Origin of the sequence: Pseudomonas triticicola (genome assembly GCF_019145375.1) — a bacterium.
In the GTDB taxonomy this organism is placed as follows: Bacteria; Pseudomonadota; Gammaproteobacteria; order Pseudomonadales; family Pseudomonadaceae; genus Aquipseudomonas; species Aquipseudomonas triticicola.
Genome location: NZ_JAHSTX010000001.1, coordinates 452,971 through 507,891 on the forward strand (window position 1 = coordinate 452,971; position 54,921 = coordinate 507,891).

The window sequence follows — 54,921 nt, forward strand, 5'->3', positions numbered from 1 at the left end:
AAAACGGGAGTGACATCTTTGGCTGGTCGGAGCAACCGAGATTGAAATGGAACATCGTGTAATGGACAAATTGCGACTTTTCCTCCTTAGGATGCCGCGTCAGAGAAAACGTCTGATTCAGGTAGTGATGGACGTGTTTCTGGTCTGGATTTCATTGTGGGGCTCCTTTGTGGTTCGTTTGGGGATCGAGGATGTCTTGGATCCTCTCAGAACCCATCTCTGGTTGTTTATTTGCGCCCCGATAGTCGCGATTCCCCTGTTCATCCGCTTCGGCATGTACCGTGCGGTCATGCGATATTTCGGGAATGACGCGCTGATCGCGATCATCAAGGCCGTCAGCCTTTCCTCCCTCATTCTTGCGCTGGTCGTCTTCTGGTACAGCAATCATCAGGCTGTCGTGCCGCGCTCGATCATCTTCAACTATTGGTGGTTGAGTCTGGTGATAATCGGCGGATTGCGACTTTGCATGCGCCAATACTTCATGGGCAACTGGTTCACTGCCGCTCAGCACGTACCGTTCGTCAACCGCGAAGACGGTCTAACCAAGGTGGCTGTTTACGGTGCGGGTGTCGCGGGTAATCAATTGGTCGCAGCTCTGCGTATGGGGCGTGTCATGCGTCCGGTGGCATTCATCGACGATGACGCGAGTATTTCCGAGCGATCAATTTCCGGCCTCCAAGTCTATAAACCCAAACACATCCAACAGATGATTGATGAGACCGGCGCACAGGAAATTCTTCTGGCTCTACCTTCCTCTACGCGTGCCAGGCGGAGGGAAATATTGAATCTGCTCGAAGGTTTCCCGCTTCACGTGCGGAGTGTCCCCAGTTTCAGCGATTTGGCCAGTGGGCGTGTCAAAGTGGAGGATATTCAGGAGGTCGATATTGCCGACCTGCTTGGTCGTGATGCAGTACCGGCACAGTCGGATCTTCTGGAGCGCTGTGTCAAAGGCAAGGTTGTGATGGTCACCGGTGCCGGCGGTTCGATCGGCTCTGAACTCTGTCGGCAGATTTTCGCTTTGGCTCCGACCACGCTAATTTTATTCGAACACAGCGAGTTTAACCTTTATACGATTGCGTCAGAGCTGGAAGGCCGCGGGTGCCGTGAATCGGCGCCAGTTCGACTGCTGCCAATTCTTGGATCTATTCGTCATCAGGAAAAGCTTCTCGATGTAATGAATACCTGGAGGGTAGATACCGTTTATCACGCTGCCGCTTATAAGCATGTGCCGATGGTTGAGCACAACATTGCTGAAGGTGTTCTCAACAACGTAATAGGTACGCTCAATACCGCTCAGGCTGCTTTGCAATCAGGCGTTTCGAACTTTGTCCTGATTTCGACTGACAAGGCCGTTCGTCCAACCAATGTCATGGGTAGCACAAAACGCCTGGCAGAGTTGACGCTTCAAGCCTTGAGTCGGGAGATTGCACCGGTGCTGTTTGGTGATAAATCCAATGTTTCGCGAGTAAATAAAACCCGGTTCACCATGGTGCGTTTCGGTAATGTGCTGGGCTCCTCCGGTTCTGTGATCCCGCTGTTCCACAGTCAGATAAAGTCCGGCGGACCGTTGACGGTTACTCATCCAAAAATCACTCGATACTTTATGACCATTCCTGAAGCCGCGCAGTTGGTTATCCAGGCCGGCTCATTGGGGCAGGGGGGAGATGTATTCGTCCTGGATATGGGAGAACCGGTAAAAATCGTCGAGCTTGCAGAAAAAATGATCCACCTTTCCGGTTTGAGTATTCGTTCCGAACGCAATCCTCAAGGTGATATCTCTATCGAGTTCACCGGGCTGCGCCCAGGTGAAAAACTCTACGAGGAGCTGCTGATCGGCGACAACGTGGCCGCTACACCCCATCCGATGATCATGACAGCAAGTGAAGATCACTTGCCTTGGGATGTGCTCAAGAACCGGTTGCATGATTTACTGGTTGCGGTTGAGAAGGATGATTACTCACGCGTCCGCCAACTCCTGCGCGAAACCGTCTCCGGCTACACCCCCGATGGCGAAATCGTTGACTGGATCTACCAGCAACGTCGCCTCGAGCCCTGATTGTTTCACATCCTGTAACGCTCGCATTTTTGACTTCCCTTCATCATGACCTACGTTTGGAGAGCAGCTTCGGAAAAGCTGCTTTCTAAAACGATGATGGAGCGTCACTTATGCGTACCGGTTATTTCTATTCGCTGATCTTTGCTTTCCTCACTAGCGCTTCGATCGCTGCGATTGCTGCCCCTGTAGCGCCTTCGGAGACGACGAAAGCGCCTTTGTTGATGGATGCAGCTGCGCCTTCTCAGACTGCCAAGGTCGATCTCAACGGTGCGGATGCGGCAACGTTGCAGAAGGAGTTGGCGGGTGTGGGTGAGGCCAAGGCCCAGGCGATTGTTGCGTATCGGGATACAAACGGGCCGTTTGCGTCGGTGGATGAGTTGCTGGAAGTGAAGGGGATCGGCAAGGCGATTCTGGATCGCAATCGTGAAAAGCTGGAAGTGAACTAAGCTGACAGTTCAACGCCGAGAGGCCGGTCATTGACCGGCCTTTTTATTGGGTGCCGATCTGGTGGATGCCTGAGCGCTTAAAATTACGGGTATCATATTGCGCCTTGATTATGCCTATAATAATTTCACTCGGGACTGATTCAGCAGTCGAATCGCCGCACACCGATGCACGTCGAATTTTGAATTGATAAGGGGTAACCACGGTATGAACCAACGTCGAGTCGTCGTCACGGGCATGGGCCTGGTTTCACCTTTGGGCAGTGATGTTGAAATCGTCTGGCAGCGTCTGCTGGCCGGGCGTTCCGGGTTGCGTAATCTGCCGGACGCTGTGGTGGCTGATCTGCCGACCCGGGTCGGCGGCAGTGTGCCGACGGTGGAGGAAGACGCCGAGGCCGGATTTGATCCGGATCGTGCGACGCCGCCCAAGGAACAGAAGAAGATGGATCGCTTCATCATGTTTGCCATGGAAGCGGCTCGGCAGGCGCTGGAGCAGGCCGGCTGGCATCCGGCGGACACTGAAAGCCAGGAGCGGACCGCAACAATCATCGGCTCGGGTGTCGGTGGTTTCGGGGCCATTGCCGATGCGGTGCGTACCACCGACAGCCGTGGTCCTCGGCGTTTGTCGCCGTTCACCATTCCATCGTTTCTGGTCAATCTCGCGGCTGGTCATGTATCGATCCAGCATGGCCTCAAAGGGCCGTTGGGCGCACCGGTTACCGCCTGTGCCGCCGGGGTTCAGGCGATCGGCGACGCAGCCCGGTTGATCCGCGCAGGTGAGGCGGACATTGCCGTGTGTGGCGGTGCGGAGGCATCGATCGATCGCGTCAGTCTCGCCGGTTTCGCGGCGGCGCGGGCGCTGTCCAGCGGCTACAACGACACTCCGGAAAAAGCTTCGCGTCCCTTCGACAGTGGGCGCGATGGTTTCGTAATGGGCGAGGGCGCTGGTCTGTTGGTCATCGAATCTCTGGAGCATGCCTTGGCACGCGGTGCGACGCCGTTGGCCGAACTGGTCGGCTACGGCACCACGGCCGATGCCTACCATCTGACCGCCGGGCCGGAAGACGGCAGTGGCGCGCGGCGGGCGATGCAATTGGCACTGGCTCAGGGCGGTGTGACGCCGGAGCAGGTGCAGCATCTCAACGCACATGCGACGTCGACGCCGGTCGGTGACCTCGGCGAGTTGGCGGCGATCAAGGCGTTGTTTGGCACGCAGAACAAGATCGCCGTGACTTCGACCAAATCCGCTACCGGTCATTTGCTCGGCGCGGCGGGTGGGCTGGAGGCGATTTTCACGCTCTTGGCGATTCGTGACCAGGTAGTGCCGCCAACGCTCAACTTTGAAAACCCGGATCCAGCGAGCGAAGGGGTGGACATTGTCCATGGCGAGGCGCGGTCGATGGTGATCGAATATGCCTTGTCCAACGGCTTCGGTTTTGGCGGGGTCAATGCGAGCGTGTTGTTCAAGCGCTGGGAAGGTTAATCGCTCGATTGCTTGAGGTGATCGCGGGTGACGTCGAGGATGCGTTGAGCAAAGTCGGCATCCGCGACGCTGCGTGACAGCAGCAGTGCACCGGCCAGGGTCGCCATGATGACAATGCTGCGATCGGCGCTGTTCTCGCCTTCGAGCGTGCCCTGAATTTGTTCGAGGCGAGCATTGAGGACTTCGTCACTGGTGGGGCTTGGCTGGCCGCGCAGACCCAGCTCCGAGGAAATGGTCAGCAGCGGGCAGCCTTCGTGGGGCGAGGTCTGGTGCCACTCCGACAGGTAGGTGTCGATGAACACTTGCAGCGGGTTTTCCTGCGCGAAGATTTCTTCGCACAGGCCCGCGACTTGCTCGCCGGCCTCTTGCAGGGCTTTTTCGACCAGTTCTTCCTTGGATTTGAAGTGCGAGTAGAAACCGCCATGGGTCAAGCCCAGGGCTTTCATCAAAGGCTGCAGGCCGGTGGCGCCGATACCGTCCTTGCGAAATCGGGCGGAAGCTTCCTTGATGATGCGTTGATGGGTCTGGGCTTTGTGATCTGGCGAGTAACGCATGTGGAGCTCTCCGCGACGATGCTGCCATCTTAACCACGGAAGATTAAATGGTGACTGTACTTCTAAAATCTAAACAGCCTGCGGGTGAGTCCGACTGTGCTGAAAAAACCAACCCCGCCATTGCGGCGGGGCTCGTATCAGCGGTCTTGTGCATCCTTGGCATCCGCTTCGGCATTGCGCTGTGCGACGCGCTTGCGTTCTTCATCGGTCAGTTCGACCTTGTTGGCGGTGTCGCGCAACATCATCAATCCGCCGACAATCGAGCCGATCGCAACGACCAGAATCAACCAGGCATACCAGGGCATAACGGCTCTCCTTAATGGCAGCTCGACGGGCGAGGACTTCGCCGTGCGATGCTGCATACCACCTTTGAGCGAAACGACTTCGCAGTGGTTCCATTCTAGGCCGCTTATGCCTGGCACACCCGAACCGTGTCACAGACCGGTCAACATCGCATCCGCCGGCGCATCGGCACGCAGTTGCCCAGTGAGCATGAAGTAGCAGAACCCGACCGCCATGAAGCCGAGGAAAATCAAGCCGATCAGTGTGTTGAACCACGCCATCGCCACCAGGCAAACCACCGCCAGCATCAGCGCGATCAGCGGAACAAGCGGATAGCACGGCGCGCGGAAAGTACGTTCCAGATTTGGTTCGGATTTACGCAGTTTGAACAGGCTGAGCATGCTCATGATGTACATCACGATCGCGCCGAACACGGCCATGGTGATCATCGCTGCGGTGAGCGTCATGCCGCCGAGGTTGATCAGGCCGTCGCTGTAGATCGCCGCGATGCCGATCAGGCCGCCAGCGATGATTGCGCGGTGCGGGGTCTGGAAGCGCGACAGTTTTGCCAATGAGGCAGGCAGGTAACCGGCGCGGGCGAGGGCGAAGAATTGTCGTGAGTAGCCGAGGATGATGCCGTGGAAACTGGCGACCAGGCCAAACAGGCCGATCCACACCAGCATGTGCAGCCAGCCGGAGTTGTCGCCGACCACGGTTTTCATTGCCTGCGGCAGTGGGTCGTTGATGTTGGACAAGGTGCGCCAGTCGCCGACGCCGCCCGCGAAGAACATCACGCCCATGGCCAACAGCACCAGGGTCAGAATGCCGCTGATGTAGGCTTTCGGGATCGTGCGTTTCGGGTCCTTGGCTTCTTCGGCGGCCATGGCGGCGCCTTCGATGGCGAGGAAGAACCAGATCGCGAAGGGAATCGCCGCGAACATGCCGGCAATTGCCGGCGCGCCGAAGACGTCGGAACCGGCCCAGCCGTTCAGTGCAAAGTTGCTGAAGCTGAACGCTGGCGCGACCACGCCCATGAACACCAGCAGTTCAGCCACCGCCAGCACGCAGACGATCAGCTCGAACGTCGCGGCCAGTTTCACCCCGAGAATGTTCAGGCCCATGAATACGATATACGCGCCGACCGCTGCGTGTTTCGGGTCGAGCGCCGGAAACTGCACATTCAAGTAAGCGCCAATCGCCAGAGCAATTGCCGGCGGCGCGAAGACAAACTCGATCAGCGTGGCCAGTCCGGCGATCAATCCGCCTTTTTCGCCAAACGCGCGGCGGCTGTAGGCAAACGGCCCGCCGGCATGGGGAATCGCGGTGGTCAGTTCGGTGAAACTGAAAATGAAGCAGGTGTACATGGTCGCGACCATGAATGAAGTCACCAGAAAACCCAGCGTACCGGCCACGCCCCAGCCGTAACTCCAGCCGAAATATTCCCCGGAAATCACCAGCCCCACGGCAATGCCCCACAGGTGCAACGTGCCCAGCGTGGGTTTGAGTTGTGTGTTCATGCGCTTGCTCCCGCAATGGTTGGAAAGCTCAGGGGAGGGCGTGTGCAGTGGGCGTGCCATCGCCATGAAACAAGTCGTAATAAGTTGAAAGCTGTCGTATCGGGGATGTTCGCGGGGGAATAGCTGCTATTTGTGCGCCAGTTGGGTGCGATGTTGTCGGTGATGCCGTCTTCGCGAGCAGGCTCGCTCCCACATTTTGCAATGCGTTGCCCCGGTGGGAGAGAGCCTGCTCGCGAAGGGGCCAGCCCAAACACCACGAAACTCAGCCGTAAAGCCCGCATAAACCCACTCTTTACGCTTTTTTTATGCCCCACGCCGGCCCTCGCTCTCGTTCCTTTACAGCCTCCTTCCCGACAATCGCTGCACACACGGCAATACGCCGTTACACGGAGATCTTCCATGAGCGTTCTGGACGGGGTGTCACTGCTGTTGGCAGTGGGGCTGTTCATTTATCTGTTGGTTGCGCTGTTGCGCGCGGACCGGAACTAGGAGCGGCTATGCACAGTTATGACTATTGGCTGATCCTCGGGTTTTTTGCGCTGGTCCTGCTGCCGGCGCCGTTCCTGGGGCGCTTCTATTACAAAGTGATGGAGGGCCAGCGCACCTGGCTGACGCCGATTCTCGGCCCGGTCGAGCGCGGTTGCTATCGTCTTGCCGGGGTCGATGCGCAGGCGGAGCAGAGCTGGCAGAAGTACACGCTGGCGCTGCTGGCGTTCAACCTTGCAGGTTTCCTGTTGCTGTTTGCGATTCTGCTGTTCCAGGATCACCTGCCGCTGAACCCGCAAAACCTGCCGGGCCAGGAATGGACCCAGGCGTTCAACACCGCGGTCAGTTTCATGACCAACACTAATTGGCAGTCCTACAGCGGTGAAGCGACCCTCAGCTACCTGAGCCAGATGGTCGGTCTCACCGTGCAGAACTTCGTCAGCGCCGCCACCGGCCTCGCTGTGCTGGTCGCGCTGTGTCGTGGCATCGGCCGTAAGTCGGCGCAGACCCTCGGCAATTTCTGGGTCGACATGACCCGTGCCACCCTCTATGGCCTGCTGCCGCTGTGCCTGCTGCTGGCGCTGTATCTGGTCTGGCAGGGCGTGCCGCAAACCTTCGCGCAGTATGTAAATGCCGTGACGCTGCAAGGCGTCGATCAGGTGATCCCGCTCGGCCCGGCCGCCAGCCAGATTGCGATCAAGCAATTGGGCACCAACGGTGGCGGTTTCTTCGGCGTCAACTCGGCGCATCCGTTCGAGAACCCGACCGCGTGGAGCAACCTGTTCGAAGTCGCTTCGATCATTCTGATCCCGGTGGCGCTGGTGTTCACTTTCGGCCACTACGTCAAGGATCTGCGCCAGAGCCGCGCGATCATCGCCTGCATGTTGGCGTTGTTCCTGATTGGCGGCGCGACGTCGTTGTGGGCTGAGTATCAGCCGAATCCGACCCTGGACAACGCCGCTGTCGAACAGGCTGCGCCGCTGGAAGGCAAGGAAGCGCGCTTCGGCACTACCGCGACGGTGCTGTGGTCGGTGACTACCACGGCGGCCTCGAACGGTTCGGTCAACGGCATGCACGACAGCCTCAACCCGCTGAGCGGCATGGTCGCGCTGGTCAACATGATGGTCGGCGAAGTGATCTTCGGCGGTGTCGGCGCCGGGCTCTACGGCATGTTGCTCAACGTGCTGATCGCGGTGTTCCTCGCCGGTCTGATGATCGGTCGGACGCCGGAATACCTCGGCAAGAAACTCCAGGCCCGCGAAGTGCAGTTGCTGGTGGTGACGCTGCTGGTGATGCCCGTCGGCGTGCTGGTGCTCGGCGCGATTGCCGCCACGGTTCCCAGCGCTGCGGCAACCATCAGCAACCCCGGCGCGCACGGTTTCAGTCAGTTGCTCTATGCCTACACCTCGGCCAGCGCCAACAACGGCTCGGCGTTCGGTGGCCTGGGCGCGAACACGCCGTTCCACAACCTGATGCTCGGTCTGGGCATGTTGATCGGCCGCTTCGGCTACATCCTGCCGGTGCTGGCACTGGCCGGTAGCCTGGCGATGAAGAAAAGCGCACCGGTCGGCCAGAACAGCTTCCCGACTCACGGCCCGCTGTTCGTCACCCTGTTGACCGTGACCATTTTGCTGGTGGGCGGCCTGACTTTCTTGCCGACGCTGGCGCTCGGTCCTGTCGCCGAACATTTAAGTATGGGCTTCTAAGGAATCCATCATGAACATGCCTGCAATCAAACCCGCCGCCGTCAAAGCGCCGGAACAAGCCAAAACCGCGATCTCGGCCCTGTGGCGCCCGGCGCTGGCGCAAGCCTTCGTCAAGCTCGACCCACGACAACTGGCGCGTTCGCCGGTGATGCTGGTGGTCGAACTGACGGCGATTTTCACCACTGTGCTGTGCTTCCTTCCGGATGCCGACGTGCCGACCTTCGTCGCCGCGCAAATCGCTCTGTGGCTGTGGTTCACCGTGCTGTTCGCCAACTTCGCCGAGGCCCTGGCCGAAGGTCGTGGCAAGGCCCGCGCCGACAGCCTCAAGGCCGGCAGCGAAGGCCTCAGCGCCCGCTGCCGTCAGGCTGATGGCAGCTTCAGGATTGTCCCCGCCGCCAATCTGCGCAAGGGCGATGTGGTGCGAGTCGAAGCCGGGGAAATGATCCCCGGTGACGGCGAAGTCATCGAAGGTATTGCGGCGGTCAACGAAGCGGCGATCACTGGCGAATCGGCGCCGGTGATCCGTGAGTCCGGCGGCGACCGCTCGGCCGTCACCGGCAACACGCGGCTGGTCTCCGACTGGCTGCTGGTGAAGATCACCACCAACCCTGGTGAATCGACCCTCGACCGCATGATCGCCCTGGTCGAAGGCGCCAAGCGTCAGAAGACCCCGAACGAAGTCGCGCTGGATATCCTGCTGATCGGCCTGACCCTGATCTTTCTGCTGGTGGTCGTCACCCTGCAACCGTTCGCGCACTTTGCCAATGGCAGCCTGCCGCTGGTGTTCCTCGTGGCGTTATTGGTCACGCTGATCCCGACCACCATCGGCGGTCTGCTGTCGGCCATCGGTATCGCCGGGATGGATCGGCTGGTGCGCCTGAATGTGATCGCCAAATCCGGCCGCGCGGTGGAGGCGGCGGGTGACGTGCATGTGCTGCTGCTCGACAAGACCGGCACCATCACTTTCGGCAACCGTCGTTGCAGCGCGGTGTATGCCGCGCCGGGTGTGAGCGGCCGTGAGCTGGCCGAAGGCGCGTTATTTGCTTCGCTGGCCGACGAAACCGCTGAAGGCAAGTCGATCGTCGAGTTCCTTCGTGGCCTGCATCCGCAACCGGAGCCGGCTCCGGAAACCCTGACCGCCGTACCGTTCAGCGCGGAAACCCGCTTGTCCGGCGTCGATTATCAGGGCCGCGTGTATCGCAAAGGTGCGGTGGATTCGCTGCTGGCGTTTCTCGGTCAACAGCGTACCGATCTGGCCCCGGCGCTGGCGCGGGAAATCGACAAGATCGCCCAGAGTGGTGGCACGCCGTTGCTGGTCTGCGCTGACGGCAAATTGCTTGGCGCGATCCATCTCAAGGACGTGGTCAAACCAGGCATCCGCGAGCGCTTCGCCGAGCTGCGCAAACTGGGAATTCGCACGGTGATGGTCACCGGCGACAACCCGCTGACCGCTGCTGCGATCGCCGCTGAAGCAGGCGTCGATGATGTGCTCGCCGAAGCCACGCCGGAGAAGAAACTCGCGCGGATTCGTCACGAGCAGAACGACGGTCGCCTGGTCGCCATGTGCGGCGACGGCGCCAACGACGCCCCGGCGCTGGCCCAGGCAGACGTCGGCATGGCCATGAACGATGGCACACAAGCAGCACGCGAAGCGGCGAACATGGTCGACCTCGACAGCGACCCGACCAAGCTGCTCGACGTGGTGCAGATCGGCAAGGAATTGCTGGTGACCCGTGGCGCGCTGACGACTTTTTCCATCGCCAACGACATCGCCAAATACTTCGCGATTCTGCCGGCGCTGTTCGCCTCGATTTACCCGCAGTTGGGCGTGCTGAACATCATGCATCTGAGCAGTCCGCAGAGCGCGATTCTCTCGGCCATCGTCTTCAACGCACTGATCATCGTTGTGCTGATTCCACTGGCATTGCGCGGCGTGCGGGTGCAGGCGGCGAGTGCGGCGGCGTTGCTGCGGCGCAATCTGCTGATCTATGGCGTCGGCGGGATTGCCGTGCCGTTCGTGGGGATCAAGGTGATCGACATGCTGCTTACGGCGTTGCATCTGGTGTAAGGCTGAAAAGAGCCCCTCACCCTAGCCCTCTCCCGGGGGAGAGGGGACTGACCGAGGTGTTTGCGAGAGGTACGCCGACTTGGGATACCGAGGTGAATGCGCGATTGGAAAGCCAATCACCGTAGGGGACTGACCGAGGTGTTTGTGCGAGGTTCGCCGACCAGAAATTCCGAGCCGAACTCAGGTTTTGAACAGCATGAAGATCGGCTCCCTTTCCCCCTCGCCCCCTTGGGGGAGAGGGCTGGGGTGAGGGGGAAAGGATCTCCCTGACACCCGGCAAAAGTTTGTCCAACGAATTCGAGGATCTTGAAATGTCCACAATGATACGCCCGGCCCTGACCCTGTTGGCGCTGATGACCCTGATCACCGGCGTCGCCTATCCACTCGCGGTCACCGGCATCGCCCAGGTCGCTTTCCCGGCTCAGGCCAACGGCAGCCTGATCCACGACGCCGACGGCAAAGTCCGCGGCTCGGCGCTGATCGCCCAGGATTTCAGCGGCGACAACTGGTTCCACCCACGCCCGTCCGCCGGGGCTTATGCCACCGTCGCCAGCGGCGCCAGCAACCTCGCGCCGAGCAATCCGGCCCTCGCGACCCGCGTAATCGAAGACGCGCAAAAACAACAAGTCGCTGGGCAGGGGCCGGTGCCATTGGCCTTGCTGACCACCTCCGCCAGCGGCCTCGATCCGCACTTGCCACCGGCGGCAATTGCCTATCAACTGGCGCGTGTCGCAGCAGCGCGCAACCTGCCGGTGTCGACCTTGCAGCAACTGCTCGATAAGCACATCGAACAGCCGCTGGTTGGGCCGCCGGTGGTGAATGTGCTGGAGCTGAATCTGGCACTGCAAAACCTGTAATCGGCGGCGCGGCCATTCGCGAGCAGGCTCGCTCCCACCTTTGGAATGCATATCCATGTGGGAGCGAGCCTGCTCGCGAAGGCGCCCTGACAGTCACCGCATAAACCTCAGAAGAAAGAGAGCATCCCCAGCATGAGCGACTCCGGCCGCGCCGACGCACTGTTAGCAGACCTGCCCCGCGATGGCCGTGGCCGGCTCAAGGTTTTTCTCGGCGCGGCGCCCGGGGTCGGCAAGACCTACGCCATGCTCCAGGCTGCCCACACGCAACTGCGCCAAGGCGTGAAGGTCCTCGCCGGCGTGGTCGAAACCCATGGCCGCGCCGAAACCGAAGCCTTGCTCGGTGGCCTGCCGCAGCAACCACTGGTGCGCAGCGAATACCGTGGCGTGCTGCTTGAGGAAATGGACCTCGACGGCATTCTCGCGGCCAAGCCGAAGCTTGTGCTGGTGGATGAACTGGCCCACAGCAACGCCCCCGGCAGCCGTCACGCCAAGCGCTGGCAAGACATTCAGGAACTGCTCGCCGCCGGCATCGACGTGTTCACCACGGTCAACGTCCAGCACCTGGAAAGCCTGAATGATCAGGTGCGCGGCATCACTGGCGTGCAGGTGCGCGAAACCCTGCCGGACTGGGTGTTGCAGGAAGCTTTCGAGCTGCTGCTGATCGACTTGCCGCCGCGTGAATTGCTCGAGCGTCTGCGCGAAGGCAAGGTCTACGTGCCGGAACAGGCCCGCGCAGCGATCGATGCGTTTTTCACCCAGACCAACCTCACCGCGTTGCGCGAACTGGCGATGCAAACCGCCGCTGCGCAGGTCGATAACGATCTCGCTCAAGGCTATCGCCAGCTCGGTCAGGCCGCCCCGGCAGTGCGCGGGCGATTGCTGGTCGGCGTCGATGGTGATGCGCAAGCCGAACGCCTGGTACGGCATGCCAGTCGTGTCGCCCAGCGCCGGCATTTACCGTGGAGTCTGGTGCATGTCGATAACGGCAGCGTACGCGACGAGCAATCGCGGTTGCGTTTGCAAAGCGCCCAGCAACTGGCCGAACGCCTCGGTGGCGAAGTGGTGCTGTTGCGGGCCGGCGAAGTGGCGAAAACCCTGATTCAACACGCCGCCGAGCGCCGCGCCAGTCTGTTGCTGGTCGGCCAGTCGCGGCCACGCTTGCGCCGTCGCCTGTTCGGCGGTGGTCTGGCGGCGCGCCTGCTGCGTCAGGCTCACGGTCTGGAAATCAACGTGCTCGACAGTGATCACGAGCAGCACCAACCGCGCCCGCGCAATTCAGTCACGCTGGTATGGTTCGACTACGCGCTGGCGCTGGTCGCGACGTTGTTGGCCACGGCCTTGGCCTGGGCGGTGTCGAGTGTGTTGCCGTTGCCGAACATCTCCTTGGTGTTTCTCGCGGCGGTGTTGCTGGTGGCGGTGCGCAGCAGCCTCGGCCCGGCGCTGGCCTGTGCGGCGCTGTCGTTTCTCACCTACGATTTTCTATTCATCCCGCCGAATTTCTCGTTCAGCATTCAGCGCGAAGAAGACGTGCTGACGCTGCTGTTCTTCCTGTTGATGGCGGCGCTCACCGGCAACCTTGCGGCGCGTCAGCGGCGGCAGTTGCAGGCTTTGCGCGATACCCAGGAAGAGACCAGCGAACTGCTCGACCTGTCGCGCAAACTCACCGCCGCGACGGATCGCCAAGCCGTGATCAGCGCTGCCGCGCAACACCTCGAAGGCTGGAGCGATGTGCAATTGTGCTTGCTCAACCGCGACGGCCAGGGCGGCTGGAAAGTCGAAACCGGCGGGCCACTGCAATTTACCGAGGCCGAACGCGCCGCCGCCGATTGGGCCTGGCAACACGATCAACCGGCGGGCAAGGGCACCGGTACCTTGCCGCTGGGGCGTTGGTGGTGGTGGCCGTTGTCGGTGGAGGACGGGCCGCTGGCGTTGCTTGGTGTTTGCGCCAAGGAAAGCCAGAGCTTGAGCGGTCAGCGCCGACGTTTGCTCACTGCGCTGAGCCAGCCGTTGGCGCAAGCCCTGGCCCGCGCGCAATTGGCCGATGACCTTGAAGCGGCGCGTCTGCACGGCGAAACCGAACAGTTGCGCAGCGCCTTGCTGGCCTCGGTGTCCCACGATTTGCGCACGCCGCTGACGGCCATGCGCGGCAGCATCGACAGCCTGTTGGCCCTCGGCGAAGCGATCCCGCTGGAGGATCGCCGCGAGCTGCTCGAAGGCACCCGCGATGAGGCCGAACGCCTCGACCGCTACATTCAGAACCTGCTCGATATGACCCGCCTCGGCCACGGCGCCTTGAAGCTGGCGCGGGACTGGGTGTCGCCAGCCGATATCGTCGGCAGTTCACTCAACCGCCTGCGCGCGGTGCTGGCGCCGCTGCAGGTCAGCACCGAGGTGCCGGCCGAGTTGCCGCTGCTGTATGTGCACGCGGCGCTGATCGAACAGGCGCTGGTTAACGTGCTGGAAAACGCCGCGCGATTTTCCCCCAGCCACGGTCGCCTGCAACTGCACGCCGGCGCCGATGAGCAGGAGATTTTCTTTGCGGTCAGCGATGAAGGCCCGGGGATTCCCGAAGAGGACCGAGCGAAGATTTTCGACATGTTCTACACCGCCGCGCGCGGCGATCGCGGCGGGCAGGGCACGGGGTTGGGGCTGGCGATCTGTCAGGGCATGGTCGGCGCCCACGGTGGGCGCATTTCCGTGGCTGACGGCATCGACGGGCGCGGCACCTGCATCACCTTGCACCTGCCGTTGCAGGCGCAGCCGGGGATGGACGGTGAAGCTTGAAGTCGACTGCGCTACTCTCTTGCCACTCTTTTGTGTTGATGTGAATTCATGAGCCAGACCGCGACCATTTTGGTCATCGATGACGAACCGCAGATCCGCAAATTCCTGCGCATCAGCCTCGCTTCACAAGGCTACAAAGTGCTCGAAGCCGGCACCGGCGCTGAAGGCCTGGCGCAAGCCGCGCTGAGCAAACCGGACCTGGTGGTGCTCGACCTCGGGTTGCCGGACATGGACGGTCAGCAGGTCCTGCGCGAGTTGCGCGAGTGGGCGACCACGCCAGTGCTGGTGTTGTCGGTGCGTGCCAGTGAAGGGCAGAAGGTCGAAGCGCTGGATGGCGGCGCCAATGACTACGTGACCAAACCGTTCGGCATTCAGGAATTTCTCGCCCGGGTTCGTGCGTTATTGCGTCAGGCACCAGCGGGCGAGGCGCAACCGGCGGCGCTGAGTTTCGGCCCGTTGACTGTAGATCTGGCCTATCGGCGCGTGCTGCTCGACGGCGCCGAAGTCGCCCTGACCCGCAAGGAATACGCGGTGCTCGCGCAATTGGCGCGGCATCCGGGGCGGGTGATCACCCAGCAGCAGTTGCTCAAGGATATCTGGGGGCCGACGCACACCGAGGACAGTCATTACCTGCGCATCGTGGTCGGGCATCTGCGGCAGAAACTGGCGGATGACCCGACCCGGCCGCGGTTTATCGTGACTGAGGCGGGGGTTGGGTATCGGTTGTTGAGTGAAGCTGGTTGAGCTGACGCTTTCGCGAGCAGGCTCGCTCCCACAGGGGAATGCATTTCAAATGTGGGAGCGAGCCTGCTCGCGAAGAGGCCATCAAATACTCCGAAAAATCCGCATCAGATCAACCCTGCTCCTGCTCATACCGATCCAGCGTATCACTGGCAATCTCCCGCCCCAGCGCGATCAGTTCCGGCGCTTTGTAGAACTCGAAAAACCGGCACACCCGCTTCGGCACGTTGATCAGGATATCCGGCGGATACCCGGCAATCTTGTACTGCGCCAGTGAGGTCTGCATCACCTCGAAACTCTGGTTGATCAAATCCAGCAGCGACGCCGGCCCGACGTTATCGATGATGAATGAACCGGTAGCGGATTTCGGCGCGCCTTCGCGTTCCGGGGCGGCGGCCGGTTGCTGGCTTTCCGGTTCGACGCCTTCGAGCCACGGATTGATCTCCGCCGCCTCGGCGCGCAAGGCTTCCTGTTCCAGCTTCAACAATTGCTCGGCCTGTTTACGGCGGAATGGCAACTTCGAACCCATGGATTTGATCAGACTGTCGAAGCGCGAACGGAACGCCGCTGGCCGCTCGATCACCGGCAACTTGTACTGCCGCTGGTTGGTGGCGTTGAGGTTGACCGCGATGATCAGATCGCAGTGGCTCGACACCACCGGAACGATCGGCAACGGATTGAGAATGCCGCCGTCGACCAGCATGCGATTGCCCTGCATCACCGGGGTAAACAGGCTGGGAATCGCCGCAGAGGCGCGCATGGCCTGGTGCAGGCAGCCTTCCTGAAACCAGATTTCCTGCTGATTGGTCAGGTCGGCGGCGACGGCGGTGTAGGGGATGCGTAGGTCTTCGATGTTGATCTCGCCGACGATCTTGCGAATCTGCCCGAAGACCTTTTCACCGCGAATCGCGCCGAGACGGAAACTCACATCGACCAGGCGCAGCACGTCGAGGTAATCAAGGCTTTCTATCCAGCGCCGGTACTCATCCAGTTTGCCGGCGGCATAGATCCCGCCGACCACCGCGCCCATCGAACAACCGGCAATGCAGGCGATGTCGTAGCCGCGTTTTTCAATTTCTTCGATAACGCCGATATGGGCATAGCCCCGGGCGCCACCGGAGCCCAGCACCAGTGCGACACGCTTTTTCATCAAACTTCCTCCCGACAAGCCTGCACAATGCACGCATCGGCCAAGCGGCTCAATCGCCAAGGTCGTTGCGCGAAGCGGTGACGTCGTTTTTCGTTCGCGGCGCACGCTTGCGCGCTATGCTCTGCGCCACGTGGTTTGACCGGCGAGCGAGGCACTTTTTCGCCGCTTGGCCGTCTTACCTGCACGACTGTTGACCTACCTTGAGGTGTGAGTGATGAAAGCCTGGATCTGTGTACCGTTGATGGCTCTGGTTCTGGCCGGTTGCGCCGGCAAAACCGCGTACCGCGACAGCTGCGGCAGCCAACTCGACGCGGCCTGGCACGAACTGGACCTGGCCAAGGCTGAAGGCTTCGCCGGCACCGTCAGCTATTCCAAAGCGCTGTCGCTGCTGACCGCCGCCAAGACCCAGCAACAATTCGAAGGCTTCGAAGGCTGCAGCAAGAAAGCCGAGAAAGCCCGCTTCTACATTCGCGAATCCCGCGCAGGACGTTAAAAAAGCAGCTGCAAGTTTCAAGCTCCAAGCGGCAAGCTTTGAAGCAAACGCATTCAGCTTGAAGCTTGTAGCTAGAAGCTTGCAGCCGTCTACGGAGTAGACCCCATGATCGATCGCTTGGTGGCTCATGTGTTGAGCCTGGATGTGCGGCTGCTGGCATGTCAGGCGCGCTTGACTGCGCGCACTGATCCAGAGGCGTTGCATGATTTGCGCACTACGGTGCGGCGCTTGCGCAGTCTGTTGCGGCCGTTGCGTGGCTTGCCGGGAGTCGAGCAACTGGAGGCGGCGGCTTCGGCAGTGGGTGATCTGACCACACCGTGGCGTGATCGCGAAGTGCTGGCGGCGTATCTGCTCGAGCATGATCAACCCGAGGCTGCGCAGCGGCGTCTGGCGCAAATGGACGAGGCGTATCCGGCGCTGGCGGCGAGTGCGGAACTGGCTTCGTTGCTGATGATTCTTGACGCCTTTCCACGATTTTTGCGCGCGTCCCAGCGTCAGGGTCTGCTCAAGGATCTGGATAAACGCATCGAAAAACGCTTGGGCAAACAATGGCAAAAGCTCGACGCGGCGCTGCACGATCCCGCCCATGACCGCCATCGTCTGCGCCTGCTGATCAAGCGCGTGCGCTATGGCATCGAAGCCTATCCCGAGCTGGATCGCTTGCCGAAACCGGCTTACAAACGCCTGAAATCCGCGCAAGGCGCACTGGGCGATTGGCACGATTGCTGGCAATGGCTGGCCCGCGCCGAGCAGGAAGCCGATCTGCAACCGTGCGTGGCGACTTGGCAGGCGGGGTTGATCAAGGCAGAGCTGAAGGCCGATCAAGTGCTGGAAAAGCTCAGCGTGACGTGTTTCAAACATTCCTGAAGATGACTCCGTTCCCCTGTGGGAGCGAGCCTGCTCGCGAAGGGGCCGTGTCAGTCGCAATCGTTGTTGACTGATCGACCGCTTTCGCGAGCAGGCTCGCTCCCACAAGGGAATTCGTCGTTACACGAATCGGGTCAAGGCCTATCTGTCAGCCCATTTGACCGGAATAGACGCTGCGCCGCTGCCCCAGGCTGGGTAAGATCCGCGCATTCCTTTCTCGTTTTCCGAGGTTGTCATGCGCTTTTGCGATCTGCTCGATGCTGTCCGCCAACAACCTGAAGTGACCATCCCCGCCGAATGGGGGCAGGGCCGTGCCAGTTTTGGCGGGCTGGTGGCCGCGCTGCAGTTTGAAGCCATGCGCGCCGGGGTGCCGACGCAGCGCCCGGTGCGTTCGCTGGCGATTACCTTTGTCGGCCCGGTCGAGCCGGAAGTGCCGGTGAGTTTCGAAGTGGACGTGCTGCGTGAAGGCAAAGCCGTCAGCCAGGTGTTGGGCCGCGCCATGCAAAATGGCCAAGTGGTGACGATCATTCAGGGCAGCTTCGGTGCCTCGCGGCCCTCGGAAGTCGCCGTCGAAGCCTACCCGGCGCCAACGATGAAACACTGGGACGAATGCCAGGAGCTGCCCTACATCAAAGGCGTGACCCCGGAATTCATGCGCCATCTGGCGATGCGCTGGAGCGTCGGCGGTATTCCGTTCTCCGGCACGGCATCGCGCTTGATGGGCGGCTGGGTGCGGTTGCGTGGGGATGTCAAAGAGGAGCCGGTCAACGAGGCGCATCTGCTGGCGCTGGTGGATGCCTGGCCGCCGGCGCTGTTGCCGTATCTGAAGAAACCGGCACCGGGTAGCACGCTGACCTGGACCATCGAATTCGTGCAGCCGTTACACGACTTGAGCACGCTGGACTGGTGCCAATACCTGGCCGACATCGAATACGCAGCCGACGGCTACGGCCATGTCGCCGCGAAGTTGTGGAGTGCGAAGGGAGAGTTGATTGCCATGAGTCGGCAGACCGTGACAATTTTCGCCTGACTCAATGCCGACGGTGGCGCTCACGCCAGGCGCGCCACCAGCCACCGCTGAGAAAGAACCGCGGAAAGGTCAGAAACTGCTCGACCAGCAAACGTGACACGGCATCTTTGCGATCACTGAACGGCTCGGAGGCTTGCGCCTCCAGGCCGTGGCCGTGGCGCTGCAGACCCAGCGCCGCGACAATCCCGATCACACCGATGGCGACGCTGGCCAGACTCAGGCTGAACACTCCCGACACGATCAACAGAAACGCCACAATGAACAACGGCACGGCAATCAAGTGCAGGACCAGATTGGTCGGATGCTGATGATTGCCCGGGTAGGCGCGCCATTGCCACGCGGGAAGGTTGGGGTGACGTTTGCCCATGTTTGCTACTCCTCGATCCATGTTGAACACATGCTTGAAGAATAGGCCCGGGCGCGGAGGGCGGCGAATCAAGGTTGGCTATTGAAGTGATAGCCGTCATCGCAGGATTCGATGTAGATGCCTCTGACGCCTTCGCGAGCAGGCTCGCTCCCACATTGATTCTATGGCGCATGTGGGAGCAAGCCTGCTCGCGAAAGCGGACTCACAATTTCAACTGACCTATCGCCTTGTTCAACTCCCCGGCCAATGTCGCCAGCTCATTACTGGTCGTCGCCGAATCCACCGTCTGCTGCACGGTGTTCTCGGTCACGTCACGAATACTCACCACCGCCCGGTTCATCTCCTCGGCAACCTGACTCTGCTGTTCCGCCGCGACGGCAATCTGCGTGTTGCTTTCGCGCATCTGCGCCACTGCCCCGGTAATTTCCGCCAGCGCCGCGCCAGCCTCCTGGGCCTGCTGCACGCAGTCGTCGGCCTTGTATGAACTCTCCTGCATGAAATCCACCGCATCGCGGGTGCCAGCCTGCAACGCGGCGATCATGCCGGTGATCTCGTCGGTGGACGCCTGCACGCGCTTGGCGAGGTTGCGCACTTCATCGGCGACCACGGCAAAGCCGCGCCCCATCTCCCCGGCGCGGGCCGCTTCGATGGCCGCATTCAGCGCGAGCAGATTGGTCTGTTCGGCGATGCTGTGAATCACGCTGACCACGCCGTTGATCTTCTGGCTGTCCTCGGCCAGGCGTTGAATCATTTCTGCCGTCTGCTGCACGCCGCTGGACAGTCCGGCAATCGACTGCTGCACCCGCGCGACTACTTGCTGGCCGCTGCCGGCGAGGCCGTCGGCGGTTTTCGACAGATCGCGGGTGGCGCCGGCGTGTTGAGCGATGTGATAAACGGTGGCGGTCATTTCGTTGATCGCGGTGGCGGCCTGATCGGTTTCGCTTTGCTGGCCGAGCATGCCGTGGCGCACATCATTCATGCTTGAGGCCAGCCGCGCTGCACCGTCGTCCAGTTGTCGCGCGGTGCTGGCAACGGTGCTCACGACGCGTTGATAACCGGCCTGCATGGCGTTGAAGGCATTGGCCATCTGCCCGACTTCGTCCTTGCCCACCAGCGGCACACGAGCAGAAAGATCGCCGGTTTTTTCAACGTGCAGCATCACGTCTTTCAACGTGTTGAGCTGGCTGAGCAGAAAACGGATCAACAGTTGCGAGGCGCCGAGCATCACCAGCATCAGGACGAAGACCGCCAATGCATAGTTGGCGAAACGCTCGCTGAACACCTGGCTCAGGCTCGGGGCGGAGGCGATGACCGCCACTTGTTCGCCGTCGGCACGGCTGAACACTTCGGCGCCGATCAACGGGTCGTCACCGAACAGTGGCATTTCATTGGTGGCGTTCCAGCCGTTGCTGCCGCTGATTTCCAGCAGCGGTTGATCGTTGATACGCGGCGCTTCACCGCGCTTGAAGGTCAGCACCTGAGCGGACTTGGGCAACGGTTGCCCGAGCGGCCAGGCCTTGAGCAACTGCGCCTGCGCCTGCGCGGACACCTGCGCGGCGTGGCTGCGGGCCTGTTGTTCGAGATGCACGGCGTACAATACGAGCAGCAGGGTAGTGACAAAGGCGACCGCGTTGACCGCCCAGAATTTGTATTTCAGCGAGATGTTGCTAAGCCAGGCACCCATGGAGGTCTTCTCTGATAGCGGAAACAGTTTTGGCAAGGTGCCATTATTGTGCCGCTATGCAGGCTCGGGAGCTTTGATATGAATCAACAGATGCCGAGATCTATTGTGGGAGCGAGCCTGCTCGCGAAGAGGGCGTGTCAGTCAACATCATTGCCATCTGAACCACTGCTTTCGCGAGCAGGCTCGCTCCCACAAGAGAATTATGGTGTGTCAGGGAGGGCGGGGAGGTTGTAGAACGCCCGGGCACACGCGGTGGTATGCGCGGCCAGCGCTGACTCGGTCTCGCCGCGATGCAACGCCACCTCGCGCAACACTTCGGTCAGATACGCCGGCTCGTTGCGGCCGTTTTTTGGTTTCGGTCGCAGCGTGCGCGGCAGCAGATAGGGTGCGTCGCTTTCCAGCATCAGCCGTCCCGCTTTGATCTCTTTGACCAGCGGATGCAGATGCGTGCCCCGGCGTTCGTCGCAGATCCAGCCGGTGATGCCGATGTGCAGATCCAGATCGAGGTAGTTGAACAAGGCCTTTTGCTCGCCAGTGAAGCAGTGCACCACCGCCGCCGGCAGTTGATCGCGGAAGTCCTTGAGGATCTCCAGCAGGCGCTGGCTGGCATCGCGCTCATGCAGGAACACCGGCAATTGCAGCTCGACGGCCAGCGCCAGGTGTTCTTCGAGAACCTTTTCCTGTTGCGGGCGCGGGGAGAAGTCGCGGTTGAAATCCAGGCCGCATTCACCTACCGCGACGACACTGGATTCGTTCAACAGACTGCGCAGGCGACGCGCGCTGTCAGCATTCCAGTCGCTGGCCGAATGCGGGTGAATACCGGCGGTGGCGAACAGCCGTTGGCCGCTTTCATCCAGTTGTTGGCACAGTTCCAGCGCCTGTTCGCTACCCTCGACGCTGGTGCCTGTCAGCACCAGTTGGCAGACGCCGGCGGCGTAGGCGCGGTCGAGCACGGCCTGGTGTTTGTCGGCGAAACTGGGGTTGGTCAGGTTGACGCCGATATCGATGAGTTGCATGGTGCTACCTCGGGCCGAAGGCCGGAAAGCATATCAGAGCTGTAGATTTATAAGAAAAGCCAAGAACTACAAAGACTTATGGCTGTCTGTTGAGGCCGCGAAGGACTCCGGGGTGGCGACGATGCCATCACTGTGCCAGTCTCTCGCACTTTATCAGCGCTCAAAGCGCTCTGTTTTCGTCGGTGATGTCGTCTTTTTTGCGACGAATCGCCCCGTATTCTTTTCGGAGAGTGGATGCATCGTCCCTCGGTTCTGCTGCTGTTGTGTGCTGCGTTGCTGCTGCCGATGACGGCGGTCGCGCGCCTGCCCGGGCCGCTGCAAGCAGTGCCGGCGAGCAAGGTTCGCGACCTCTCGGACATTCGCAGCAGCCGCGTGTTGCGAGTGTTGGTCAATCAGAGCCGCAACAGCTCCGGCGAGGTCCAGGGCCAGGCCATCGGTGTCGAGTACCACCGATTGCGCGCGTTCGAGCAATACCTCAATGGCCATGCTCGTGACGGCCAGGAAGTCACCCTCAAGATCATTCCCAAAGCCAAGGATCAATTGCTCGGCGCCTTGCAGCGCGGCGAAGGCGATATGGTCGCGCCCGGTGAATTGCTCGACCTGCCATCGGGCTATGCAGTGGCCAGCAGTGAGCCGATTGCCAGCAACGTGCCGCTGGTGCTGGTCGGCATCAAGGGCCAGCGCCGTTACACCAAGGTCGAGCAACTGTCCGGCAAAACCCTGGCGCTGCCCACCGGTAGTGCGGCGGGGGAGGTGGTCAGTCAGCTTAACCAGAAACTGGCGCTGCACAAACTGGCGCCGATCAATATCGAATGGGTCGATCCGACGCTGGCGGTCGAAGATGTGCTGGAGATGGTTCAGGGTGGGATTTTTCACCTGACCATTGTCGAGCAACCGATTGCCGAGCGCTGGGGCAAGATACTGCCGAAGCTGCGCCTCGATCGGCAACTGAGCCTCGGCGAGCCGGGCGAAGAACATTGGTTCGTGCGCCGCGATGCGTCGATGTTGCGCGCGAGCATCGATCGCTTCCTCACCGGTTACAAGAAACCGTCGGACGAAGACGCGGCGTTTCTGCGCATCTATCGACGCCTGTATCAGGTACACAATCCGCTGGCCAAGGCCGATCGCCAGCGTCTGGAAAAACTCCGTCCGACCCTGCAGAAGCATGCCGACGCACAGAACATGGACTGGCTCAATCTGGCGGCGCTGGCGTTCAAGGAATCGCGTCTGCAGCCCAACGCTCGCAGCGGCAGCGGCCCGACAGGGCTGATGCAGATCACCCCGTCCGCCGCGCAGCGGGTCGGCGTGAGCAATATCCAGAATCTCGATGCGAATGTGCAGGCCGGCGCCAGGTACCTGGCGCTGATCCGCCGCAAGTTCTTCAGCAGCCCGAAACTCAACGAGCGTGAGCGCATGGCTTTCACCCTCGCCGCTTACAACATCGGCCCCGAGCGCGTGCAGGGCATGCGCGCCGAAGCTCGCCGCCGTGGTCTCAATCCCAACCAGTGGTTCTTCCAGGTCGAGCGCATCGCCATGGAGCAGGTGGGGATGGGCGCCGTCAGCTATGTTAATAGCGTGAACAAGTATTACCTGGCATTCGACCGGGAGCGAGAGTCGCTCGAGCCCCGGCAGCAGAAAGTGGTCTCACGGAAATAATCTAACAATTCGATTGTTATAGCGAATTTTTTGCGCTTTAAACATGAAATAAACTGATTAAGATAGCGACCAACCCAAACATACAAACACTTCTGCACAACAAGGAATGCACCATGAGCTCTCTGATCAACAAGGTTCTGTTCACCCGCGCCGGTTACGGCCTGACTGTCCTGCGCATTGCTGTCGGCGTGATCTTCGCCGCCCACGGTTCGCAGAAACTCTTTGGTCTGTTCGGTGGCTACGGCCTGGCCGGCACCGCCCAATGGATGGAAAGCATCGGTCTTACCCCGGGCTACCTGATGGCCTCGCTGGCTGGCGGTACCGAGTTCTTCGCCGGTCTGGCGCTGATCATCGGCCTGCTGGTACGCCCGGCGGCACTGGGTCTGGCGTTCCTCTCGCTGGTGGCGATCTTCTCGGTGCACATCGGCAACGGTCTGTTCATGGCCAACAACGGTTATGAGTTTGCTCTGGCTCTGCTCGCCGGCAGCATCGCGGTACTGATCGAAGGTGCCGGCAAGCTCTCGGCGGATCGCGCCATCGCCGGTTGAAGGCTCTGGCTCAAGGCAAAGGCCCGCATTGTGCGGGCCTTTTTTTGTTGCGGGGGATTCTTGACACTGGTTGGTCACGTTCTCTAGGATGTTGCCCATGCGCCGATTTAAACAGCTACTTGCGGGGCGCCAGGTGACTTCTACAGTTACCGTCAGAAGCCGGAACAGGGCTTCGAAATACCGCTAAAGCGCTGGTTCGGTGTTGCCTCTCACCTGCCATGCAGACTTTTGAGGCAGAGACACGACACGATGAACGCACTACGCCCTCCAGCACGTCCCGCGCCGATCACGGCACATGTCACCCAGCGCAACCCGAAAATTCTTCTTGGCGGCAAACACCAGCCGACGCTGTTGCGTTATCTCGATGGCTGGCCACGTCGCAGCGGCGGTCCTGCCGCGTTCCTGATCCAGTTTGTCGATGACGGCGAGTCGCTGGCGCGTTTCGCTACGGACAGCTTTGATCTGGCGGTGATTCAGGCGCCGAGCGCAGACGATGCGCCGGAAATGATCAAGCAACTCACCCGCGTAGCGCGGCAGGGCCTGATCACTCGGCGCTGATCAGTCTTACGGGTATTCAATCGCAACGATGTAAACGAACTGCTCGCCGGTCGGCGTCTGCACCCGCACTTCCGCGTCGAGTGCCTTGCCGATCAGCGCGCGGGCCAGCGGCGAGTCGATGCTGATCAAACCCTGTTTGAGGTCCAGTTCATCGGGGCCGACGATGCGGTAGCGCGACTGCTTGCCGTCCTCGTCTTCGATGGTTACCCAGGCGCCGAAATAGACCTTGTTCGGGTCGCTGGGTTTTTCGCTGACCACCTTGAGCGCTTCCAGGCGTTTGGTGAGAAAGCGCACGCGGCTGTCGATTTCGCGCAGCATCTTCTTGCCGTAGGTATATTCGGCGTTTTCCGAACGATCGCCCTGCGCCGCCGCTTCACTCACCGCCTGGGTGACCTGCGGGCGACGCACATGCCACAACTCATGGAATTCAGCGCGCATCCGTGCTTCACCCTCGGGGGTGATCAGCGCGGTGCCGGCGGTGCGGGGAGGGCGATAACGACTCATGGCGACTTCTTGTGATTAAGACCGCGTGAGTCTATCAACCCTCGCGCAACACTGTCAGCGGGCTGGCATTCAGCGCCCGGCGAGTGCCGAACACACCGGCGCCACCAATCAGCGCGGCGCCAATCAGCGGCAGCACCAGCAGCCATGGATGCGGATGCCATGGCAGATCAAAGGCGAAGCGGTACAGCACCAGACTGACCACCTCCGAACCGATCGCCGCGAGCAGACCGCTGACCGCACCCAACAAGCCGAACTCGATACGCCGCGCCTTGATCAGCAACTGCCGCTCGGCGCCCAGCGCGCGCAACAGCGCACCCTGGCGGATGCGTTCATCCAGCGTCGCTTGCAGGCCGGAGAACAGCACCGCCATCCCCGCAGCCAGAACAAACAACAACACATATTCCACTGCCAGGGTGACCTGAGCGAGGATGCTGCGCAGCTGTTCGAGCAAGGCTTCGACCTGCAGGATGGTCACCGCCGGGAAGGTCCGCGACAGCTCGACGATCTGCTGGTCATGCCCAGGGGCCAGGTAGAAACTGGTCAGGTAGGTGGCCGGCAGATCCTTCAGGGTGCCGGGCTGAAAGATCATGAAGAAGTTCGGCTGGAAGTTGTCCCAGTTGATCTCTCGCAGGCTGGTGACCTTTGCTTCGCGATTGACGCCGCCAACGCTGAACACCATGTGATCGCCGAGTTTGAGTTTCAGGCTTTCGGCCACCTTGCCTTCCACCGAAACCCCCGGCACGTCGTCGGACGGCTGGCCGCTCCACCACGAGCCGGCGGTGAGCTTGTTGCCGGCCGGCAGATCCGCCCCCCAGGTCAGGCTCAGATCACGCTGGATGGCGCGGTCACCGGCCGAGTCCTTGCTGACGATTTGTTGTACCGCTTCGCCATTGATGCTGATCAATCGACCTGGCACCACCGGATACAGCGGCGCCGCTTGCGCGGACACCTTGATCAGGTGATCGGCGAAGGCTTGCTTGTCAGCCGGGAGGATGTTCAGCGCGAAGTAGTTCGGCGCATTTTTCGGCAACTGGTTTTGCCAGGTGTCGAGCAGCTCACCGCGCAGCAGCGCGATCAGCGCCATCGACAGCAGAATCAGGCCGAACGCCAGCGACTGCCCGGCCGCCGCCAATGGATGCCGCAACAACTGGCCAAGGCCCAGACGCCATGGCAACGAGGCGCGGGCGAGCAGGCGGCGCAGGCTTTGCAGCAACAACAGCAGCAGGCCGCCCAGCACCAGCGCGGCGACTACGCCACCGCCGAGCAGGGCGAAGGTCAGCAGCAGGTCGAGGCTCAGACGCCACATGATCAGGCCCAGCGCACCCAGCGCCGCGCCGTAGACCATCCATGTGCTCGAGGGGATCGGCAGCATGTCGCGGCGCAACACCCGCAGCGGCGGCACGCGACCCAGTGCGGCCAATGGCGGCAAGGCAAAACCGGCCAGCGCCACCAGCCCGGTGCCAATCCCGGCCATCGCCGGAAACAGCCCGCCCGGTGGCACGTCACTTGGCAGCAAATCATGCAGCAACGCGAACAGCCCCAGTTGCGCCAGCCAGCCGAGCAGCGCGCCACTGATGGCGGCAATCAGGCCGAGCACGGTCAGTTGCAGGCTGAACAGCACCATGGTTTCCCGGCGCGACAAGCCGAGGCAGCGCAGCAAGGCACTGGCGTCGAAACGCCGGCTGGCGAAACGGTTGGCTGACAACGCCACGGCTACGCCAGCCAACAACACCGCAACCAGACTGGCCATGTTCAGGTAGCGCTCGGCCTTACCCAGCGCGCCGCCAATCTGTCGGTTGCCGTCGCGGGCATCCTGGATTCGCTGATTGGCAGCGAGGCCTGGTTTGATCAATTCACGATAGGTTTCCAGCGTCTGCGGTTCACCGCGCCACAGTTCTCGATAGCTTACCCGGCTGCCCGGTTGCACCACGCCGGTCGCGGTGAGGTCGTCAAGATTGATCAGTACCCGTGGCGTCAGGCTGTAGAAGTTGCCAGCGCGATCCGGCTCGTAGGTCAGCACGCGGGTCAGCTTCAAGGTCTTCATGCCGACGTCAATGCTGTCGCCGATCTTCAGATCCAGCGCGGTCAGCAGACGCGCCTCGACCCAGGCTTCACCGGGTTGCGGTTCGCCGCCGACTTCTTCCTGGGCAAAGGGTGCGGGCGCGCTCTTCAGCTCGCCACGCAGTGGATAGGCGCGGTCGACGGCTTTGATGCTGGATAACTGAATGCCGTTGTCGGTGGCAATGACGCTGGAAAACTCCACCACTTGTGCATGATTGAGGCGCAGTTCGGTGCCGCTGCGGATTTGCTCCTCGCGGGCCGGCGAGCTGCCTTCAAGGACCAGATCGGCACCGAGAAACTCGGTCGCGCGCAGCATCATCGCGCCGTTGAGGCGGGCGCCGAAGTAGCCGATCGCGGTGCTCGCCGCGACGGCCACCACCAGCGCGAAGAACAACACGCGCAATTCTCCGGCGCGGGCATCGCGCATGAGCTGGCGCAGGGCAAGACTGAACAGACGCAACAGCGGCAGACGTGCCATCAAGGCTCCAGAGGGGCGACCAGCAGCCCGGCTTCAAGACGGATCAGGCGCCGGCAGCGATGGGCCAGGCGTTCGTCGTGGGTCACCAGCACAAGGGTGGTGCCGCGTTCCTTGTTCAATTCGAACAGCAAGTCGCTGATGCGCTCGCCGGTGTGGCTGTCGAGGTTGCCGGTCGGTTCGTCGGCGAACAGCACGTCCGGTTCGGCAGCGAAGGCGCGGGCGATGGCCACGCGCTGCTGTTCACCACCGGAGAGCTGGCGCGGCGAGTGAGTCAGGCGCTGGCCGAGGCCGACGCGCTGAAGCAATTGCGTGGCGCGCTCGCGGGCATCTTTGCGGCCGTCGAGCTCAAGCGGCAGCATGACGTTTTCCAGCGCATTGAGGCTGTCGAGCAACTGAAATGACTGGAAGACAAACCCGACATGCTCGGCGCGGATTCGTGCGCGCTGGTCTTCGTCGAGATTGCTCAGGCCCTGGCCGGCGAGGGTGACTTCGCCGCTGCTCGGCAGGTCAAGGCCGGCGAGCAGGCCGAGGAGGGTGGATTTGCCGGAACCGGACGCGCCGACGATGGCCAGGCTGTCGCCCTTGTTCAGTTCCAGGCTGAGTTCGTGCAGGATAGTCAGTTCACCTTCCGCGCTAGGGACCACTTTGCTGAGGTTCTTCGCGGTGAGAATGCTTGCGCCCATGGAGAATCCGATGCGTGTATGGTTTTTGAGTGCTGGCCTGGCCTTGATGTGCATGGCCCAGAACGCAGCGGCGGGTACTGTCCTGATCGTTGGCGATAGTATCAGCGCCGGTTTCGGCCTGGATACCCGTCTGGGGTGGGTCTCGCTGCTCGAGCAGCGGCTCAAACAGGAGGGTTTCGACGATAAAGTGGTCAACGCCTCGATCAGTGGTGACACCAGTGCCGGAGGCCAGGCGCGGCTGCCGGCGCTGCTTGCAGAGCATAAGCCTGAGCTGGTAATCCTCGAGTTGGGTGGCAACGACGGCCTGCGCGGGATGCCGCCAACGCAATTGCAACAAAATCTTGCCTCGATGATCGACAGCTCGCGGCAGAGCGGCGCCAAAGTGCTGCTGCTCGGCATGCAGTTGCCACCCAATTATGGCAAGCGCTACACCGATTCGTTCGCCGAGGTTTACGGCAAGCTCGCCGAAGAGAAAAACATCCCGTTGGTGCCGTTTTTTCTCGAAGGTGTCGGTGGTCATCCGGACCTGATGCAGGCCGACGGTCTGCACCCGGCGGCCGGTGCTCAGGGCAAGTTGCTGGAAAATGTCTGGCCGACGCTAAAACCGCTGTTATGAGGCTTTTCTAGAGGCAGGCTTTCGGCTAATGTGGCGCCCCCGAATTTGGAGCCCCCGATGCCGCGTCCTGCCTGGTCCCTGTTTGCCTACCAACTGATCGAGCCTGACGAGCAGCTGGATCTGTTCGCCTGCCAGGAAGTGCGGGTGCATCTGGTGACGCGGCAGCTGGAACTCGGTGGCTCGGCCGATCGCACGCTGTGCGGCACTCTGCTGCCGGCGCAACCGCGCTGGTCGAATGTTGATCGGCGGGTGTTCCAGGATCAGCGCCTGTGCTCCCTGTGCCGGGCGATTCTTGAATCGCAGAAGCGCGGCACCTCGCCGATCTGGCCCGAGCTTCGATTCGAACTTTAAGATCAAAAGATCGCAGCCTCGTTGCACTCGTCAGCTCCTACAGGGAATGAGTTGCAAATGTAGGAGCTGACGAGTGCAACGAGGCTGCGATCTTTCAGGGCGCGACACGGTCTATCGGCGTGTCTCCCGAATCCCCAGGCCGCGGTGTACAATCGCGCCCTTATACCCTTGATGATCATGCGAAGGATTTTCCGGATGTTGCCGCGCTTTCCTGCCGTCACCCGCTGCCTGTCACTTGCCGCCCTGTGTGTGGCCGGTCCCGTTGCTGCATTGGAGCTTCCCCTGCCACCACCCGGCGAGGACATCGTCGGCCAGGTGCAGGTGATCAAAGCCAAGTACGAAGACACCTTCGCCGACCTGGGCACCACCTACGATCTGGGCTATTCGGAAATGGTTGCGGCCAACCCGGGCATCGATGCCTGGCTGCCGGGCGCCGGTACCGAGATCGTCCTGCCGACGCGCTTCATCCTGCCGCCGGGCCCGCGTGAAGGCATCGTCATCAACCTCGCCGAATACCGTCTCTATTACTACCCGAAAGGCCGCGACGTGGTGTACACCTTCCCGCTGGGTATCGGCCGCGAAGGCTGGGGCTCGCCGATCGCGCACACCTCGATCATCGCCAAGACACCGAACCCGACGTGGACGCCTCCGGCTTCGATCAAGGCCGAACACGCTGCTGACGGTGATCCGCTGCCGAATGTGGTGCCGGCCGGTCCTGATAACCCGCTGGGGCCGTTCAAGTTCACCCTCGGCACGCCGGGCTACCTGATCCACGGTTCGAACAAGAAGTTCGGCATCGGCATGCGCACCAGCCACGGCTGCTTCCGCATGTTCAACAACAACGTGCTGGAAATGGCCGGCATGGTCCCGGTCGGCACCTCGGTGCGCATCATCAACGACCCGTACAAGTTCGGTCGCAGTGGCGGCAAGGTCTATCTGGAAGCGCACACGCCGCTCGACGACAAGGGCAACCCGTCGGTAGTCGACAAGCACACCGCGGTAATCAACGCGATGCTCAAGCGTGAAGACATCACCAGCAATTTGCGCATGAACTGGGATGTGGTGCGTGATGTGGTCGCCGCCGAAGACGGCCTGCCGGTGGAGATCGCCGTGCCGAATAACTCGGCGCCAATGGTCAGCAGTGCACCGATCGATCTGCAGCAATAAGCGCTGATCGAAACCCGCCGATGCGAGCAGCGTCGGCGGGTTTTTTATTGCGCGGAGAAAAGCACCGGGCACAAAAAAGCCGACCCGGAAAACCGGATCGGCTCGATAACAATCCCGAGGGATTATTACTTGCGGCTAGCTTTTTCCAGCATGCGCAGAGCACGCTCGTTAGCTTCGTCAGCAGTCTGTTGTGCTTTTTGAGCAGCAGCCAGAGCTTCATCAGCTTTACGGTAAGCTTCGTCTGCACGAGCCTGGGAGCGAGCAGCTGCGTCTTCAGTAGCGGTCAGACGTGCTTCGGTTTCTTTCGATGCGCTGCTGCAACCGGTAGCCAGAACTGCGGCCAGAGCCAGAGCAGAGAATTTCAGAACGTTGTTCATCGTGTTCCCCTTCAAGGACTTTCAAATTAAGTGGCTGTCTCCTCACGATTGAGGAAATAGCCGGCGTACATACTACCCATTACTTGTAGTAAGTAAACTGACGTAGCGCAAGAAGCAAAAAAAATTGTAGGCGTTGATTCTTTTTCGAGCAACTTTTAACTGCGCTGTATAAAAAATATCCAGCTGCAAGCCCCGGCGTGAGCGACTCAAACGGAAAAAGTTCCCGCCCTCGTGCGCTGTTTTTGCGACTTCGGCTAAAGTCTTTCTAAATGAATTCGTCCACACTTTTGTTCAGGTTCTGCGAAGCGCTTCGCGCATCTTTGTTGATGTACAGGTGACTTTAAAAAAGGTCGCACGTCTTAAGTCTCAACATTCCGGCAATGTTCAGGCAAACGGCACGCAAAGATTGTCTTGCGGCCGAACCTGCGACCATCGATGCCAATGCACGCAAACCATCCGATGACGAGCGTACCTTGAGCATTTTCGTCAATGGTGCCTACTATTCAGCAGGTGTCAGATTGCGCGAGATCGGTGTGGCTCTTCTCGGTGTCCATCAGGCACGGGGTGGCGTAGATGTTCCTTCGCCGGAAAAACATCGGTAAGGTAGGGGTCACAATTCAAGACCCGCGAGGAGTAGTGATGAGCGAGGCGTTGTCCATCCACCATGACCAGGCTGGTCATCAATTCGAGACCACTGTGGACGGTCATCGTGCTTACCTGACCTACATGGATCTGGGCAAGCAGACCCTGGATATCTATCGCACCTTCGTGCCCAATGCCCTGCGCGGCCGTGGCATTGCCGCAGCGCTGACCGAACGCGCGCTGCAATACGCCGAAGAAATGGGCTACACGGTGATCCCGTCGTGCTCCTACGTCGAGCGCTACATGGAACGCCATCAGCGTCGCGCCGCGAAGATCTGAACCGCACACACAAAAAACGCCGGACAATGTCCGGCTTTTTTTTATGCCCATAAAACCGTGCTTAGGTGCGCTGACGCTTCGGCAATACGTCCTTGAGCTTGGCGTGCATGCTGCGCAAGGTGTTTTCGGTGGCGGACCAGTCGATGCAGGCATCGGTGATCGACACGCCGTATTGCAGGTCGGCGAGATCTTTCGGGATTGCCTGGCAGCCCCAGTTCAAATGGCTCTCAACCATCAGACCGATGATCGACTGGTTGCCTTCGAGGATCTGGTTGGCGACGTTTTCCATCACCAGCGGTTGCAGGGCCGGGTCCTTGTTGGAGTTGGCGTGGCTGCAATCGACCATGATGTTCGGCTTGATCTTCGCCTTGTTCAGCGCCTGCTCGCACAGGGCCACGCTGACCGAATCATAGTTCGGCTTGCCATTACCGCCGCGCAGCACCACGTGACCGTAGGCGTTGCCTTTGGTGGTGACGATCGACACGCCACCTTCCTGGTTGATGCCGAGGAAACGGTGCGGGCTGGACACCGACTGCAAGGCGTTGATCGCCACGGTCAGGCCGCCGTCGGTGCCGTTCTTGAAGCCGACCGCCGAGGACAGGCCGGAAGCCATTTCGCGGTGAGTCTGCGATTCGGTGGTACGTGCGCCGATGGCCGACCAGCTGATCAGATCCTGCAGATACTGCGGGGAGATCGGGTCGAGGGCTTCGGTCGCGGTCGGCAGGCCTTTCTCGGCCAGGTCGAGCAGCAACTGACGACCGATGTGCAGACCGTCCTGGATCTTGAACGAGTCGTCCAGATACGGATCGTTGATCAGACCTTTCCAGCCGACGGTGGTGCGCGGCTTCTCGAAATACACACGCATGACCAGATACAGGGTGTCGGAGACTTCCTCGGCGAGCACCTTGAGGCGATCGGCGTATTCGTGGGCCGCCTTGATGTCGTGAATCGAGCATGGGCCGATCACGACGAACAGACGGTGGTCGGTGCCATCGAGAATGTTGCGAATGACTTCGCGGCCCTTGGTGACGGTGCGCAGGGCGGCGTCGCTCAGGGGGATATCACGCTTGAGCTGATCGGGAGTGATCAGGGTCTCGTTAGAGGCGACGTTTAGGTCGTTGATCGGTAAATCAGCCATCGTTTACTCGTCAGGTCACGGGTGCCGGCCGCCAGCGATCCCCGCGCGGCGGAGCACAGCAGATTTAGCGCGTCGGGGGAGCCGAACCTTAGCGCGTCAGAGGCGGCTCGACAATGGGCAAACCGTGCTTTAGTCCAGCGCTGGCTGCGCAAAAGCCTTGCGCAGGTTGTCGTGGGAGAACTCTTCGGCGTGCTCCTCGACCCATTGCAGGGCCAGCGCCTGACTATCCTGCAGATCGTCGTGGCTGTCCTGCATGCGCGAATAGCGTTCGATCTGACACACCTGCTCACCCATTCGCGCGCTGAACAGGGTCTGTTCGTCAGTGAAGGCAATGCCCACCAGATAGCCTTTTTTGCGGCGCAGACACCAGGCCACGTAGCCCGGATAACAGAAGTCGGCATTCAGCGTCGGCATGCGTACTTGCAGCGCAGTGCCGTGGCGCCAGGCGCGGTGGTAATTGCAAGCGATGCCGCCGAGGCTGATAGTGTGCAGCTGTTGTCTGGAAATGCATTCAGGCTTGAGTAACGTCAATTCAACCGGCACTTCGTCCGGATGAGGAATGAAACGTCCCATGAGCACAGACTCCCTGTGTCGGCCATCTGACATTGTTTCCCCCAGTATAGTGGTCGAATCCGAGCTGACCGACTTCGACGCCGACCAGCGGCTGCTGGCGATGCGCGGGGTTTCTCTGGTGATCTTCACCAGCGTCGGCTGCGCCAGTTGTCGCTATGCCCGCGAGGTGTTGCCGGGCATGCCGCTGGCGATCGATCGGCTGTGCTGGATCGACGCCGGCAACAACGGCGGCCTGGTCGAGCGTTATCAGGTGTTTCATTTGCCGGCGCTGTTTGTGGTGCGCGACGGCGAGTTCTTTGGCGCAGTGCACAGCCGTCTGACGGTTGCCGAGGTCAATCAGGCTGTGGCGCAGGCGCTGGGTCGAATTGCAGAGGAGTTGCCATGAGCGAGACAGTCAGCAAACCGGTGGTGGGGATTATCGGTACCGGTGCGATCGGTGGTTTTTACGGGGTGATGCTGGCGCGTGCCGGTTTCGATGTGCATTTCTTGTTGCGCAGCGAATTTTCCGCAGTGGCTGAGCGCGGTTTGCAGATCAACAGTGCAGTGCATGGGCCGTTGACGCTGAATCCGGCGAATGCCTATTCCGCTGCCGAAGACATGCCGCCCTGTGACTGGCTGCTGGTCGGCACCAAGACCACCAGTAATGCCGGTCTGGCCCCGGCGATCATTCAAGCCGCTAAACCCGATGCAAAAGTGCTGTTGCTGCAGAACGGTCTGGATGTCGAAGACAGCCTGCGACCACTGTTGCCGGAATCGCTGCATCTGCTCGGTGGTCTGTGCCTGATCTGCGTGCACCGCGAGGGGCCGGGGCAGATTACCCATCAGGCCCTTGGCGCGGTGAATGTCGGTTATCACAGCGGCTCTGCCATCGATGAAGTGGCGCGCATGGCAATTGTCGAGGAGGGCGCCGGGCTGTTCCGTGCCGCCGGCATCGACTCTCAAGCGATGGCCAACCTGCATCAGGCGCGCTGGCAGAAGCTGGTGTGGAATATCCCCTACAACGGCCTTTCGGTGTTGCTCGGCGCGGGAACCGAAGCGCTGATGGCTGATGCTGACAGCCGCGTGTCGATTCAGGCGTTGATGGCGGAAGTGGTGCTTGGCGCCAAGGCCTGTGGATACGAGATCCCGCCCGGTTACGCCGAGTACCTGTTCACCATGACGGAAAAAATGCCCGATTACTGGCCGAGCATGTACCACGACTTTGCACACAAGCGTCCGCTGGAGCTGGAGGCGATCTACGCCCGGCCACTGGCGGCGACGAAAGCGGCGGGCTGCGAGTTGCCGCGCATCGAGGCGTTGTATCGCCATTTGGGTTTTATCGACCGACGCAATACCTGAGTCGGTTGTTCTGGGGGGAAAGCATGGCCAATAACATCGATGACAAACTGGTACTGGCGATTTCCTCGCGCGCCTTGTTCGACCTGAGCGAAAGCCACAAGGTCTACCTGTCGAGCGGCGTCGAAGCCTATCGGCAATATCAGATCGAGCACGAAGACGAAATCCTCGCGCCGGGCGATGCGTTCCCGCTGGTGGAAAAACTCTTGAGCCTGAACAGTCGGCTCGGCCGCGCGCGGGTCGAGGTGATTCTGGTTTCCCGCAACAGCGCCGACACCGGTCTGCGGGTGTTCAATTCGATTCATCATTACGGCCTGGCGATTTCTCGTGCGGCGTTCGTCGGCGGGCGGAGTCCGTATCCGTATCTGAAAGCGTTTGGCTGCGACCTGTTTCTCTCGACCCACGCCGAAGACGTGCGTGCGGCGCTGGACGCCGGGTTCGCCGCCGCGACGATTCTCTCCGGTGGCGCCAGCCGCGCGGCCAGCGATGAATTACGTATTGCCTTCGACGGTGACGCGGTGATTTTTTCCGACGAGTCCGAGCGCGTCTATCAGTCCGGCGGCCTGGAAGCGTTTCAGGCCAAGGAACGCGAGTCGGCACGCGAGCCGTTACGCGGAGGTCCGTTCAAGGGCTTTCTGGCAGCGCTCAATCTGTTGCAGCGCGAGTTTCCCGATGACGATTGCCCGATCCGCACGGCGCTGGTGACCGCGCGTTCGGCGCCGGCCCATGAGCGGGTGATTCGCACCTTGCGGGAATGGGATATTCGTCTCGATGAGTCGCTGTTTCTCGGTGGCCTGACCAAATCGGCGTTCCTCGAAGCCTTCGCCGCCGACGTGTTCTTCGATGACCAGACCGGCCATTGCGAACTGGCTCGCGAAGTGGTCGCCACCGGCCATGTGCCCCATGGCATCAGCAACGAACCGTCGATCTAGAGCCTTTTCATTCAGGACGTTGCGTCGCACGTCGTACTCGCCAAGGCACTGCTAAGCTGAATCAATCTCCGCCATCGTTGGCTCGCGAGGAGGTCCCATGATTCGCTCAATGCTGTATGCCACCGACCTCGGTCTGTACGCACCGTTCGTGATGCAGCATGCCCTGGCCTTGGCGCGCACCTTCAATGCCGATCTGTATGTAGTACACGCGGTGGAACCCATGGGCCTGTTTGCCGAGTCGGTGCTGCAAAGCTATCTCGACGAACAGGCATTGAACGAATTCCATAGTCAGGGTCTGAAAACAGTCATCGCCAATATCGAACAACGGGTGCTCGACAGCTTTCGTGAAGAACTGGGGGACGACGGCGAACAGGATCTGCAGCGCATTCGCGCGGTGCGCGTGCTGCAGGGCGACCCGTCGCAGGTGATTCTCGACCAGGTGCACAAGCTCTCGGTCGATCTGCTGATCGTCGGCAGTCACAGCCATGGTGTCGGTGCGGAAACACCGTTGGGGCGCACGGCGGCGCGGGTCCTGCAATTGGCCAAGGTGCCGGTCTATCTGGTGCCGCTGATGGAACGCCGGCGGCGTGAGGATCGCTGAAGCAGGAATAATGGCGTTTTGATAAAAAAGTTCTAGATTTATTCTTCGAACCATTAATATAGTTATATACCGTCGCTGATGCCCGTGGCGTCTACCTGCTTTGAGGGATTGATATGAAGCTTCAACAACTGCGCTACATCTGGGAAGTGGCGCACCACGACCTCAACGTTTCCGCTACCGCTCAAAGCCTGTACACCTCGCAACCGGGCATCAGTAAGCAGATCCGCCTGCTGGAAGACGAGCTGGGCGTCGAAGTCTTCGCCCGCAGCGGCAAGCACCTGACCCGCGTCACCCCGGCCGGCGAGCGCATCATCACCACCGCCGGTGAAATCCTGCGCAAGGTTGAAAGCATCAAGCAGATTGCTCAGGAATTCTCCAACGAGAAAAAGGGCACCCTGTCGATCGCCACCACTCACACCCAGGCGCGTTATGCGCTGCCGCCGGTGATCAGCAATTTCATCAAGCAATACCCGGACGTGGCCCTGCACATGCATCAGGGTTCGCCGATGCAGATCGCCGAAATGGCCGCGGACGGCACCGTCGACTTCGCCATTGCCACTGAGGCGCTGGAGTTGTTCGGTGATCTGGTGATGATGCCGTGCTACCGCTGGAACCGTTGCGTAGTCGTGCCGCAGGGTCACCCGCTGACCAAACTGCCGAAGCTGACCCTCGAAGCACTGGCCGAATACCCGATCGTCACTTACGTGTTCGGTTTCACCGGCCGCTCCAAGCTCGACGAAGCCTTCAGCCATCGTGGCCTGACGCCGAAAGTGGTGTTCACCGCTGCTGACGCCGACGTGATCAAAACCTACGTGCGCCTGGGCCTGGGCGTGGGCATCGTCGCGAAAATGGCCGTCGATACCAAACTCGACAACGACCTGGTAGTGCTGGATGCCAGCGAGCTGTTCGAGTCGAGCATCACCAAGATCGGATTCCGTCGTGGCACTTTCCTGCGTGGCTTCATGTGCGACTTCATCGAGAAGTTCGCCCCGCACCTGACCCGCGAAGTCATGGCCAAGGCCATTCAGTGCCACAACAAGCAAGAGCTCGAAGAGCTGTTCGACGGCGTCGAACTGCCCGTTCACTAAGCACCCGCTTCAGAGCACCTCGGTGACAGCAAACTGTTGCCGGGTGCCCGCCACCAGAATCTCCACCTCATCGCCCTCGAACTTGCCCAGCAGGCTTTTGCCCAGCGGCGAGCGCGGGGTGATGACGGTAACCGGCTGACCCACCACGTCGACTTTCAGCCCCGCCGCATCCGGCGCCAGAAACAGCCATTGCTCGCGACCCTTTTCGTCCTCCAGGCCGAGCAGGGCGCCGACTTCAATGCCGCGATTTTCATCGTAGGCACGCAACGTCAGGTTCTGACATAGCGCCAGTGACTGGCGGATTTCCTCAACCCGCTTCGCCTGACCCGCCGCCAGATACGACGCCTCCAGCCCCAGCGTGTCGTACTTGTTTTCGGCGATGTTTTCTTCGTGGGTCGCGGTTTCGTAAGCGGTTTGCGCGGCGCGTTCGGCGATGTCGAGGTCGATGCGCAGCTTGTCGAGAATCAACTGGTGGACGCTGTGTTTGTTCATGATCAATCGCAGAATTGCAAAACGTTGGCGCGGCTCTTTTCGGTCGGCGCGGTCTGGTCCTGCTGCAGCCAGAACTGGCATTTCGGATTGGACGCGTTACGCGAATTGGCGCGCGCCTGATCCAGTCGGGCCTGCTGTTCATTCTTGCGCAGGTTTTCTTCGTACTGTTGGAACAGCGGACTTTGCGGCGGAATGTCCGGCTGAACCTGCACGGGCGCCACAGCCGGCGGACTGACGCGCTGCTGCACCGCTTGCGCGACAGGGGCCAGTTGCTCGGGAAAGATAAAGCGCGAAAGCAGCCAGCAGGTCAGCGCAATCGCCAGGAACCCTAGCCACAGGCCCAGCGCAATGCTGCCGGTCAGATGCAGCGCGCTAAGCTGAACAGGCAAGGGACGACGGGGATTGGGACGGTAGGGCATGGCGGCCTCCTGGCGGATGGTTGCGGGCAAGCGGCGATTGTCGCACGAAGATTAATCGCCGTCGGCTCTTCTGCGCGAGCGCATTTATGCGGACAATCGAGGTTTTTTGCCAACGGGAGAACGGCATGCCTGAAGCGAAACCCCGCTGGGACATTTTTTGCACCGTGGTCGATAACTTCGGTGACATCGGCGTGACCTGGCGCCTGGCCCGGCAGCTGGTGGCCGAGCATGCGTTGCCGGTGCGCCTGTGGGTGGATGATCTGCGCGCGTTCGAGCGCCTCTGTCCTGAGATCGATGTCGACGTTGTGCAGCAATGGCAGCAGGGCGTCGAGGTGCGTCAGTGGCCGAGCGAGTGGCTGCACGCCGAGGCGGCCGACGTAGTCATCGCCGCCTTCGCCTGTCAGTTGCCCACTGATTACATGGACAGCATGGCTGCGCGGGAAACGCCGCCGCTGTGGCTCAACCTCGATTATCTCAGCGCCGAAGACTGGGTCACCGGCTGCCACGGCTTGCCGTCGGTAAAATACAAAACGGTGCAGAAGTTCTTTTTCTTTCCGGGCTTCAAGCCGGGCACCGGCGGCCTGCTGCGCGAATGCGGGCTGCTCGAACAGCGTCGGCAGTTTCAGCAGAATCGGCCGGCCCGGCAACATTTCCTGCAAGGTCTGGGTATTGATCCCGCGCCCGATGCGCAACTGATCTCGCTGTTTGCTTATGAAAATGCCGGGTTGGCCAGTTGGCTGGACGTGCTGGCGGCCGATGCGCGGCCGACTCACCTGCTGGTGCCGGAAGGACGGATTCTCGGCGATGTGGCGCGCTGGCTGGACGTGGAAACCCTGACGGTCGGCGCGATTCATGTGCGCGAGTCACTGACCGTGCAAGTGCTGCCGTTCGTCCGTCAGGATCAGTACGACCATCTGCTTTGGTGCTGCGATTTCAACGCGGTGCGCGGTGAAGATTCATTCGTTCGCGCGCAATGGGCGGGGCGGCCGATGCTCTGGCACATCTACCAGCAGGACGATGACATCCATCTGGACAAGCTCGATGCTTTTCTCGAGCTCTACACTCACGGCCTTTCGCCCGCTGCGGCGCAGGCGATGAACGGTCTGTGGCGAGCGTGGAGCGCCGGGCAACCGATCGGCGAGCACTGGCTGGCGGTGCGAAATCATTGGCCGGAACTCGAGGAGAACGCCGAAGCATGGTGTCTGGAACAGGCCTTGCAGGCGGATCTTGCCACGGCGCTGGTACAGTTTTATGTAAATTGGATATGATACGCGGCCTAGATTTTTGTAAATCCCATCCAAATTCGGATATTCGCAATGAAAACTGGTAAAGAACTCAAACCCGGTACCGTGATCCGTATCGACAACGATCCTTGGCTGGTTCAGAAAGCTGAATTCACCAAGTCGGGCCGTAACAGCGCGATCATGAAGACCAAGCTGAAGAACCTGCTGACCGGTTACAAGACCGAAACCGTTTACGGTGCGGACGACAAACTGGACGACGTGATCCTGGATCGTAAAGAAGCCACCCTGTCGTTCATCAGCGGTGACACCTACACGTTCATGGACACCACTGACTACACCATGTACGAGCTGAACGCCGAAGACATCGAAAGCGTTCTGCCTTTCGTTGAAGAAGGCATGACCGACGTTTGCGAAGCCGTGTTCTTCGAAGAGCGTCTGGTTTCCGTAGAACTGCCGACCACCATCGTGCGTCAGGTTGACTACACCGAAGGCTCCGCTCGCGGTGACACTTCCGGCAAGGTGATGAAGCCTGCCAAACTGAAGAACGGTACCGAGCTGTCGGTTGCCGACTTCATCGAAATCGGCGACATGATCGAGATCGATACCCGCGAAGGCGGTTCCTACAAAGGCCGTGCGAAATAAGCACTGCTTTTTGCGGAAAGAAAAAACCCGACCATTGAGTCGGGTTTTTTTGTGCCTGCGCTTTGAGTTTCACACCTATCCCATGTGGGAGCGAGCCTGCTCGCGAATGCGGTGTGTCATTCAATGAAGCGCTGTCTGACGGGACGCTTTCGCGAGCAGGCTCGCTCCCACAATGGGACGGTGGTTACTTCAAGTGTTGCTTCAGTTCTTCAGACGCCTGCAACATCGCCGAACGCACCGCCGGTACCTGGCTGACCACGTTGAGCAAACCGTAATCGTGGATCATGCCGTTGTAGCGCACCGATGTTACCGCAACCCCGGCCTCATCGAGTTTGCGTGCGTAAGCTTCGCCTTCATCACGCAGCACGTCGGCGCTGGCCGTCTGCACCAGTGCTGGCGGCAGGCCTTTGAGCTGTGCGGTAGTAGCGCGCAGCGGTGAAGCGTAGATCTCGTTGCGTTGTTTGGCGTCGGTGGTGTAGTTGTCCCAGAACCACTTCATCATGTTGCGGGTGAGGAAGTGCCCTTCGGCGTACTGATTGTACGAACCGGTGTCGAAGTTGGCATCGGTCACCGGCCACAGCAGCACCTGGAATTTGATCGCCGGGGTGCCCTTGTCCTTGGCCATCAGCGCAACCACTGCGGCCATGTTGCCGCCGACGCTGTTGCCGGCCACGGCCAGGCGCTTGCCGTCGACATTGATCTCTTTACCGTGTTCCGCCACCCATTTGGTCGCAGCGTAGGCCTGGTTGATCGCCACCGGGTAATGCGCTTCCGGCGAAGGGGTGTAATTGACGAACACCGCCGCCGCCCCCGAACCGACCACCAGATCGCGCACCAGACGTTCGTGAGTCGGGAAGTCCCCCAGCACCCAGCCGCCGCCGTGGAAGAACATGAACACCGGCAGCTCACCCTTGACCCCAGCCGGCCGGACAATGGTCAGGCTCAGCGGTTGACCATCGACCTGCACCGTTTTCTCGCTGACATCGGCTTTGGGTAGCGTCAGTTTGACCCCGGACTGCGCGCCGACCAGCACGGCGCGGGCATCCTTGGGCGACAGCTGCTCGATCGGCTTGCCGCTGCCTGAATTCAGCGCATCGAGGAATGCCTGGGTGTTCTGTTCGACATCACCGGCGAAAGCGCTGTGTACCGAGAGGGCGAGAAGGGTACCGGTCAAGACTTTGCTGAAAGTGTTCATGTTCATTTTTCCTTGTTCGGGCCGGGGGCTTGAGTGATTACACAGTCACGTGCAGACGGACATCGACGTTGCCACGGGTGGCGTTGGAGTACGGGCAGACCTGGTGAGCGGCGTCGACCAGCGACTGCGCGTCGGCTTGTTCCAGACCCGGCAGGCTGATGTGCAAATCGATGTCCAGACCGAAACCGCCAGGGATCTGGCCGATGCCGACATGGGCGGTGATTGACGCGTCGTCAGGAATCTTGCGCTTGGTCTGGCTGGCGACGAATTTCAGTGCGCCGATGAAGCAGGCCGAGTAACCGGCAGCGAACAGTTGCTCAGGGTTGGTCGCCGCACCGCCAGCACCGCCGAGTTCTTTCGGGGTGGCCAGTTTGACGTCGAGTACGTTGTCGCTGGAGATCGCACGACCGTCACGGCCGCCAGTGGAAGTTGCGATTGCGGTGTAGAGAGTTTGCATGGTGTGAGCCTCATTGGTTGTGGTTTTGTGCGCTAATTGTTTGCGCGCTAAGTAGGTGTGAACAGAATGTATAGCGCTAATGTTTAGCGCGCAAGATAAATTTTTAATAAAAATCGCGTTTTGCTCAAGGGCATAGCGTGGAAGGGGCGGGTAAGGCTTGATTTAGAGCGCTTGACGAGGGAATGCAGGCGGGAAAAAATTTTTGTTGGCGCTGAAATCACTGTGGGAGCGAGCCTGCTCGCGAAGGCGGTGGAACATTCAACGACTCGCTGTCTGATCGGACGCTTTCGCGAGCAGGCTCGCTCCCACAGGAGAATGTAGCGGGGCTTAATTCAGGCTGTCTTGCAGATGTCCGCGCAGCGCTTGCAGCTCGGCCTGCAACTTCTGCAGACGTTCCAGGGTGAAGCCACTGGCGCCAAGAATGCACTGCGGCACGGTCTGCGCCTTGTCGCGCAAGGCGCGGCCCGCTGCGGTCAGTTCGACAATCACCACCCGCTCATCTTCGCGACTGCGGGTGCGGCTGAGCAGGCCTTCGGCTTCCAGACGCTTGAGCAATGGCGTCAGCGATCCCGGATCGGTCAGCAGGCGTGCGCTGATTTCTCCGACAGTCAGACCGTCCTTCTCCCACAACACCATCATCGCCAGATACTGCGGATAGGTCAGGCCCAGCGCCTGCAACAGCGGCTTGTAGACCTTGGTCATCATCAGCGAGGTCGAGTGGAGGGCGAAGCACGCCTGATTGTCGAGCAGAAGGTCGTCGCAGTTGTCGCGTTCGCAAGTCATTGTCAAAGCCTTGATCGTTGATCGTTGATCGTTTTTTAATCTAGCGCTCGAATCTTTAAGGCGCCAGATAAATATGTCCGGCGTCAGTGCCGGGCGAATTGCCGTTGCAACGCCAGATCCCACGGCGGCACCGGGCTGAAGCGGGTTTTCAGGTATTCCAGCAACAACCGACTGCGCGAATGGACCTGCTGTTCCATGCGCAGCGCGTAAATACCGGTGGACTCCGGCGGCGGCAGGCCGTTTTCGCAGAACAGTGGCACCAGTTCGCCACGCAGCAAGTATTCGCTGGCCAGCCAGGTCGGCAGGTGTGCGACGCCCAGACCCGCCGCCGCGCCACACGCCAGGGCTTCGGCATTGTTGGCGCTCAGCCGCACGCGCGATGGCCGGTGCAGTTGCATTTGCCCGTCCACTTCGAATTTCCAGGCAAAGGGCGGCGCAAGGCCTTCCCAGTCGAGCCCGTCGTGTTCACTCAACTGCGCCGGATGCTCGGGCACGCCGCGCTGCTTGAGATAGTCAGGGCTGGCGCAGGCGACGCGGACCATGCTCGCCAATGGCGTGGCGACCAGGCGCGAGTCAGCCAATTGGCCGGTACGCAGCACCAGATCGACCTTGCCCAGGCTGCTGCCGGCCATGTCGCTGAAGCTGTCGATCAGGTGCATCTGCACATCCAGTCCCGGATACAGCAGGAGAAAATCGGCAATCACCGGCGCCAGATGCCGCCGCCCGAAGGCTGCTGGCGCATCGATGCGGATCAGGCCTTCCGGTGCGCTGCTCAATGACACCGCTTCGGCACGCGCCAGTTGCAACTCGGCGATGATCCGTCGCGCCCGCTCGGCAAAGGCCAGGCCGGCCGAAGTCGGCAGCACGGCATGGGTGCTACGCACGAACAGCTGACTGCCGACGGCACTTTCCAGGCTATCGATGCGCCGCGCCACGGCGGATGGTGTCAGCGGATGACGGCGCGAAGCGGCAGAAAAGCTGCCACTCTCCAGCACATCGAGAAACAGGCCGAGCTGATCGGTCAATTGGTTGGGATTCATGGAAACCACGGTTGTGCAAAATCGGCATAGCCATTGTGCGTTGCTATGCGTTTCCCCGCTAGGCGTGAGTGCGTAGCATTGGCCGCCTGTCGTTAGAGGATTACCGTTGTGATGGATTTTCTGTTGTACCTGCTGTTCGGCGCCGCCCTGGGCACATTGGGTGGGATCTTTGGCATTGGCGGTGGCTTGATTGCGATTCCGTTGCTTGGCGTGTGGTTTGGGCTTGATCAGCAGATCGCCCAGGGCACGGCGCTGGTGATGGTGGTACCGAACGTGATGCTGGCGCTGTGGCGTTATCACCAGCGCAATCGCATCGAATTGCGCCATGCGCTGCCGCTGGCAGTGATGGGTTTCTGCTTTGCCTGGCTTGGCTCGATCTGGGCGGTGGGCATCGATGCGCAGACCATGCGCATCGGCTTTGTCGCCTTTCTGGTGGCGCTGTCGGCTTACAACCTGTTGAAAATGTTCGGTCCGCGCCCAGCGCCGACTGCCGAGATGCGCCATTCCTGGCCGTGGTTGGGCGTGCTCGGCGCCGCCTCGGGGACCATGGGCGGTCTGTTCGGCGTCGGCGGCGCGGTGGTGGCGACGCCGGTGCTGACCAGCCTGTTCGGCACCAGCCAAGTGGTTGCTCAAGGATTGTCGCTGGCGCTGGCCCTGCCGAGTACCGGCGTGACGCTGGTGACTTATGCGGTACACCACGAAGTCGATTGGACGATCGGCTTGCCTCTGGCCGTCGGCGGTCTGCTCAGCATCAGTTGGGGCGTGAAGGTTGCCCACGCCATGCCGGAAAAACTCCTGCGTGGGCTGTTTTGCGGCTTCCTCGTGCTGTGTGCGGTGATGCTCGCGTTTAAAGTTTGAAGCCCTCGACAATGTGTTCGGCCAGGCACTCGGTGATCGGCGACGGGTTGTTCAGATTGCGGATCAGCATGATGCTCGCCTCGGGCAGCAGCGGCAGGTCTTCGGCGGCGCCAAGGATGCGCATGTCCGGGGTGATCAGACTCTCCAGTTGCGCGGTGATCGCCAGCCCCGCGCTGACTACCGCCATCAGCGCCGACAGGCTGCTGCTGTTGTAGGCGATGCGGTAATCGCGGCCCATCGCGTCCAGCGCATTGCACGCCCACAGGCGGCAGAAACAATCACTGTTGAACATCGCCAAGGGCAGCGGCGTCTGTTCGTGGGCGCTGAAGTTCTGCGCCTCGGCCCAGACAAAGCGCTCCTTGCGCAGCAACTGGCCGATCTCGTTGCCCGGCTCACGGGTGACGATCGACAAGTCCAGATCGGTGCGTTGCAGCAACTGTTTGCTTGACTCGCAATGCACCTCGATCTGGATCAGCGGATAGAACTGCGCGAACCGCGACAGAATCCCCGGCAGAAAACGCATCACGTAATCATCCGGCGTACCGATGCGCACGGTGCCGACCATGTGCGGCTCGCGCAGGGTGTTGAACACCTCACTGTGCAGTTTGAGGATGCGCCGCGCGTAACCGAGCAGCACCTGCCCTTCAGCCGTCAAGCGCACCTGACGGCCATCGCGCTCGAACAGCTGGCGCTGCAACACGTCTTCTTCCAGGCGTTTCATCTGCATGCTCACCGCCGACTGGGTGCGGTTGACCATCTCGCCGGCACGGGTGAAACCGCCCTGATCGGCAATCGCGACAAAGGTGCGCAGGACATCGGTATCGATACTGGGGTAGGCGGACAATTGATGAATCTCCGTGATGCATGCCATCAGAAACATTCGTTGGATTGATCTTAGCGCCGGCGCGAGACTTGAGCCATCCACAAAAGGAGGCAAGGCGATGAAAGGTCAAAGAGAGTATGCAAGCGAAGAACAGCTGTCCGGCCATGGCCATATCGTGTCCGATCTGCTGCACAAATTCAGCCGTTGGTATGAGCTGCATCGTGAACGGGAAATGCTCGCCGGTCTGAGCGATGAGGCGCTGAAGGACATCGGCATCAGCCGCGCCGATGTCGAACACGAAACCGTGCGGCCGTTCTGGGACGACCCGATGCATAAATGATGAGGCTATCGCTACACAAACCCCTTTCAGGTGAGGTAGGTTGCGAGCAGACATGGAGGAATAAATGCCCGCGACAGTGTCCTTTTCCCTCAAACAGGCGCGACGTCTGGCGCTGGCTGCCCAAGGGTTCAACGGGCGCCAGCCGCCGACCGTCAATGCCAGTCATCTCAACCGGCTGATCGTACGGCTGGGCCTGCTGCAAATCGATTCCGTCAATGCCGTGGTGCGCTCGCACTACCTGCCGCTGTTTTCCCGTCTCGGTTCCTATACATCTGACTTGCTCGACCAGGCTGCCTGGAGTTCGGGGCGGCGGCGCACGCTGTTCGAATACTGGGGCCATGAAGCGTCGCTGTTGCCGCTGTCGATGTACCCGTTGCTGGGCTGGCGTATGCAACGCGCCAAGCGTGGCGAAGACATCTATCAGCAATTGGCGAGGTTTGGTCGCGAACAACAGGAAACCATTCGCCGCGTGCTGACTGCGGTTGAGGAGCGGGGCGCGCTGGGTGCCGGCAGTCTGTCGACCCGCGAAGACAAGGCCGGGCCATGGTGGGACTGGAGTGCCGAGAAACATGCGCTGGAATGGTTGTTCGCCGCCGGTGAGGTCACAGTGGCGGGGCGACGCGGTTTCGAGCGCTTGTACGATTTGCCCGAGCGGGTGATTTCTGCTGCGATCCTGCAACAGCCCACGCCGGATGAGGCCGAGGCGCAACGCGGTTTGCTGTTGCATGCGGCGCAAGCATTGGGCGTTGGTACGGAAAAAGACCTGCGTGATTACTTTCGCCTGAGCCCTGCGGATGCTCGGCCGCGTCTGGCTGAGTTGGTTGAAGCTGGTCAATTGCAGATGTGTGAAGTCGCCGACTGGCGGCAGATCGCCTATTGCCTGCCGGAGCCCAAAGTGCCGCGCAAGGTCATTGCCAGTGCGCTGCTGTCGCCGTTCGATTCGCTGATCTGGGAGCGCAGCCGCACCGAGCGTTTGTTCGATTTCCGCTATCGCCTGGAAATCTACACACCGCAGCCCAAGCGGGTTTACGGCTATTACGTGCTGCCGTTTTTGCACAACGAGCGGATCGCCGCGCGGGTTGATCTGCGCGCCGAACGGGCGGCAGGGCAGTTGGCGGTGCATGCGGTGCACGAGGAAGAACCGGGGCTTGACGAGGAGGGCATGCTGGCGCTGGCGCTGAATTTGCGGCGGATGGCGCAGTGGTTGGGGTTGGCGCGGGTGGAGTTGAATTGTCAGCGCGAGAGTGCGTGGCGGTTGAGGGTGGCATTGGCGCGGATTGAGGTTGCCTGAGCCGGCCCTTTCGCGAGCAGGCTCGCTCCCACAGGGAAACGCATTGCAAATGTGGGAGCGAGCCTGCTCGCGAAGGGAGGCGACACGGTCTAGCGCCGAACTTGCTTCAGGGTTTCGGCAATCAAAAACGCCAATTCCAGCGACTGGTCAGCATTCATCCGTGGATCGCAGTGGGTGTGATAACGGTCGGACAAGCCGTCCTCGGTAATCGGTCGGGCGCCGCCGATGCACTCGGTGACGTTCTGTCCGGTCATCTCGATATGAATGCCGCCGGCATAACTGCCTTCCGCTTCGTGCACCTGGAAGAACTGCTTCACCTCGCCAAGGATCTGCGCAAAATCGCGGGTCTTGTAGCCGCTGCTGGCCTTGATGGTGTTGCCGTGCATCGGATCGGAGCTCCACAGCACCTGCTTGCCTTCGCGCTGGACCGCGCGGATCAGTGCCGGCAGATGATCGCCGACCTTGTTCGCACCCATCCGCGCGATCAGGTTCAAGCGGCCCGGATCGTTGTCCGGGTTGAGCACGTCGATCAGGCGGATCAGGTCATCAGGATTCATGCTCGGTCCGACCTTGACGCCGATCGGGTTGTTCACCCCGCGCAGGAACTCGACGTGCGCGCCGTCGAGCTGGCGGGTGCGGTCGCCGATCCACAGCATGTGCGCCGAGCAATCGTAGTAATCGTTGGTCAGGCTGTCGCGGCGGACGAAGGCTTCTTCGTAATTCAGCAGCAACGCTTCGTGGGCTGTGAAGAAACTGGTTTCGCGCAGTTGCGGCGAGCTGTCCATGCCGCAGGCGCGCATGAACGCGAGGGTTTCATCGATGCGGTCGGCGAGGTGGCTGTACTTCTCGGCCAGCGCCGAGTTGGCGATGAAATCCAGGTTCCACTTGTGCACTTGGTGCAGGTCGGCAAAACCGCCCTGGGCGAAAGCGCGCAACAGGTTCAAGGTTGCTGTGGACTGATGATAGGACTGCAGCAAACGCTCCGGATCGGGCACGCGGCTCTTTTCGTCGAAGCCGATGCCGTTGACGATGTCGCCACGGTAGGCCGGCAGGGTTACGCCGCCGATGGTTTCGTCGTTGGCCGAACGCGGTTTGGCGAACTGGCCGGCCATGCGCCCGACCTTGACCACCGGGCAGCCAGCGGCGAAGGTCATGACGATTGCCATTTGCAGCAACACTTTGAAGGTGTCGCGGATCTTCGCGGCGGAGAATTCGGCGAAGCTTTCCGCGCAATCGCCGCCCTGCAACAGAAACGCGCGGCCCTGAGTGACTTCGGCAAACTGCCGGCGCAGCTCGCGCGCTTCGCCGGCGAACACCAGCGGCGGATAGCTGGCCAGGGTTTGCTCGACCTGGCGCAGATGCGCGGCGTCGGGGTATTGCGGTTGTTGCTGGATCGGCAGGGCGCGCCAGCTGTCAGGGCTCCACGGTTGGCTCATCACGGTCTCGAAGTTCGTACGCAGGGAAGCGCCATGTTAGCAGCAATTAGTGCGTGACCTGTTCCCGCCCCATCGCCGACAATCGCCGCTTTGCCACGGCCCCACAGCGGTGCCATCGCGTCACCGCGCCCGGTGACCATCAGGAGACGAAATGACTGAGGAGCGCGTCGAGCATCTGCTCGCCGAAGTACAGGATGAGTTCGGCGTGATTCGCGTGCTGGAAGTGGCCGATTACCGCTTTCTCGAGTTCGGCGATGCGATCGAGCAGAGCTGCGTGTTCACCGCCGACCCGAGCTGGCTGGAGTACGACTACACCCGCGCGATGCTGATCGGCGCGCTGTGCCACGAGCAGCCGGAGAGCGCGCTGTTTCTCGGTTTGGGCGCGGGCACGCTGACCCAGGCATGCCTGAAGTTTCTGCCGCTGGAAGACGTCGAAGCCATCGAACTGCGCCCGGACGTGCCGCGCCTGGCCATTGAATACCTCGGCCTGGATGACGATCCGCGTTTGTACATCCGCGTCGGCGATGCGCTGGAATTGCTGCCGACTGCCGAGCCGGCGGATCTGATTTTCGTCGACCTCTATACCGATGTCGGTCCCGGTGTCGGGCATCTGGCCTGGAGTTTTCTCGGCGATTGTCAGAAGCGCCTGAATCCGGGCGGCTGGCTGGTGATCAACCAGTGGGCCACCGACGATGGCAAACCGCTGGGCGCGGCGTTGTTGCGCGGGCTCTATCACCGGCATTACTGGGAATTGCCGGTGAAGGAGGGCAACGTGATTCTGATTGTCCCGGCGGATCTCGATCAGGCGCTGGACATGCAGGCGCTGAACCAACGGGCCGAAGCGCTGGCGCCGCAGCTGGGTTATTCGTTGCAGTCGTTGATCAACGCGATTCGCCCGGCGACCTGAGCCGGCAGTACCGCCCCCTTCGCGAGCAGGCTCGCTCCCACATTTGAAATGCGTTCGACCTGTGGGAGCGAGCCTGCTCGCGAAGAGGCCCTGACAGGCAGCAGATTCTTCACACCCCTTTGAAGATCCCGGGCCGCCGCTCCACCAACGATCGCACTCCCTCCCGGGCATCTTCAGTGGCGAGCAACTTCTTCACCAGCGCCGGTAATGCCTGCGCCGCCGCTGTCTCCCCCTCATAACGCGCCTGTCTCGCTGACATCAAGGTCGCCTGCACGCCCAGCGGTGCCTGCCGGGCAATCCGTTCGGCTAGCTCAATCGCCCTTGGCAGCAAATCCTCACTGGCCATCACTTCCTGCACCAAGCCCAGATGCAAGGCATCGTGGGCATCAAATTCATCGCCGGTGAGCAACCAGCGCATCGCGTTGCCCCAGCCGGCGATCTGCTGGAAACGCAAAGTCGCGCCGCCAAACGGAAAGATCCCACGCTGTACTTCCATCTGCGCGAAGCGAGTGTTGCTCGCGCACAGGTTGATGTCCGCCGCCAGCATCAGCTCGATGCCGATGGTCAGGCAGTAACCCTGCGCGGCGACGATGACCGGTTTGCTCACCCGTGGGCCGACGAAAACGCCCCAGGGATCGCAGCCGCCGCTCGGAACCTGCCAACCTTCGGCCAGCGCCGCGCTGGCATTGACCAGATCGAGCCCGGCGGTGAAGTGTTCGCCATGGCCGAACACCACGGCGACCCGCGCTTCGCGGTCGGCTTCGAATTCGCCGTAGGCCAGGCTCAGATCGTTGAGCAGGTCGATATCGAAAGCGTTGCGCTTGGCCGCCCGATCGAGGCCGATCAAGTGCACATGACCACGACGTTCTCGGCTGACGCGGCCTGCGCAGGGCTGATTCATGGCTAAATCCTCAAGCGGGAAGGGCGGGTGCGCGGCGCTTTGCCGCAGGTCGGTGAACCGTTTAAGCGTCATCGCCCGCAGGGCCGGGCCTTTGCAAAATAGACCGTTGCGCGATTATCCGCAAAACCCCGTTACACGGCGGTGACACACGGATAAGGGCGACAAAAAAAGCTCCCTTTTCAGGCGAAATCCGGTATAGTGCGCGCCGGCCTTTAACCGGGCCGCGTTTAGGTAGCGCATTTCCCGAAGTCAGCTTCGGCTGCACGTCCGCATTGCGGGCTCTTCCTTGACGATTCATCTTCATTCATTCGTTTTCGCAAATCCCCGCCGACAAAGCTGCCAGGGCGACTCTTGAGTCTCAACACGGCATGCGCAGCTTTGGAGCATGGGTCTTTGCGGATGCACTTAGAGGCAGACCCATGACCCAGGAAACCGGCGGATTCGCCGCTTTTAATCTCAACCCGAATATTCTTGCAGCCGTCGCAGCGACTGGCTACGAAGAGCCTTCGGCGATTCAGCAGCAATCGATCCCGATCATCATGGCCGGCCAGGACATGATTGGCCAGGCGCAAACCGGTACCGGTAAAACCGCCGCGTTCGCACTGCCTATTCTGCACCGCATCGATCCTGCCAAGCGCGAACCGCAAGCCCTGATCCTGGCGCCAACCCGAGAGTTGGCGCTGCAAGTAGCAACCGCTTTTGAAACCTACGCCAAGCAAATGCCAGGCGTCACCGTCGTGGCTGTCTACGGCGGCGCGCCGATGGGCCCGCAACTCAAGGCAATCCGTAATGGCGCACAGATTGTTGTCGCTACTCCGGGGCGTCTGTGCGACCACCTGCGTCGCGACGAGAAAGTCCTGTCGACCGTGAACCATCTGGTTCTCGACGAAGCTGACGAAATGTTGAAGCTGGGCTTCATGGATGACCTGGAAGTCATCTTCAAGGCTCTGCCATCGACCCGCCAGACCGTGCTGTTCTCGGCGACCCTGCCGCAGTCGATCCGCGCCATTGCCGAACGCCACCTGCGCGATCCGCAACACGTCAAGATCCAGACCAAGACCCAGACCGTTACCGCGATCGAACAGGCTCACCTGTTGGTTCACGCTGACCAGAAAACCTCGGCCGTACTCAGCCTGCTGGAAGTCGAAGACTTCGACGCCCTGATCATGTTCGTGCGCACCAAGCAAGCGACCCTGGACCTGGCCAGCGCCCTCGACGCCAAAGGCTACAAAGCCGCCGCGTTGAACGGTGATATCGCCCAGAACCAGCGTGAGCGCGTGATCGACTCGCTCAAGGATGGCCGTCTGGACATCGTTGTTGCTACCGACGTTGCTGCTCGTGGTCTCGACGTTCCGCGCATCACTCACGTGTTCAACGTTGACATGCCGTACGACCCGGAATCCTACGTGCACCGTATCGGCCGTACCGGCCGTGCCGGTCGCGAGGGTCGTGCACTGCTGCTGGTGACTCCACGTGAGCGCCGCATGCTGCAAGTGATCGAGCGCGTAACCGGGCAGAAAGTTGCCGAAGTACGCCTGCCAGACGCTCAGGCCGTTCTCGATGCTCGCATCAAGAAACTGACCAACAGCCTGTCGCCGCTGGTTGCTGATGCCGAATCGACTCACGGTGAGCTGCTCGACCGCCTGACTGCCGACATCGGTTGCACCCCGCGTGCTCTGGCTGCTGCGCTGCTGCGCAAGGCCACCAATGGTCAAGCGCTGAACCTGGCCGCGATCGAGAAGGAACGTCCACTGGTGCCGAACAACGCACCGCGTGGCGACCGTCCTGAGCGTTCCGGTGATCGTCCTGATCGTGGTGACCGCGAGCGTCGCGCGCCAATGCCGCTGGGCGAAGGCCGCGCTCGTTGCCGTACCGCGCTGGGTGCGCGTGACGGTATCGCTGCGAAAAACCTGCTGGGCGCCATCCTCAACGAAGGCGGTCTGGCCCGTGAAGCGATCGGTCGCATCCAGGTGCGTGACAGCTTCAGCCTCGTCGAGCTGCCGGAAGAAGGTCTGGAAAAACTCCTGACCAAACTGAAGGACACTCGCGTGGCCGGTAAGCAGCTCAAGCTGCGTCGCTACCGCGAAGATTGATCCGCCCTTGGGCTGATTGATCGAACATAAAAAATCCCCGACTGGTTCGGGGATTTTTTTTGCCTGTTCATTGGCTGCTGTGGGAGCGAGCCTGCTCGCGAAGGCCTCAACCGAAGCGATAGATATCCATGCCCAGCGCGCCCATCGTGAAACCCTGATGCGCCACGCTGAAAACCCCGCCAGCACCGCGCGCAAAATACAACGGCAACAAATGCTCATCACTGGGGTGACTGCGCACCGCATTTGGCGCCTGCTGGCGATAATCATGCAGCGCCGTTTCATCGTTGGCGGCCAGCTTGTCGATCATCCAGTCACGGAAATCCCGCGCCCACGGTTCAATGCTTTCCGGGCCGGCATGCCAGTCCAGCTCGCGGAGATTGTGGGTGATGCTACCGGAGCCGATCAACAGAATGCCGTGTTCGCGCAGGCTCGCCAGCGCACGGCCAACTCGCGTCTGCAACGCCGGCCCGCCACGACTCGGCAGCGAGACTTGCACCACCGGAATGTCGGCCTGCGGATACATCAACGACAGCGGCACCCAGACACCATGATCAAACGGTCGTTGCGGATCGAGCCGCGCCGGCAGGTCATTGGCGTTCAGCAATTCAGCCACTTCGGCGGCCAGTTGCTGATTGCCCGGTGCCGGGTACTGCACTTCAAACAGCGCACGGGGGAAACCGCCGAAGTCGTGCCAGGTTTCCGGATGCGGGTGGCTGCTGACCAGCAGTTCCTGGCTTTCCCAGTGCGCCGAGACGATGACGATGGCTTTGGGGCGCGGCAGTTCGGCGCCCATTCGCGCCAGTGCCGGGCCGCTGGCACCGGGCTCCAGCGCGAGCATCGGTGAACCGTGGGAGATAAACAGGCTGGGCAACATGGACGGGCTCCTGAGCGCTAAGATGAGCCATCTTCAGTCAGATCATCGATCTGAATCCAATATAAGTTTCTGCGGTTTTTCATCGGTTTTTCGGGAGTGATCCATGCAGCCTGAGTTTTGGTACAAGAAATGGGATTCGAACCAGATCGGCTTTCATCAGTCCGAGGCCAACCCGTATATGCAGCGCTATTGGCCGGAGCTGGCGATTGCACCGTCAGCACGCGTGCTGGTGCCGCTGTGCGGCAAGAGTCTGGATCTGCTCTGGCTTGCCGGGCAGGGACATCAGGTGATTGGGGTTGAGCTAGCGGAAAAGGCTGTCGAGGAGTTTTTCAGCGATCATCAATTGCAGCCGCAGATCAGCGAGAAGGGCCCATTCAAGGTTTATCGCAGTGATGCCATCGAACTGTGGTGCGGGGATTTTTTCGCGCTGACGGCAGAGGATGTTGCCGGTTGCACCGCGCTGTATGACCGCGCCGCGCTGATTGCCTTGCCGGACGCGATGCGCCAGCGCTACGCGGCGCATCTGCAGCAGTTGCTGGCGCCAGAGATGAAGGGGCTGGTGATTACCCTGGATTACGATCAGACGCAGATTCCGGCGCCGCCGTTTGCGGTGAATGATGATGAGGTGCAGCGGTTGCTGGGCCAGGGTTGGCAACTGGAGAAACTGGAAGAGCGAGATATTCTGGCTGAGAGCCCCAAGTTTCTGCAGGGCGGGGTTGAGTGGTTGGTGGAGCGGGTTTATCGGGTTTCTTCCAGATAGTTTTCTGTTAGCAGCTCCGGCGTATTCGCGAGCAGGCTCGCTCCCACAAGGGAATGCATTTCAAAGGTGGGAGCGAGCCTGCTCGCGAAAGGGACTTTGCTGACAACCCATGACCTGAAGATACAAAAAAAGGCCCGCATCGCTGCGGGCCTTCTTTTTCACTTCGGTCAAATCAACCGCGACGACGCAATGCGTCAATACGCTCTTCCAGCGGTGGGTGGCTCATGAACATGCGGGCGAAGCCCTGTTTGATGCCACCGTTGATGCCGAAGGCGTTCAGGGTGTCGGGCATATGCACCGGCAGGCCCTGTTCGGCACGCAGACGTTGCAGAGCGCCAATCATCGCGCTGGTACCGGCCAGGCGGGCGCCGGCTTCGTCGGCACGGAATTCGCGCTTGCGCGAGAACCACATGACGATTGCGCTGGCGAGGATGCCCAGCACCAGTTCGGCGAAGATGGTCGCCACGTAGTAAGCGATGCCCTGGCCTTCTTCGTTCTTGAAGATGACCTTGTCGACGAAGTTGCCGATGATCCGCGCGAAGAACATCACAAAGGTGTTCACCACGCCCTGGATCAGCGCCAGCGTGACCATGTCGCCGTTGGCGACGTGACCGATTTCGTGGGCCAGTACGGCTTTCACTTCATCGGGCGAGAATCGCTCGAGCAGGCCCTGGCTGACCGCGACCAGCGCGTCGTTCTTGTTCCAGCCGGTAGCGAAAGCATTCGCTTCGTAGGCCGGGAAAATCCCGACTTCAGGCATCTTGATCCCGGCTTCGCGGGACAATTGCTCGACCGTTTGCAGCAGCCATTGCTCATGACGGGTGCGTGGCTGGCTGATGATTTGCGTGCCGGTGCTCATCTTCGCCATCCACTTGGAGATGAACAGCGAGAACAGCGAGCCGGCGAAACCAAAGACCGCACAGAAAACCAGCAGCTGACTGAGGTCGAGGTCGACCCCGTTGGCCGCCATGAACCCGTTGAAGCCGAACAGGCTCAGGGTGATGCTGGCTATCAGCACGACCGCCAGGTTAGTGGCCAAAAACAGCAGGATGCGCATCATGGTTGTAGAACTCTCCTCAAGCTAAAGATGTAGCGTACTGCGGGGTATATAAGGTGCGGCACCGGGCTATTCAACCGAGTGACTATTTCAAACTGTGTCCTACAGCGGTTTCCTGAGCAAAAAGAAAATTCCCAC

The 54,921-nt window shown here is 60.9% G+C and carries 56 protein-coding genes; 32 read left to right on the forward strand and 24 right to left on the reverse strand.

Features of this window, described 5'->3' with window-relative positions; translation table 11 throughout:
* The first annotated feature begins 46 nt into the window (after positions 1-46).
* The 3 genes from KVG85_RS02060 to fabF all read left to right on the forward strand — a co-directional run bounded on the left by KVG85_RS02060 (position 47) and on the right by fabF (position 3,982).
* The gene (locus tag KVG85_RS02060) at positions 47-2,056 is read left to right on the forward strand and encodes a polysaccharide biosynthesis protein (RefSeq protein ID WP_217862855.1); all 2,010 of its coding nucleotides are present in this window, start codon (positions 47-49) and stop codon (positions 2,054-2,056) included.
* 110 nt (positions 2,057-2,166) lie between these two features.
* On the forward strand, positions 2,167-2,502 hold the full coding sequence (locus KVG85_RS02065) for a ComEA family DNA-binding protein (RefSeq protein ID WP_095182224.1): 336 nt from the start codon (positions 2,167-2,169) through the stop codon (positions 2,500-2,502).
* 205 nt (positions 2,503-2,707) lie between these two features.
* Positions 2,708-3,982 (forward strand): beta-ketoacyl-ACP synthase II, encoded by a 1,275-nt coding sequence (fabF, locus tag KVG85_RS02070; protein ID WP_217862856.1) that lies wholly within the window; start codon positions 2,708-2,710, stop codon positions 3,980-3,982.
* Here fabF and KVG85_RS02075 read toward each other — a convergent pair.
* The 3 genes from KVG85_RS02075 to eat form a co-directional block, all read right to left on the reverse strand.
* Complete coding sequence (locus KVG85_RS02075; RefSeq protein WP_217862857.1) at positions 3,979-4,536, reverse strand: TetR/AcrR family transcriptional regulator; 558 nt, start codon at positions 4,534-4,536, stop codon at positions 3,979-3,981. The two genes, fabF and KVG85_RS02075, sit on opposite strands and share 4 nt — an antisense overlap.
* Before the next feature lie 137 nt (positions 4,537-4,673).
* On the reverse strand, positions 4,674-4,841 hold the full coding sequence (locus tag KVG85_RS02080; protein WP_016770901.1) for a DUF2897 family protein: 168 nt from the start codon (positions 4,839-4,841) through the stop codon (positions 4,674-4,676).
* A 129-nt stretch (positions 4,842-4,970) separates the two neighbouring features.
* A complete protein-coding gene (eat, locus tag KVG85_RS02085) occupies positions 4,971-6,335 on the reverse strand; it encodes an ethanolamine permease (protein WP_217862858.1) in 1,365 nt (454 codons plus the stop codon).
* Between the two features lie 399 nt (positions 6,336-6,734).
* Between eat and kdpF the strand changes: the two genes are divergently transcribed.
* The 6 genes from kdpF (at position 6,735) to KVG85_RS02115 (ending at position 14,980) form a co-directional block, all read left to right on the forward strand.
* Positions 6,735-6,824 (forward strand): K(+)-transporting ATPase subunit F, encoded by a 90-nt coding sequence (gene kdpF / locus KVG85_RS02090; RefSeq protein WP_007899818.1) that lies wholly within the window; start codon positions 6,735-6,737, stop codon positions 6,822-6,824.
* 8 nt (positions 6,825-6,832) lie between these two features.
* Entirely contained in the window at positions 6,833-8,527 is a 1,695-nt protein-coding gene (kdpA, locus tag KVG85_RS02095; RefSeq protein ID WP_217862859.1) for a potassium-transporting ATPase subunit KdpA, read from the forward strand.
* A 10-nt stretch (positions 8,528-8,537) separates the two neighbouring features.
* Complete coding sequence (gene kdpB, locus KVG85_RS02100) at positions 8,538-10,595, forward strand: potassium-transporting ATPase subunit KdpB (RefSeq protein ID WP_217862860.1); 2,058 nt, start codon at positions 8,538-8,540, stop codon at positions 10,593-10,595.
* Between the two features lie 311 nt (positions 10,596-10,906).
* A complete protein-coding gene (gene kdpC / locus KVG85_RS02105; protein WP_133339429.1) occupies positions 10,907-11,452 on the forward strand; it encodes a potassium-transporting ATPase subunit KdpC in 546 nt (181 codons plus the stop codon).
* Positions 11,453-11,584: 132 nt separating this feature from the next.
* Positions 11,585-14,236 (forward strand): DUF4118 domain-containing protein, encoded by a 2,652-nt coding sequence (locus KVG85_RS02110; protein WP_217862861.1) that lies wholly within the window; start codon positions 11,585-11,587, stop codon positions 14,234-14,236.
* A gap of 48 nt (positions 14,237-14,284) precedes the next feature.
* Positions 14,285-14,980: a response regulator gene (locus KVG85_RS02115; protein ID WP_016770895.1), complete on the forward strand. Its 696-nt coding sequence runs from the start codon at positions 14,285-14,287 to the stop codon at positions 14,978-14,980.
* Positions 14,981-15,089: 109 nt separating this feature from the next.
* Here the strand turns inward: KVG85_RS02115 and KVG85_RS02120 are convergent, their stop codons facing one another.
* Positions 15,090-16,127 (reverse strand): patatin-like phospholipase family protein, encoded by a 1,038-nt coding sequence (locus KVG85_RS02120; protein ID WP_039759961.1) that lies wholly within the window; start codon positions 16,125-16,127, stop codon positions 15,090-15,092.
* Positions 16,128-16,341: 214 nt separating this feature from the next.
* Here KVG85_RS02120 and KVG85_RS02125 point away from each other — a divergent pair, with 214 nt between their 5' ends.
* The 3 genes from KVG85_RS02125 (at position 16,342) to KVG85_RS02135 (ending at position 18,517) form a co-directional block, all read left to right on the forward strand.
* Complete coding sequence (locus KVG85_RS02125; protein WP_016770894.1) at positions 16,342-16,620, forward strand: hypothetical protein; 279 nt, start codon at positions 16,342-16,344, stop codon at positions 16,618-16,620.
* Positions 16,621-16,725: 105 nt separating this feature from the next.
* Positions 16,726-17,487, forward strand: a complete 762-nt coding sequence (locus KVG85_RS02130) for a CHAD domain-containing protein (RefSeq protein ID WP_217862862.1) — start codon at positions 16,726-16,728, stop codon at positions 17,485-17,487.
* A 235-nt stretch (positions 17,488-17,722) separates the two neighbouring features.
* Positions 17,723-18,517 carry an acyl-CoA thioesterase gene (locus tag KVG85_RS02135; protein ID WP_217862863.1) on the forward strand — a complete coding sequence of 265 codons (795 nt, stop codon included), beginning with the start codon at positions 17,723-17,725 and terminating at the stop codon, positions 18,515-18,517.
* A gap of 1 nt (position 18,518) precedes the next feature.
* On the opposite strand, the gene KVG85_RS02140 is transcribed toward KVG85_RS02135, so the two are convergent.
* The 3 genes from KVG85_RS02140 to KVG85_RS02150 all read right to left on the reverse strand — a co-directional run bounded on the left by KVG85_RS02140 (position 18,519) and on the right by KVG85_RS02150 (position 21,584).
* Entirely contained in the window at positions 18,519-18,884 is a 366-nt protein-coding gene (locus KVG85_RS02140) for a DUF962 domain-containing protein (protein WP_041478386.1), read from the reverse strand.
* Positions 18,885-19,086: 202 nt separating this feature from the next.
* Positions 19,087-20,568 carry a methyl-accepting chemotaxis protein gene (locus KVG85_RS02145; protein ID WP_217862864.1) on the reverse strand — a complete coding sequence of 494 codons (1,482 nt, stop codon included), beginning with the start codon at positions 20,566-20,568 and terminating at the stop codon, positions 19,087-19,089.
* Positions 20,569-20,768: 200 nt separating this feature from the next.
* Positions 20,769-21,584 carry a TatD family hydrolase gene (locus tag KVG85_RS02150; protein WP_217862865.1) on the reverse strand — a complete coding sequence of 272 codons (816 nt, stop codon included), beginning with the start codon at positions 21,582-21,584 and terminating at the stop codon, positions 20,769-20,771.
* Positions 21,585-21,818: 234 nt separating this feature from the next.
* Between KVG85_RS02150 and KVG85_RS02155 the strand changes: the two genes are divergently transcribed.
* The 3 genes from KVG85_RS02155 to KVG85_RS02165 all read left to right on the forward strand — a co-directional run bounded on the left by KVG85_RS02155 (position 21,819) and on the right by KVG85_RS02165 (position 24,346).
* Complete coding sequence (locus tag KVG85_RS02155) at positions 21,819-23,240, forward strand: MltF family protein (protein WP_217862866.1); 1,422 nt, start codon at positions 21,819-21,821, stop codon at positions 23,238-23,240.
* Positions 23,241-23,353: 113 nt separating this feature from the next.
* Complete coding sequence (locus KVG85_RS02160; RefSeq protein ID WP_039759946.1) at positions 23,354-23,788, forward strand: DoxX family protein; 435 nt, start codon at positions 23,354-23,356, stop codon at positions 23,786-23,788.
* A gap of 249 nt (positions 23,789-24,037) precedes the next feature.
* A complete protein-coding gene (locus KVG85_RS02165; protein WP_016770886.1) occupies positions 24,038-24,346 on the forward strand; it encodes a hypothetical protein in 309 nt (102 codons plus the stop codon).
* A gap of 6 nt (positions 24,347-24,352) precedes the next feature.
* Here the strand turns inward: KVG85_RS02165 and greB are convergent, their stop codons facing one another.
* The 3 genes from greB to KVG85_RS02180 are packed head-to-tail and all read right to left on the reverse strand — an operon-like array spanning position 24,353 to position 28,072.
* Positions 24,353-24,850 (reverse strand): transcription elongation factor GreB, encoded by a 498-nt coding sequence (gene greB, locus KVG85_RS02170; RefSeq protein ID WP_071173132.1) that lies wholly within the window; start codon positions 24,848-24,850, stop codon positions 24,353-24,355.
* 34 nt (positions 24,851-24,884) lie between these two features.
* The gene (locus KVG85_RS02175; protein ID WP_217862867.1) at positions 24,885-27,389 is read right to left on the reverse strand and encodes an ABC transporter permease; all 2,505 of its coding nucleotides are present in this window, start codon (positions 27,387-27,389) and stop codon (positions 24,885-24,887) included.
* Complete coding sequence (locus KVG85_RS02180; RefSeq protein WP_016770883.1) at positions 27,389-28,072, reverse strand: ABC transporter ATP-binding protein; 684 nt, start codon at positions 28,070-28,072, stop codon at positions 27,389-27,391. Before KVG85_RS02180 ends, KVG85_RS02175 begins: the two co-directional genes overlap by 1 nt.
* A 10-nt stretch (positions 28,073-28,082) precedes the next feature.
* Between KVG85_RS02180 and KVG85_RS02185 the strand changes: the two genes are divergently transcribed.
* The 3 genes from KVG85_RS02185 (at position 28,083) to KVG85_RS02195 (ending at position 30,206) form a co-directional block, all read left to right on the forward strand.
* A complete protein-coding gene (locus tag KVG85_RS02185; RefSeq protein ID WP_161984070.1) occupies positions 28,083-28,688 on the forward strand; it encodes an arylesterase in 606 nt (201 codons plus the stop codon).
* A 57-nt stretch (positions 28,689-28,745) separates the two neighbouring features.
* Positions 28,746-29,039 carry a hypothetical protein gene (locus tag KVG85_RS02190; protein ID WP_016770881.1) on the forward strand — a complete coding sequence of 98 codons (294 nt, stop codon included), beginning with the start codon at positions 28,746-28,748 and terminating at the stop codon, positions 29,037-29,039.
* A gap of 195 nt (positions 29,040-29,234) precedes the next feature.
* On the forward strand, positions 29,235-30,206 hold the full coding sequence (locus KVG85_RS02195; RefSeq protein WP_217862868.1) for a L,D-transpeptidase family protein: 972 nt from the start codon (positions 29,235-29,237) through the stop codon (positions 30,204-30,206).
* 125 nt (positions 30,207-30,331) lie between these two features.
* Here KVG85_RS02195 and oprI read toward each other — a convergent pair whose 3' ends face one another.
* Positions 30,332-30,583 carry an outer membrane lipoprotei OprI gene (oprI, locus tag KVG85_RS02200; RefSeq protein ID WP_003183784.1) on the reverse strand — a complete coding sequence of 84 codons (252 nt, stop codon included), beginning with the start codon at positions 30,581-30,583 and terminating at the stop codon, positions 30,332-30,334.
* A gap of 639 nt (positions 30,584-31,222) precedes the next feature.
* Between oprI and KVG85_RS02205 the strand changes: the two genes are divergently transcribed.
* Positions 31,223-31,504 carry a GNAT family N-acetyltransferase gene (locus KVG85_RS02205; protein WP_016770879.1) on the forward strand — a complete coding sequence of 94 codons (282 nt, stop codon included), beginning with the start codon at positions 31,223-31,225 and terminating at the stop codon, positions 31,502-31,504.
* A gap of 61 nt (positions 31,505-31,565) precedes the next feature.
* Here the strand turns inward: KVG85_RS02205 and KVG85_RS02210 are convergent, their stop codons facing one another.
* Positions 31,566-32,642, reverse strand: a complete 1,077-nt coding sequence (locus tag KVG85_RS02210) for a 3-deoxy-7-phosphoheptulonate synthase (RefSeq protein ID WP_016770878.1) — start codon at positions 32,640-32,642, stop codon at positions 31,566-31,568.
* Positions 32,643-32,771: 129 nt separating this feature from the next.
* Positions 32,772-33,215, reverse strand: coding sequence for a PilZ domain-containing protein (locus KVG85_RS02215; protein WP_024013780.1), 444 nt, complete (start codon positions 33,213-33,215; stop codon positions 32,772-32,774).
* Here KVG85_RS02215 and KVG85_RS02220 point away from each other — a divergent pair.
* The 5 genes from KVG85_RS02220 (at position 33,214) to cysB (ending at position 37,171) form a co-directional block, all read left to right on the forward strand.
* Positions 33,214-33,600 carry a thioredoxin family protein gene (locus tag KVG85_RS02220; protein WP_038860429.1) on the forward strand — a complete coding sequence of 129 codons (387 nt, stop codon included), beginning with the start codon at positions 33,214-33,216 and terminating at the stop codon, positions 33,598-33,600. The genes KVG85_RS02215 and KVG85_RS02220 overlap by 2 nt on opposite strands.
* Complete coding sequence (locus KVG85_RS02225) at positions 33,597-34,553, forward strand: putative 2-dehydropantoate 2-reductase (RefSeq protein WP_217862869.1); 957 nt, start codon at positions 33,597-33,599, stop codon at positions 34,551-34,553. Before KVG85_RS02220 ends, KVG85_RS02225 begins: the two co-directional genes overlap by 4 nt.
* Positions 34,554-34,576: 23 nt before the next feature.
* The gene (locus KVG85_RS02230) at positions 34,577-35,482 is read left to right on the forward strand and encodes a 5'-nucleotidase (protein WP_039759920.1); all 906 of its coding nucleotides are present in this window, start codon (positions 34,577-34,579) and stop codon (positions 35,480-35,482) included.
* Positions 35,483-35,579: 97 nt separating this feature from the next.
* Positions 35,580-36,083 (forward strand): universal stress protein, encoded by a 504-nt coding sequence (locus KVG85_RS02235; protein ID WP_016770874.1) that lies wholly within the window; start codon positions 35,580-35,582, stop codon positions 36,081-36,083.
* Positions 36,084-36,196: 113 nt separating this feature from the next.
* Positions 36,197-37,171: an HTH-type transcriptional regulator CysB gene (gene cysB / locus KVG85_RS02240; protein WP_007908591.1), complete on the forward strand. Its 975-nt coding sequence runs from the start codon at positions 36,197-36,199 to the stop codon at positions 37,169-37,171.
* A 9-nt stretch (positions 37,172-37,180) separates the two neighbouring features.
* Here cysB and KVG85_RS02245 read toward each other — a convergent pair whose 3' ends face one another.
* Both KVG85_RS02245 and KVG85_RS02250 read right to left on the reverse strand, forming a co-directional pair.
* Positions 37,181-37,663, reverse strand: coding sequence for a GreA/GreB family elongation factor (locus KVG85_RS02245; RefSeq protein WP_071173126.1), 483 nt, complete (start codon positions 37,661-37,663; stop codon positions 37,181-37,183).
* A gap of 2 nt (positions 37,664-37,665) precedes the next feature.
* Positions 37,666-38,082, reverse strand: a complete 417-nt coding sequence (locus KVG85_RS02250) for a hypothetical protein (RefSeq protein ID WP_016770871.1) — start codon at positions 38,080-38,082, stop codon at positions 37,666-37,668.
* Positions 38,083-38,207: 125 nt separating this feature from the next.
* Here KVG85_RS02250 and earP point away from each other — a divergent pair, with 125 nt between their 5' ends.
* Together earP and KVG85_RS02260 are read left to right on the forward strand one after the other, a co-directional pair.
* Complete coding sequence (gene earP, locus KVG85_RS02255; protein ID WP_217862870.1) at positions 38,208-39,350, forward strand: elongation factor P maturation arginine rhamnosyltransferase EarP; 1,143 nt, start codon at positions 38,208-38,210, stop codon at positions 39,348-39,350.
* A gap of 48 nt (positions 39,351-39,398) precedes the next feature.
* On the forward strand, positions 39,399-39,968 hold the full coding sequence (locus KVG85_RS02260; RefSeq protein WP_003226785.1) for an elongation factor P: 570 nt from the start codon (positions 39,399-39,401) through the stop codon (positions 39,966-39,968).
* 184 nt (positions 39,969-40,152) lie between these two features.
* On the opposite strand, the gene KVG85_RS02265 is transcribed toward KVG85_RS02260, so the two are convergent.
* The 4 genes from KVG85_RS02265 to KVG85_RS02280 all read right to left on the reverse strand — a co-directional run bounded on the left by KVG85_RS02265 (position 40,153) and on the right by KVG85_RS02280 (position 43,443).
* Positions 40,153-41,163: an alpha/beta hydrolase gene (locus KVG85_RS02265; protein ID WP_217862871.1), complete on the reverse strand. Its 1,011-nt coding sequence runs from the start codon at positions 41,161-41,163 to the stop codon at positions 40,153-40,155.
* 37 nt (positions 41,164-41,200) lie between these two features.
* A complete protein-coding gene (locus KVG85_RS02270) occupies positions 41,201-41,620 on the reverse strand; it encodes an organic hydroperoxide resistance protein (protein ID WP_007940002.1) in 420 nt (139 codons plus the stop codon).
* A 327-nt stretch (positions 41,621-41,947) separates the two neighbouring features.
* On the reverse strand, positions 41,948-42,403 hold the full coding sequence (locus KVG85_RS02275) for a MarR family winged helix-turn-helix transcriptional regulator (protein WP_073472431.1): 456 nt from the start codon (positions 42,401-42,403) through the stop codon (positions 41,948-41,950).
* Between the two features lie 83 nt (positions 42,404-42,486).
* Complete coding sequence (locus tag KVG85_RS02280; RefSeq protein WP_016770867.1) at positions 42,487-43,443, reverse strand: LysR family transcriptional regulator; 957 nt, start codon at positions 43,441-43,443, stop codon at positions 42,487-42,489.
* Between the two features lie 111 nt (positions 43,444-43,554).
* On the opposite strand from KVG85_RS02280, the gene KVG85_RS02285 reads away from it, so the two are divergent.
* Positions 43,555-44,301 (forward strand): sulfite exporter TauE/SafE family protein, encoded by a 747-nt coding sequence (locus tag KVG85_RS02285; protein WP_024013771.1) that lies wholly within the window; start codon positions 43,555-43,557, stop codon positions 44,299-44,301.
* Here KVG85_RS02285 and KVG85_RS02290 read toward each other — a convergent pair.
* Complete coding sequence (locus tag KVG85_RS02290) at positions 44,291-45,145, reverse strand: LysR substrate-binding domain-containing protein (RefSeq protein WP_172667885.1); 855 nt, start codon at positions 45,143-45,145, stop codon at positions 44,291-44,293. The genes KVG85_RS02285 and KVG85_RS02290 overlap by 11 nt on opposite strands.
* A gap of 97 nt (positions 45,146-45,242) precedes the next feature.
* On the opposite strand from KVG85_RS02290, the gene KVG85_RS02295 reads away from it, so the two are divergent.
* Both KVG85_RS02295 and KVG85_RS02300 read left to right on the forward strand, forming a co-directional pair.
* Positions 45,243-45,464: a DUF1127 domain-containing protein gene (locus KVG85_RS02295; RefSeq protein ID WP_024013770.1), complete on the forward strand. Its 222-nt coding sequence runs from the start codon at positions 45,243-45,245 to the stop codon at positions 45,462-45,464.
* Positions 45,465-45,528: 64 nt separating this feature from the next.
* Positions 45,529-46,755, forward strand: a complete 1,227-nt coding sequence (locus tag KVG85_RS02300) for a winged helix-turn-helix domain-containing protein (protein ID WP_217862872.1) — start codon at positions 45,529-45,531, stop codon at positions 46,753-46,755.
* A gap of 89 nt (positions 46,756-46,844) precedes the next feature.
* Here KVG85_RS02300 and KVG85_RS02305 read toward each other — a convergent pair whose 3' ends face one another.
* On the reverse strand, positions 46,845-48,191 hold the full coding sequence (locus KVG85_RS02305; protein WP_038861070.1) for a class II 3-deoxy-7-phosphoheptulonate synthase: 1,347 nt from the start codon (positions 48,189-48,191) through the stop codon (positions 46,845-46,847).
* A 151-nt stretch (positions 48,192-48,342) separates the two neighbouring features.
* On the opposite strand from KVG85_RS02305, the gene KVG85_RS02310 reads away from it, so the two are divergent.
* Positions 48,343-49,098 carry a spermidine synthase gene (locus KVG85_RS02310; RefSeq protein ID WP_217862873.1) on the forward strand — a complete coding sequence of 252 codons (756 nt, stop codon included), beginning with the start codon at positions 48,343-48,345 and terminating at the stop codon, positions 49,096-49,098.
* 109 nt (positions 49,099-49,207) lie between these two features.
* Here KVG85_RS02310 and KVG85_RS02315 read toward each other — a convergent pair whose 3' ends face one another.
* On the reverse strand, positions 49,208-49,999 hold the full coding sequence (locus KVG85_RS02315; protein ID WP_071173120.1) for a crotonase/enoyl-CoA hydratase family protein: 792 nt from the start codon (positions 49,997-49,999) through the stop codon (positions 49,208-49,210).
* A 419-nt stretch (positions 50,000-50,418) separates the two neighbouring features.
* On the opposite strand from KVG85_RS02315, the gene KVG85_RS02320 reads away from it, so the two are divergent.
* Positions 50,419-52,092, forward strand: a complete 1,674-nt coding sequence (locus tag KVG85_RS02320) for a DEAD/DEAH box helicase (RefSeq protein ID WP_016770859.1) — start codon at positions 50,419-50,421, stop codon at positions 52,090-52,092.
* 106 nt (positions 52,093-52,198) lie between these two features.
* Here KVG85_RS02320 and KVG85_RS02325 read toward each other — a convergent pair whose 3' ends face one another.
* Entirely contained in the window at positions 52,199-52,966 is a 768-nt protein-coding gene (locus KVG85_RS02325) for a DODA-type extradiol aromatic ring-opening family dioxygenase (RefSeq protein ID WP_217862874.1), read from the reverse strand.
* 103 nt (positions 52,967-53,069) lie between these two features.
* On the opposite strand from KVG85_RS02325, the gene KVG85_RS02330 reads away from it, so the two are divergent.
* Positions 53,070-53,726: a thiopurine S-methyltransferase gene (locus KVG85_RS02330; RefSeq protein ID WP_217862875.1), complete on the forward strand. Its 657-nt coding sequence runs from the start codon at positions 53,070-53,072 to the stop codon at positions 53,724-53,726.
* Positions 53,727-53,898: 172 nt separating this feature from the next.
* Here the strand turns inward: KVG85_RS02330 and htpX are convergent, their stop codons facing one another.
* Positions 53,899-54,786 carry a protease HtpX gene (htpX, locus tag KVG85_RS02335; RefSeq protein WP_007908619.1) on the reverse strand — a complete coding sequence of 296 codons (888 nt, stop codon included), beginning with the start codon at positions 54,784-54,786 and terminating at the stop codon, positions 53,899-53,901.
* Between the last annotated feature and the right edge of the window lie 135 nt (positions 54,787-54,921).

Bases quoted from the DNA above. Each gene is read 5' to 3' on its own strand.
- KVG85_RS02060 (WP_217862855.1), top strand. From the start codon at position 47: ATGGAACATCGTGTAATGGACAAATTGCGACTTTTCCTCCTTAGGATG.
- KVG85_RS02065 (WP_095182224.1), top strand. From the start codon at position 2,167: ATGCGTACCGGTTATTTCTATTCGCTGATCTTTGCTTTCCTCACTAGC.
- fabF (WP_217862856.1), top strand. From the start codon at position 2,708: ATGAACCAACGTCGAGTCGTCGTCACGGGCATGGGCCTGGTTTCACCT.
- KVG85_RS02075 (WP_217862857.1), bottom strand. From the start codon at position 4,536: ATGCGTTACTCGCCAGATCACAAAGCCCAGACCCATCAACGCATCATC.
- KVG85_RS02080 (WP_016770901.1), bottom strand. From the start codon at position 4,841: ATGCCCTGGTATGCCTGGTTGATTCTGGTCGTTGCGATCGGCTCGATT.
- eat (WP_217862858.1), bottom strand. From the start codon at position 6,335: ATGAACACACAACTCAAACCCACGCTGGGCACGTTGCACCTGTGGGGC.
- kdpF (WP_007899818.1), top strand. From the start codon at position 6,735: ATGAGCGTTCTGGACGGGGTGTCACTGCTGTTGGCAGTGGGGCTGTTC.
- kdpA (WP_217862859.1), top strand. From the start codon at position 6,833: ATGCACAGTTATGACTATTGGCTGATCCTCGGGTTTTTTGCGCTGGTC.
- kdpB (WP_217862860.1), top strand. From the start codon at position 8,538: ATGAACATGCCTGCAATCAAACCCGCCGCCGTCAAAGCGCCGGAACAA.
- kdpC (WP_133339429.1), top strand. From the start codon at position 10,907: ATGTCCACAATGATACGCCCGGCCCTGACCCTGTTGGCGCTGATGACC.
- KVG85_RS02110 (WP_217862861.1), top strand. From the start codon at position 11,585: ATGAGCGACTCCGGCCGCGCCGACGCACTGTTAGCAGACCTGCCCCGC.
- KVG85_RS02115 (WP_016770895.1), top strand. From the start codon at position 14,285: ATGAGCCAGACCGCGACCATTTTGGTCATCGATGACGAACCGCAGATC.
- KVG85_RS02120 (WP_039759961.1), bottom strand. From the start codon at position 16,127: ATGAAAAAGCGTGTCGCACTGGTGCTGGGCTCCGGTGGCGCCCGGGGC.
- KVG85_RS02125 (WP_016770894.1), top strand. From the start codon at position 16,342: ATGAAAGCCTGGATCTGTGTACCGTTGATGGCTCTGGTTCTGGCCGGT.
- KVG85_RS02130 (WP_217862862.1), top strand. From the start codon at position 16,726: ATGATCGATCGCTTGGTGGCTCATGTGTTGAGCCTGGATGTGCGGCTG.
- KVG85_RS02135 (WP_217862863.1), top strand. From the start codon at position 17,723: ATGCGCTTTTGCGATCTGCTCGATGCTGTCCGCCAACAACCTGAAGTG.
- KVG85_RS02140 (WP_041478386.1), bottom strand. From the start codon at position 18,884: ATGGGCAAACGTCACCCCAACCTTCCCGCGTGGCAATGGCGCGCCTAC.
- KVG85_RS02145 (WP_217862864.1), bottom strand. From the start codon at position 20,568: ATGGGTGCCTGGCTTAGCAACATCTCGCTGAAATACAAATTCTGGGCG.
- KVG85_RS02150 (WP_217862865.1), bottom strand. From the start codon at position 21,584: ATGCAACTCATCGATATCGGCGTCAACCTGACCAACCCCAGTTTCGCC.
- KVG85_RS02155 (WP_217862866.1), top strand. From the start codon at position 21,819: ATGCATCGTCCCTCGGTTCTGCTGCTGTTGTGTGCTGCGTTGCTGCTG.
- KVG85_RS02160 (WP_039759946.1), top strand. From the start codon at position 23,354: ATGAGCTCTCTGATCAACAAGGTTCTGTTCACCCGCGCCGGTTACGGC.
- KVG85_RS02165 (WP_016770886.1), top strand. From the start codon at position 24,038: ATGAACGCACTACGCCCTCCAGCACGTCCCGCGCCGATCACGGCACAT.
- greB (WP_071173132.1), bottom strand. From the start codon at position 24,850: ATGAGTCGTTATCGCCCTCCCCGCACCGCCGGCACCGCGCTGATCACC.
- KVG85_RS02175 (WP_217862867.1), bottom strand. From the start codon at position 27,389: ATGGCACGTCTGCCGCTGTTGCGTCTGTTCAGTCTTGCCCTGCGCCAG.
- KVG85_RS02180 (WP_016770883.1), bottom strand. From the start codon at position 28,072: ATGGGCGCAAGCATTCTCACCGCGAAGAACCTCAGCAAAGTGGTCCCT.
- KVG85_RS02185 (WP_161984070.1), top strand. From the start codon at position 28,083: ATGCGTGTATGGTTTTTGAGTGCTGGCCTGGCCTTGATGTGCATGGCC.
- KVG85_RS02190 (WP_016770881.1), top strand. From the start codon at position 28,746: ATGCCGCGTCCTGCCTGGTCCCTGTTTGCCTACCAACTGATCGAGCCT.
- KVG85_RS02195 (WP_217862868.1), top strand. From the start codon at position 29,235: ATGTTGCCGCGCTTTCCTGCCGTCACCCGCTGCCTGTCACTTGCCGCC.
- oprI (WP_003183784.1), bottom strand. From the start codon at position 30,583: ATGAACAACGTTCTGAAATTCTCTGCTCTGGCTCTGGCCGCAGTTCTG.
- KVG85_RS02205 (WP_016770879.1), top strand. From the start codon at position 31,223: ATGAGCGAGGCGTTGTCCATCCACCATGACCAGGCTGGTCATCAATTC.
- KVG85_RS02210 (WP_016770878.1), bottom strand. From the start codon at position 32,642: ATGGCTGATTTACCGATCAACGACCTAAACGTCGCCTCTAACGAGACC.
- KVG85_RS02220 (WP_038860429.1), top strand. From the start codon at position 33,214: ATGAGCACAGACTCCCTGTGTCGGCCATCTGACATTGTTTCCCCCAGT.
- KVG85_RS02215 (WP_024013780.1), bottom strand. From the start codon at position 33,215: ATGGGACGTTTCATTCCTCATCCGGACGAAGTGCCGGTTGAATTGACG.
- KVG85_RS02225 (WP_217862869.1), top strand. From the start codon at position 33,597: ATGAGCGAGACAGTCAGCAAACCGGTGGTGGGGATTATCGGTACCGGT.
- KVG85_RS02230 (WP_039759920.1), top strand. From the start codon at position 34,577: ATGGCCAATAACATCGATGACAAACTGGTACTGGCGATTTCCTCGCGC.
- KVG85_RS02235 (WP_016770874.1), top strand. From the start codon at position 35,580: ATGATTCGCTCAATGCTGTATGCCACCGACCTCGGTCTGTACGCACCG.
- cysB (WP_007908591.1), top strand. From the start codon at position 36,197: ATGAAGCTTCAACAACTGCGCTACATCTGGGAAGTGGCGCACCACGAC.
- KVG85_RS02245 (WP_071173126.1), bottom strand. From the start codon at position 37,663: ATGAACAAACACAGCGTCCACCAGTTGATTCTCGACAAGCTGCGCATC.
- KVG85_RS02250 (WP_016770871.1), bottom strand. From the start codon at position 38,082: ATGCCCTACCGTCCCAATCCCCGTCGTCCCTTGCCTGTTCAGCTTAGC.
- earP (WP_217862870.1), top strand. From the start codon at position 38,208: ATGCCTGAAGCGAAACCCCGCTGGGACATTTTTTGCACCGTGGTCGAT.
- KVG85_RS02260 (WP_003226785.1), top strand. From the start codon at position 39,399: ATGAAAACTGGTAAAGAACTCAAACCCGGTACCGTGATCCGTATCGAC.
- KVG85_RS02265 (WP_217862871.1), bottom strand. From the start codon at position 41,163: ATGAACACTTTCAGCAAAGTCTTGACCGGTACCCTTCTCGCCCTCTCG.
- KVG85_RS02270 (WP_007940002.1), bottom strand. From the start codon at position 41,620: ATGCAAACTCTCTACACCGCAATCGCAACTTCCACTGGCGGCCGTGAC.
- KVG85_RS02275 (WP_073472431.1), bottom strand. From the start codon at position 42,403: ATGACTTGCGAACGCGACAACTGCGACGACCTTCTGCTCGACAATCAG.
- KVG85_RS02280 (WP_016770867.1), bottom strand. From the start codon at position 43,443: ATGAATCCCAACCAATTGACCGATCAGCTCGGCCTGTTTCTCGATGTG.
- KVG85_RS02285 (WP_024013771.1), top strand. From the start codon at position 43,555: ATGGATTTTCTGTTGTACCTGCTGTTCGGCGCCGCCCTGGGCACATTG.
- KVG85_RS02295 (WP_024013770.1), top strand. From the start codon at position 45,243: ATGAAAGGTCAAAGAGAGTATGCAAGCGAAGAACAGCTGTCCGGCCAT.
- KVG85_RS02300 (WP_217862872.1), top strand. From the start codon at position 45,529: ATGCCCGCGACAGTGTCCTTTTCCCTCAAACAGGCGCGACGTCTGGCG.
- KVG85_RS02305 (WP_038861070.1), bottom strand. From the start codon at position 48,191: ATGAGCCAACCGTGGAGCCCTGACAGCTGGCGCGCCCTGCCGATCCAG.
- KVG85_RS02310 (WP_217862873.1), top strand. From the start codon at position 48,343: ATGACTGAGGAGCGCGTCGAGCATCTGCTCGCCGAAGTACAGGATGAG.
- KVG85_RS02315 (WP_071173120.1), bottom strand. From the start codon at position 49,999: ATGAATCAGCCCTGCGCAGGCCGCGTCAGCCGAGAACGTCGTGGTCAT.
- KVG85_RS02320 (WP_016770859.1), top strand. From the start codon at position 50,419: ATGACCCAGGAAACCGGCGGATTCGCCGCTTTTAATCTCAACCCGAAT.
- KVG85_RS02325 (WP_217862874.1), bottom strand. From the start codon at position 52,966: ATGTTGCCCAGCCTGTTTATCTCCCACGGTTCACCGATGCTCGCGCTG.
- KVG85_RS02330 (WP_217862875.1), top strand. From the start codon at position 53,070: ATGCAGCCTGAGTTTTGGTACAAGAAATGGGATTCGAACCAGATCGGC.
- htpX (WP_007908619.1), bottom strand. From the start codon at position 54,786: ATGATGCGCATCCTGCTGTTTTTGGCCACTAACCTGGCGGTCGTGCTG.